Raw genomic sequence first — 51720 nt, 5'->3', positions numbered from 1 at the left:
GGCAGATCGGCATCCCCTCCGCCACCGCGCCAGCCAGCTTATGACAGGCCGACGCCGATGAACGAGACTTACAAGGGCAAGAAAAGACTCCAACCGAAGGCGGGATCGGGCGTTGCCACCCGCATGAGCACGCCCCCCGCCTTCATGTTCGCCACCGGCATCGAGAACAGCATCCCCCGCATCAAGGGCGGCACGGTGCGCGTGGATGAGATGGCGCGCTGCGGCCATTACGACCGGTGGCGGGAGGATTTCGGCCTGGTGCAGGAGATGGGGCTCAGCTTCCTGCGCTACGGCCCGCCGCTGCACACCACGCTGCGCGGCCCCGGCCGGCATGACTGGGATTTCGCCGACCAGACCTTCGGGGAGCTGCACCGGCGCGACATCGTGCCGATCGTCGATCTCTGCCATTTCGGAGTGCCGGACTGGATCGGGGACTTCCAGAACCCGGATTTCCCGAACCTCTTCGCGGATTACGCGGGCGCCTTCGCGCGGCGCTTTCCCTGGGTCCAGCTCTATACGCCGGTCAACGAGATGTACATCTGCGCGCTCTTCTCCGCGCGCTATGGCTGGTGGAACGAACAGCTCAACACGGATCGCAGCTTCGTCACTGCGCTGAAGCACATCGTGGCGGCGAATGTGCTCGCGATGCGCGCGATCCTGGCGGTGCGGCCCGACGCCATCTTCATCCAGTCCGAGAGCACGGAATACTTCCACGCCGAGAGCCCGGCGGCGATCGCGCCGGCGGAGATGCGCAACCAGGAACGCTTCCTCTCGCTCGACCTGAACTACGGCCGGCGCGTCGACAGCGGGATGTACGAATACCTGATGGACAACGGCATGACGCGGGAGGAGTACCACTTCTTCCTGCAGCACAGCCCGCTGAAGCGCCACTGCATCATGGGCAACGACTACTACTGGACCAATGAGCACCTCGTGATGCCGGATGGCGCGACGCGCGCCTCGGGCGAGGTCTTCGGCTACGCCGTGCTGACGCACCAGTACCATGACCGCTACGCGCTGCCGGTGATGCACACCGAGACCAACATCCGCGACGAGGGCGATGGCGAGGGCGAGCGCTGGCTGTGGAAGCAATGGGCCAATGTGCTGCGCGTGCGGAATGACGGCGTGCCGGTGGTGGGCTTCACCTGGTATTCGCTGACGGACCAGGTGGACTGGAACACCGCGCTCCGCGAGGAGAACGGGCATGTCGATCCCGTCGGCCTCTATGACCTGGACCGGAAGATCCGACCGGTCGGGCGTGCCTTCAAGCGGCTGGTGGAGCAGTGGCGGGACGTGCTGCCGGCGCAGTCGCTCTGCCTCCAGGTGCCGGTGGTGATGCCGAGCGCGCACCAGATCGACGGGCTGCCGGAGGCCTATTGGGTGGGACAGGCGCGGGCTCGCGCGCGCTGAGGGGCCTTCCGGCGCGCGATACCCGGCGCTAGACCGGCGGCGTGACGAATACCCGCATCTTCCTCGTCCGGCATGCGCTGGTCGAACCCTCCGCCCGCGCGCTGATCTATGGCAGCATGGATGTCGCGCTGTGTGACCTGGCGCTCCAGCAGGAAGCGCTGGCCTATCGCTGGCTGGCGGCGCGGCTGCCGGCCGGGGCGCGCTGGGTGGTGACGAACCTGTCCCGCACCCGCGCCACCGCGGCCGCCATCTTCGCCGCGGGCTATCCGGAAGCGCCGCTGCAGACGGAGCCGGACCTGGCGGAGCAGTTCCTGGGCGAATGGCAGGGGCTGTCGCATGAGGCCTTCGCGGAGAAGATCCGCCACCCGCCCCACCCCTTCTGGCCGCATGCGGCGGAGGAGAAGCCACCCGGCGGCGAGTCCTTCGAGGATATGCGGGCCAGGGTGGCGCCGGTGCTGGAACGGCTGGCGGCGGAGACGCCGGGCGGCGATATCGTGATCGTGGCCCATGGCGGGTCGATCCGCGCCTCCATCGCCCATGCCATGGGGCTGACGCCGCACCAGGCGCTGATCTTCTCCATCAAGAACCTGTCCCTGACCCGCCTGGAAAAGCAGGGGGATGCGTGGCGCGTGGCGGCGGTGAACGAGGAACCCTTCACCCCCGTGGCCGCGTAGCCCTGGCCGGGCGGGGCGCCTTCACAATGCCCCACGGACGCCACAGCTTGCCCTTGGACACCCGAGTCGCGGGCGAGTAGAAGCTGGACCCTCATAGGGTTGCAGGAGGTCGTTCATGCTCCGTGGCATCATCGTGGCACTCAGCCTGCTGGTCGCTCTGCCCGCGGCCGCGCAGCAGGAGGAGCAGGCCCTGGTCGATCGCGCGACGCTCGCCGTGCAGGAACTGATGTCGACCGGGGAGAACACGGCGGATGCGCTGAACTTCCTGCGCCGGTCCCGCGCCGTGATGGTCTGCCCCCGGCTGTTCCGCGCCGGCTTCATCCTGGGTGGCGAGGGCGGGTCCTGCGTGCTGGTCGGGCGGGATGGCGCAGGGTCCTGGTCCTCGCCGGCCTTCTACACCGTGGGGTCGGGCAGTGTGGGCCTTCAGATCGGCGTGCAGGACGCCATGGTCATCATGATGATCATGACGGATCGCGGCCTGGGCGCCGTGATGGACAGCCAGTTCAAGGTGGGCGCCGATGCCTCCGTCGCGCTGGCGACGATCGGCGGCGGCATCCAGGGCAGCACCACGGCGGCGGCGGGGGCGGACATCGTCGCCGTCGCGCGGTCCCGCGGGCTGTTCGCGGGCATCTCGCTCTCCGGCTCCGTGCTGTCCTACCGGCCGGAAGCCGCGCAGGCCTATTACGGCCGCCAGTATTCGGCGCGGCAGATCGTGATGGCGATGGAGGCGCACAACCCGGGCTCCGACCCGCTGCGCGCCATGCTGCTGCGCTTCGGCGCGCGGCAGTAGCTTCTGCCAGCGACCTTTTCGCTGACGCGACAAGGCCCCCAGGCGCCGGCGCTTCGCGGCATGTGCCGTGAAGCGGGTCCGGGCAAGTGACCGGTCCGCTGGCGTTTATGCAGCCAGCCGCGCCGCGGCCCCGGCCAGCAGCGGTGCCAGGCCGCGGGCGAGCGCCGCGGCGCGCGTCGCCATGGTGTGGCGGCCCAGCACGCGGTCCCGCCCGGCCTCGCCCAGCAGCAGGCGCTGGTCCTGCGGCAGGATCGCCAGCCAGCGCAGCGCCCGGGCCAGGGCCTGCGCATCGCCTGGCGGCACCAGATGCCCGCAATCCGCGGCCACCACCTCCCGCATCCCGGCCGTGGCCGGGCCGATGACGGGCAGCGTCAGGACCATGGCCCGCAGCGAATCCTCCACCGAACCCGCCGCGGCGATGAAGCCGAGGTAGCGCGGACCCTCCGTCGCCAGCCAACCGGGGCTCCGCGCGCCGAGAAAGCGCGCCTGGTCGGAGACGCCGCGCTCCAGCGCCTCCGCCCGCCAGGCGTCGAACAGCGGGCCGCTGCCGATCAGATCCACGACCGGCCGCTGGCCGGGCGGGAGGCTGGCGAGGGCGGCGAGCAGCGTCGGCACGCCCGCGCCCCCCGCCATCGGATCCAGGCAGAGCAGGCGGCCGTTGCAATCCGCGGGCGCGGCGCCGCTGGTGGCCCAGGGCGCCGGCCAGGCGATGGCGGGCGGCAGGATGCGGAGCGGCGTGGCCGGCGCGAGGGCGCGCAGTTCCTCCGCCATCGCGGCGCCGGTCGCGAAGACGATGTCCGCCGCGCGCAGTGCCGGCGCCGCAGCGAAACCGGGCTCGGCCACCACGGAGATGGGCGCCCCGGCCAGCTTCGCCCCGGTCAGCGCGGCGGTGGTGGTGGCGCCGTCCCCCGCGACATGGATGGCGCCGCAGCCCCAGGCCTGGAAGGCGGCGGCGATGCGCGCACCCCGGCGCAGCGCCTCCCGCGCCGGCAGGTCGCGGCTTGCGAAGGCGATGCGCGTGGCCCGGGCCAAAGCGAGGGGATTGCGCGGCAGGGCGGCGGGAGGGGCGTCGTGCTCCACCACGAAGGGGACGACCGTGAGGCCGAGGCGGCGGAGGGCGGCGATCTCGGCGGGCGCCTCGCATTTTGCGGGCAGGACCCAGAGCAGGGGTGCGGGGGCGGTGGCCGGGCCCTCGGGCATGGCGTCGAACGGCATGGTTCGGACTCCTCGGGCGCGGTGGGGGGCTGCGCCGGGCCAGGCGTTGCAGGAGGTGTGCCGCTGGGGAAGGCGCTGCCTTCCCCAGACCCCATCCGCCAGGCCCGAGACGGGCCTGGGCCGTCATCAGTTTGATTTTGCGCCAAAACCTGCCGGTCCAGGGTCCGCCCGGACCCTGGCGAGGGGGGTATCGGGGGGAGCAGCGCTCCCCCCGGGCCACTCGCATTCTGCAACGCGCCCTGCCGGCACGCGCCCTGCACTCACCCCCTCAGGCGGCCCCGTCCCGGTCCGCCGCGATGCAGTTCGAGAGGCGCCCGTGTCCGCAACCCCCAGGCTCAGCGTCGTCATCCCCGCCCGCAATGCGCTGCGCTGGCTGCCGGGCGCCATCGCCTCCCTCGGCGGGCGGGCGGATATCGAGGTGCTGGTGGTGGATGACGGCTCCACCGACGGGACGGGCGACTACCTCCGCAGCATCGCGCGGTCCGACAGCCGCATCCGGCCGCTGGCCTCGGGCGGGGAGGGGCCGGCCGCCGCCCGCAACCGGGGGATCGAGGCCGCTCAGGCGCCGCTGATCGCCTTCCTCGATGCCGATGACCGCTGGCGCCGGGGCAAGATCGCGGCGCAACTCGAACTTCACCGGCTGTATCCGGACCTCGCCTTCTCCTTCACCGACCATCGCCGCTTCGCGGAGGATGGCGCGGCGCTTGCCGGCGGCCTCGCGCGCTGCGCCGCCTTCGCCGCCCGCCACGCCATGCGCCGGGAAGGCTTCGTGCTGGACCGCGACGCGCAGGCGCAGATCTATGCGGAGCCGGTGGTGGCGACCTCCACCGTCATGGCCAGCACGGCGTTGCTGCGCGCGGTCGGCGGCTTCAACGAACAACTCCGCCGGGCGGAGGATTGGGACCTCTGGCTGCATCTCGCGGCCTGCGGGCCGGTGGGCTGCCTGCCGCAGCCGCTGTCGGATCGCCTAGTGCGGGTGATCGACCCCGATGGCCATGAGACGTGGCTGCGCCGGGTGGCGCGCCGCCAGGTGGCGGAAGCCTATGCCGCGCCGGCGCGGATGCTGGACCAGGACGCCCCGCGGGCCTGCCGCAGCAACCAGCTGGCGCTGGAGGCGGATGGCGCGGCCCTGGCCGGCCGGCGCATGCAGGCGGCGTTGCTGCGGCTGTCCGCTTTCGCCAGCCAGCCGCGGCGGGAGACCGCGCGCGCCGCGGCACTCGACCTGTTCCGCGGCCGCCAGCCGGCCCTCGCCCAGCGGGGGGCCTGACCATGCAGGCAACGATCGCCTTTCCGGCCATGCAGGTCGTTGACCGGCTTGTCGCGGAGTGCCACAGGTTCGAGGTGAGCGCGATCGACCCCGACATTGCCGGCCAACTGGCCTCCGAGCTGCCGCTCGAGGATTTCGTGCGCATCGTGCGGACCTTCGAGGATGACCTCGGCCGCCTCGCCCGGCAGCTGGAAGCCGCCGTCGCCAGCGGCGACCAGGATGGCTATCGCCGTGCCGCGCACAGCCTGGCGGGCGCCGCGGCGGCCGTGGGCGCGCGGCGGCTGGAGCATGTCGCGCGGCTCGGCATGGACCACCGCGCGCAGGTCGATCCGCGCACCATCGCGCTGCATGTGCAGCATGAGGCGCGGGCCGCGCTGGCCGAACTCGCCGCGCTGGCCGACAATCCTCCGGGCGCCTTCTAGGCTTCGATGCCCGGGGCCGCCGCGCGCGTCCTGATCGTCGAGGATACGCCCACCCAGGCCGAGGTTGCCCGCGCGCTGCTGCGCGACCTCGGGCATGAGATCCGGGTCGCGGAGACCGGCACGGCGGCGGTGGAACAGACGCTGGCCTGGCGGCCCGATGCCATCCTGATGGATATCGAGCTGCCCGACTTCTCGGGCTTCGAGGCGATGCGCCGGCTGCGCGCCGCGGGCATCGAGACCGCGATCATCGTCGTCACCGCGCATGGCAGCGTGAACCATGCGGTGGAGGCGATGCGCGAGGGCGCGGTCGACTTCATCGTCAAGCCCTACGCCAAGACGCGCCTGACGGTGACGTTGCAGAACGCGCTGGAGAAGCGCGCGCTGGCGACCGAGCTGCGGGAAGTGAAGGCGCAGCTGTCGCGCGACCGCTTCTTCGGCTTCATCGGCGCCTCCCCCGCCATGCAGGCGGTCTACCGCACCATCGAGAGCGTCGCGGCCAGCCGCGCCAATGTCTTCATCACGGGGGAGAGCGGCACCGGCAAGGAGCTGGCGGCGGAAGCCGTGCACCGCGCCAGCCCCCGCCGCGCCGGGCCCTTCATCGCGCTCAACTGCGGCGCCATCCCGCGCGACCTGCTGGAGAGCGAGATCTTCGGCCATGTGAAGGGCGCCTTCAGCGGGGCGACGGAGAACCGCCCCGGCGCGGCCCGCATGGCCGATGGCGGCACGCTGTTCCTGGACGAGATCGGCGAATTGCCGCTCGACATGCAGGTGAAGCTGCTGCGCTTCGTGCAGACCGGCAGCTTCCAGCCCGTCGGCGCCTCCCGCCCCGAGAAGGTGGATGTGCGCTTCGTCTCCGCCACCAACCGCGACCCCTGGGCGGAGGTGGAGGCCGGGCGGTTCCGGGAGGACCTCTACTACCGCCTTTACGTCGTGCCGGTGGAGATGCCGCCGCTGCGCGCCCGGGGGGCGGACGTGGCCCTGGTGGCGCGGCACTTCCTGGCCGCCTTCGCGAAGGAGGAAGGCAAGCGCTTCCGCGCCTTCACGCGGGAGGCCGAGGCGGCGCTGATGGCCTATCCCTGGCCGGGCAATGTCCGGCAGCTGCAGAACGTGATCCGCAACATCGTCGTGCTGCATGAGGGGGAGCGCGTGGAGGCGGCGATGCTGCCGCCCATGCTGCTGCGGACGGGGTCGGGCCGCGCGCCGGTGTCCATGCCCATGGCGGCACCGCCAGCGCCGCCGCCCCCGCCGGTTGCGGCGCCGCCCGCGGCCTGGGTATCGGCGCGGCTGGAGCCGACGGCCTGGCCGGAGCCGGTGGAGGAGGTACCGCCACCGGCGATGGCGCGGCGGCCGGAGCCTGAACCGGAAGCGCCACCGCCCGCCCCCTGGGCGCCCCCGGCGCGGATCGAGGATTTCTTGCCGCTGGCGGAGGTGGAGAAGCGCTACATCCTGGCGGCGTTGGACCAGGTGGCGCAGGACGTGCCCCGCGCCGCCTCCGTGCTCCGCATCAATCCTTCCACCATCTATCGCAAATTGCAGGCGTGGCGGGCGGAGGAGGGAACCGGTTAGGTCGTTAGCTCTTTGGCAGCCTCATGCGCCCAGACTTGCCGTGCCGCATCGCGGGATTTTTCTCCCTGGACGGCGGGTGGACCGGGCATGGCAAGATGGCCCGGTGGGGAGCATGAGGCATGGAACGACTGACCGCCCTGGCCGACTACGTCATCCGCCGCGCCCTGGGATTCGCAGGCCTGGCGGCCGCGACCCTGATGCTGGCGCTGTCCTTCGACCTCGCCTTGGCGCTGCGCGTGGGGGCCTGGGTGGCGGCGGCCACGCTGCTCGGCCTGCTGATCCAGGCGCATCGCGCGCCGCGTCGCAACATGCGGCATAGCGAGTTGTGGGCGCTGGCGATCGGGCATGGGAAGGCGGATGACCTGCCCGACCGGCGCCGCAGCGAGATGATGGCCGCCGTGATGCGCGAACGCCTGATCTGGCATGCGGAGCGCGTCGCGGCGGTGGCGCTGGTGCTCTGGGCACTCGATGGGCTGGTGCTGCTGGCCTCGACCCTGCGGTAGGGGTCAGGCTGGCGTGGTGCGGTCGCCCTCGCCCAGCGCCCGCTGCATGAAGACCACATCGACCCAGCGGCCGAATTTCAGCCCGGCCGCCTTCAGCACCCCCGCCTGGCGGAAGCCCAGCGAGACATGCAGGCCGATGGAGCCGACATTCTCCGAATCGCCGATCACGGCGAAGATCTGGCGGAAGCCGCAATCCGTGGCGCGGGCCAGCAGCGCTTCCACCAGCGCCTTGCCCACGCCCTGGCCGCGCACGTCGTCGCGGACATAGATCGAATCCTCGGCCGCGAAGCGATAGGCGGAGCGGTCGCGGAACTGGTTGAAATAGGCGTAGCCCATGACGGTGCCATCGAGCTCCGCCACCAGCCAGGCCCAGCCCGCGTCCTGCACCTTGGCCACGCGGGCGGCCATCTCGGCTTCCGTGGGGGGCTGTTCCTCGAAGGTGCCGGTGCCGACCGCGACGTGGTGGGCGTAGATGGCGGTGATGGCCGGCACGTCGGCCGGCTTGGCGTCACGGATCAGCATGGCGGCGGAACTTACCCCATCGCGGAAGGTCGAGGGGGGATTAGGCGCCTCCCCCGCCCTCGGCAAGTGACGCTTTAGACGGGGAGGTGGAGCACCGCCGCCACCTTCTCCGCCACCGCCAGCAGCGCGCGGTCCCGGCCCGGCGCGGCGGCGAGCGAGAGGCCGACCGGCGCGCCATCCACCTTGGCACCTGGGATCGTCACCTCGCAGAGGCCGGCCAGGCCCGCGATGGCGGTGACGCCCATGGTGCGTTCGCGGATCGCCTGCTGCGACTCGGCGCTGGCGTTGAGGTGCGGCGCGGGGATGGGGGAGGTCGGGTAGGCGAGGACCGCGCCGCCGGCCAGCAGCGCGCGGATGCGGGTGCGGAAGACGTCGCGGAAGGCGCGGGCGGCGGCGGCGCGGGCGGGGTCCGTCGCCTTGGCGGCGGCGAAGCGTTCGCCGACGCCGGGGCCGAAGCCGGGCTTCACCGCCTCGATCCACGACCCCAGGCTGGCCCAGGCTTCCTCCGCCTGGGCGGCGCGGAAATGCTCGAAAAGCTGGTCGAGGCTTTCGGGCGCGATGTGGACGGACAGCGCCGGGCCGAGCACCTTCTCCGCCCCCGCCAGCGCCGGGACCAGCGCCGTCGCGGTCTGCGGCACGGCGTTGACCCAGGCTTCCTGCACCTTGAGCAGCGGGCCGAGCGCGCCTTCGCCGCCGCCGGGCAGCAGCACCTCGCCGACCCGCCGCAGGATGGAGGCGCGGGCGGCGAACCAGCCGGCGGTGTCGAAGCTGGGACCGAGCGGGCAGGCGCCGGTCAGGTTCACCGCGCCCCAGGAGGGGCGGATGCCGAACAGGCCGCAATAGCTGGCGGGGATCCGGACCGAGCCGCCGGTATCGGAGCCCAGCGCGAAATCAACGAGGCCCGCCGCGGTGGCGGCGGCGGAGCCGCAGGAGGAACCGCCGGGGAAGCGGTCCGGCGCCGCGGGGTTGATGGGCGTGCCCTGCCAGACATTCTCGCCGGTCAGGCCATAGGCAAGCTCGACGGTCTTGGTCTTGCCGCGCAGGCTGGCGCCGGCCTGGAGCAGGGAGAGCACGACGGGCGCGGTGGCGGCGGCGGGCGCATGGGTGCGCGCCCAGTCGGGGTTGCCGTAGCCGGTGCCGGCACCGGCGACGTCGAAGAGATCCTTGACCGCGAAGTCGAGCCCGGCGAGGGGGCCCTCCGCCGCGCCGGCGATCTCAACCCGGGGTCCCGGCACGAAAGCGCCGACCTTGTCCTCGATATCCCGCGGCACAGCCCGCCTCCGCATCCATCCTGTAACGATGGGAAGCCTGCGGCAGGCGGGGCGGGATGGCAACCGCCCAGGCGAGAGAGCGGTACGGCGGCCTGCTCAGGTGAGCGGCATCATCACCGACTTGGCCGCCAGCGCCGCGAGCGCGGCCAGCGCCACCGCGCCGCCCATCGGCAGGTGGCGGATGCCGATCGCGAAGACGGCGGTGGCGACGATCAGGCCCCAGGCGGCGACGTCACCGAAATCGAGCACGGATGAGAGCTGCGGCATGGTCGTTCTCCCCTTGGCTGGCGCGTGAAGCCTATATGACATCGGCGTCAGTTTCGAGCGGGAAGAGGACCCTTCAGCCGCGCAGCCCCGCTGTGGCGGCGGAGAGCGATGTGCGCGGTCGCCCGGCATGATCCCAGTTGGCGTCATCGAGCCAGGCGGCGATGCGGGCGCGGCGGTCCGGCCACTCATCCTCCAGGATCGAGTAGAAGGCGGTGTCGCGCCGGCGGCCCTTCACCACGAGATGGGCGCGGAGCGTGCCTTCCTCCACGAAGCCGAGCCGCGCGGCGGCGGCGCGGGAGGGCGCGTTGAGCGCGTTGCACTTCCAGACCAGGCGCCGGTAGCCGAGATCATCCATGGCATGGCGCATCAGGAGGAACATCGCCTCCGTCGCCGCCCGCGTGCGCTGCAGGCGGGGCGAGAACCAGATGTGGCCGATCTCGATCGCCGCATTGGCGGGCTGGATTTCCATCAGCGTCAGCCAGCCGGAAACGGCGCCGCTGCTGTGCGGGCGGATGGCCCAGGCCATGGGGTCGTGCTGGGCGGCGAAGGCGGCGACGTGGCGGCGCATGGCATCCGCATCGGCGAAGGGGCCGTAGCCCATATAGGCCCAGCCATCGCCCGAAGGATCGGCCTGCGCGGCATCCCACAATTCGGCGGCGTGGCGGATGGCCAGCGGCTCCAGCGTGACCGACCGCCCGGCATGGGGAATGCGCGCGGGCAGGGGGCGCGGCGTGGCATCGACGAGGGGGCCGATCGGGGGCGTGGTCATGGGGCAGGGGCCTCAGCGTGTCGGCGGAGGATGGACCGGGCCTTGCGGGCACGCCAGCCATGCGGCGGTTCCGCGTTGCGGCTGGCCATCGGATATTGCATGAGGCTCGCATGACCCAGGACATCGCCCAGCCGGTGCTGGAAACCGCCCCGCCCGGCTTCACGCTCGAGACCGTGCTGACCGTCCATCACTGGACGGATCGCCTCTTCTCCTTCACCTGCACGCGCACCCCGCAATTCCGCTTCGGCGCCGGGCAGTTCGCGATGATCGGGCTGATGGTGGAGGGCAAGCCGCTGGTGCGGGCCTATTCCATGGTGAGCCCGCCCTGGGAGGAGCACCTGGAGTTCCTCTCCATCAAGGTGCAGCACGGGCCGCTGACCTCGCGCCTCCAGCACATCAAGCCCGGCGACCGCGTGCTGATCGGGCGGAAGGCGACGGGCACGCTGGTGCCGGAGAACCTGGCGCCGGGCGGCACGCTCTGGCTCTGCGGCACGGGCACGGGGCTGGCGCCCTTCATGAGCCTGGCGCGCGATCCCGAGACCTATGACCGCTTCGACCGCGTGGTGCTGGCGCATACCGTGCGGCAGGTGGCGGAGCTGGCCTATCGCGAGCTGATCGAGGGCCTCCGCGAGCACGAGCTGCTGGGGGAGCTGGTGCGGGAGAAGCTGACCTACTACCCCAGCGTGACGCGGGAGCCCTTCATCCACCAGGGCCGCATCACCACGCTGCTGGAGAGCGGGCAGATCTGCCGGGAGCTGGGGCTGCCGCCGCTCTCCCCCGCGACGGACCGCGTGATGCTCTGCGGGAGCGAGGCGATGAACGCCGACATGCGGACCCTGCTGGAAGGTCGGGGTTTCGAGGAAGGCGCCAACAACAAGCCCGGCACCTATGTCGTGGAGAAGGCCTTCGTCACCAAATAGGGGCCGGGTATACCGGCCATTGCAGTTTCCTCGCGGCTTCCGTAATGGGACATAAGGGAGCAACCGGGCGCGCCACTCGTTGAACGAGGGGCGCCCCGCTGGAGGAAACAATGACCGAGACGACCAAGTCCGATTCCGTGCCCGCCCGCCGCGGGCTGCTCAAGGCCGCCGCGGTCGGCGCGGTGGGCACCGCGGTGCTCGCCACCCCCAATGTCAGCCGCGCCCAGACGACGACCTGGCGCTTCCAGTCCACCTGGCCGCAGCGCGACATCTTCCATGAATTCGCGCAGGACTACGTCAACCGCGTGAACACGCTGTCCGGCGGGCGGCTGCGGCTGGAACTGCTGGCGGCCGGCGCCGTGGTCGGCGCCTTCCAGCTGCTGGATGCGGTCTCCGCCGGCACGCTCGATGGCGGGCATGGCGTGACGGCCTATTGGTGGGGCAAGAACCCGGCCTTCAGCCTGTTCGGCACCTCCGCCCCCTGGTTCGGCGATGCCAACCAGTTCCTCGGCTGGTTCTACCACGGCGGTGGCGAGGCGCTGTACAAGGAGCTGATGCACGGCATCGTCCGGGCGAATGCCATCGGCTACCTGACCGGCCCGATGCCCTGCCAGCCGCTCGGCTGGTTCCGCAACAACATCGAGAATGTCGAGCAGCTGCGCGGCCTGCGCTACCGCACCGTCGGCCTGAATGCCGACGTGGCGACGACGCTCGGCATGGCGGTGGTGTCGCTGCCGGGCGGTGAGATCGTGCCGGCGCTGGAGCGCGGCGTGATCGACGGCGCGGAGTTCAACAACCCGTCCTCCGACCGCCTGCTCGGCTTCCCCGACGTGGCCAAGAACTACATGCTGCAGAGCTTCGGCCAGCCCGTCGAATCCTTCGAGGTGCTGTTCAACCGCCAGAAGGCGGAAGCGCTGCCGCAGGAACTGCAGCAGGTCCTGAAGATCGCCGCCGAGGCCGCGTCGTCCGACATGCTGTGGAAGGCGATGGACCGCTACCCCCGCGACCTGCAGGCGATGGCGAGCCAGCAGGGCGTGCAGGTGCGCTCCACGCCGCGGCCCATCCTGGATGCGCAGCTGCGCGCCTGGGACGGCGTGCTGGCGAAGTACGAGGCCGATCCCTTCTTCAAGAAGGTCTGCGACAGCCAGCGCGACTGGTGCCGCCGCGTCGGCGCCTTCTTCCTGCGCGCCACGGCCTCGCCCGCCGTGTCCTACAACCACTTCTTCGCCCGCGGCTGAGCGGGGGCGCCCCGGTCGCGAGGCCGGGGCGCTTTTCATTCCGCCTTTCATTCCCGGAGACGCGCACGCCGTGCAGCAGATCCTCCTCGGCATCGACCGGCTCAGCACGCTGGTCGGGCAGCTCTTCTCCTGGTGCATCCTGCTGCTGACGGGGGTCATCGTCTATGACGTCTGCGCCCGGCGGTTCTTCGCGGCGCCGACGACGTGGGGATACGACGTCTCCTACATGCTCTACGGCACGCTGTTCATGATGGCGGGCGGCTACGCGCTGTCGCGCAACGGGCATGTGCGGGGCGACTTCCTGTACCGCAACTTCAGCCCCGCCCTGCAGGCCAAGTTCGACTTCACCCTCTACATCCTGTTCTTCTTCCCGGCGATCTTCGCCTTCATGATCTCCGGCTGGCACTTCTTCGCCGACAGCATGGCGCAGAACGAACGCAGCATGTTCAGCCCGAACGGGCCGATCATCTGGCCCTTCAAGTTCCTCATTCCCCTGGTCGGCTTCCTGCTGCTGCTGCAGGGGCTGGTGGAGACGGTGCGCTGCGTGCAGGCCATCCGCACCGGCGAATGGCCGCAGCGGCTTTCCGACGTGGAGGAGCTGGACAAGCAGATCCTCGCCGCGGCCGAGGCCAAGGGCGCGGAGGCACTGGCCGCCGAGATGGCCCGCGGCGGAGAGGCCGCGCTGGTCGGCGCCGTGCAATCCGCGCAAGGCCCGGCTTCCCGGGACCCCGCCCCGCGTCACCCCCATTCCTGATCCCCGGGATACCTGACCATGAGTGACGCCGCATGAGTGACGCTGCCCTGGGCCTCACGCAGCTTCTGCTGTTCCTGTTCTTCATCATGCTGGGCTTCCCCATCGCCTTCACGCTGATGGCGATGGGGTTGTTCTTCGGCTACCTCGGCATGCAGGATCGCGTCTTCGACCTGCTGGTGCAGCGCACCTACGCCGTGATGGCGAATGACGTGCTGATCTCCGTGCCGCTCTTCGTCTTCATGGGCTACATCATCGAGCGCGCGAACATCCTGGACCGGTTGTTCCGATCCTTGCAGCTGGCATCGGGCAGCGTGCCGGGGAGCCTGGCGGTTGCCACCCTCATCACCTGCGCGCTCTTCGCCACCGCCACGGGCATCGTCGGCGCGGTGGTGACGCTGATGGGGCTGCTCGCTTTCCCCGCCATGCTGCGCGCGGGCTACGACCCGAAGCTGGCCGCCGGCGTGACCTGCGCGGGCGGGTGCCTCGGCATCCTCATCCCGCCCTCGATCATGCTGATCCTCTATGGCGCGACGGCGGGCGTTTCCGTCGTGCAGCTCTACGCCGCGGCCTTCATCCCCGGCGTCTCGCTAGCGCTGCTCTACGTCGCCTACGCCATCGGCGTCGGCATCTTCAAGCCGGCGATGGCACCGCGCCTGCCGCCGGAGGAGCGCAACGTCCCGGTGCTGCAGATCTTCGTGGCGCTGGCGACGTCCTTCCTGCCGCTGGCGCTGCTGATCGCCTCCGTGCTCGGCTCCATCCTCACGGGGCTCGCCACGCCGTCGGAAGCGGCGGCGATGGGATCGCTCGGCTCCATCATCCTCGCCATCGTCTACCGCGCCTTCACCTGGCAGAAGCTGAAGGAAAGCGTATTCCTGACGGCCAGGACCAGCGCGATGGTCTGCTGGCTCTTCGTCGGCAGCTACATCTTCTCCTCCGTCTTCGGCTACCTCGGCGGGCAGTCGGTGGTGGAGGATTTCATCAAGTCGCTGCCCCTGAACACCTTCACCTTCATGCTGCTGGCGCAGGTCATCATCTTCATCCTGGGCTGGCCGCTGGAATGGACGGAGATCATCGTGATCTTCGTGCCGATCTTCCTGCCTCTGCTGGATGATTTCGGCGTCAGCCCGCTGTTCTTCGGCGTCCTCGTGGCGCTGAACCTGCAGACCAGCTTCCTGAGCCCGCCCGTCGCCATGGCCGCCTTCTACCTGAAGGGCGTGGCGCCGCCGCATGTGAGGCTGGAGGACATCTTCCGCGGCTGCATGCCGTTCATCTACATCGTCGTCTTCTGCATGGCCATGGTCTACATCTTCCCGGGCCTGGTCACCTGGTTGCCGGAAACGCTCTATTCCAGCACGCCGGCCGATGGCGCCGTGCCGACGATGCTGGATGCGCCGCCGGCGGGCGGCTTCCAGGAGGAAGAGGAAATCCGCCTTCCCTCGATGAACTGATGACGACCGACATCGAGGGGGCCGCCCGCTGGCTGGCGGAGGCGGTGGAGACCGGCAATCCGCTGGCCGCGCTGCCGGAGGGGCTGGCGCCGGCCAGCCTGGAGGAGGCGGAGGAGATCGCCGCCGCCGTTCTGGAATCGCTCCGCATCACGCCTTGCGGGCTGCGGGTGCTGCGCGGGTTGGATGTGGCGGGACCGATGGTGGAGGGACGGCTGGTGCCCTCCGGATCGCCGATCGCGGCGGGCATGCTGCGTCATGGCCTGGCGAGCGCCGCAGTAGTGGGCGTGCTGGCGGAGGCGCTGGGGGAGGGTCCGCCGGTGCTGGCGCGGGTGCATCCGGCCATCGACCTGTCCTCCACCCGCTTCACCGAGGCCCCCACGGACCGGCTGGTGGTGACCGCCGATCTGGCGCGGCTGGGCCTGGTGGTGGCGGGGCGGGGCAAACCCATGCCCGAGGCGCCGGTGCGCGTGGCGATCGGCCCGGCCGGCCATCGCCGCCGGGGCGAGGCCTTCGACCTGGCCGCGCTCTTCGCCGAGGCGGCCGAGGTGGCGCGGGCCTGGGGCGGCTTGCCCGCCGGCGCGCTGCTGGTGGTGGCTGGCCTGGGTGATGCGTTGCCCGCTTCTGGCGCGCTGCGCGTCACTGTCAGCGGCCTGGGCGCCGCTGAGGCGGTTGTAGCCTAGAACCTCGCGGTCCAGGGGCCCGAGGCCCCTGGCAGGGGGTGCAGGGGGACGGCGTCCCCCTGCTACGCCTTCCTGAACCGCGCGCTCGTCACCGCGTCCTCCCGCAGCGCCGCTTCCACCTCCGCCCGCGCGTCTTCCGTCTCCACCACCGCCACGACCCGGTCGAACCACGCGCAAGCCCCGCGCACCCGCGCCTGGAACAGCCGGTCCAGCGCCGCCGCGGCCGCGCTGCGCCCGGCGCAGCAGGTGCAGGAGGCGGCGTGGGACGGCCCGGCCGGGTCGAAGCTCACCTGCGCGACCGCGCCGGGCGGCAGGGGCTCGGGCGGGGCTTCCGCCAGCAGCGCCGCCGGCTTGCCGCCGGCCAGGGTCGCGGCCAGGTCCCCGCCCGGGGGCAGGAGGGTGAGGGGGATGCGCGCGTCGAGGGACCATGCCATAGGCTGGACATAAGGATATGTTTATGTCATTTGCAAGCCATGGACGACCTTCTGACGCAACTCCGCGCGGCTGCCGAGCCGACCAGGCTGCGCCTGCTGGCGCTTTGCGCCCGCAGCGCGCTCTGCGTCAGCGACCTCTGCGACGTGCTGGGCCAGAGCCAGCCGCGGCTGTCCCGCCACCTGAAGTTGCTGGTGGAGGCCGGGCTGCTGGAACGGGTGCCGGAGGGCGCCAATGCCTATTTCCAGCTGCCCGCCGATGCCGGCGTGGCGCGGATGATCCTGGCGCGGCTGCCGGAGGATGACCCCCGCCTGGCGGCCGATCGGCGCGCCGCCGCCCGCATCGCCGCCGAACGCGCCCGCGCCGCCTCCGCCGCCTTCCGGGAGGGCGGCATGGATTGGGACGAGATGCGCGAGCTCGGCCTGCCATCCGGGGAGATCGAGCAGGCGCTGATCAGCCTGCTGCCCGCGCGCGCGGATGCGCTGCTGGATATCGGCACGGGCACCGGGCGGCTGCTGGAACTGGTGGCGGACCGGGTGGAGCGGGCGCTCGGCGTCGATGCCAGCCGGGACATGCTGGCGCTGGCCCGCGCGCGGATCGCGGAGCGCGGCATCGCGCATCGCGCCGCGGTGCGCCAGGCCGACATGTATCGCCTGCCCTTCGCCGATGGCGCCTTCGATGCCGTCGCGCTGCAGATGGTGCTCCACTACGCCGAGGACCCGGCCGCGGCCGTGGCGGAAGCCGCGCGCGTGCTGCATCCCGAGGGCACGCTGATCATCGCCGACCTGGCGCCGCATGGGCGCACGGACCTGCTGCAGCGTCATGCCCATCGCTGGCCGGGCTTCGACGATGCCGCCATTGCCGGCTGGCTCGGTGCCGCCGGCTGCACGCTTTCCTCCCCCATCGAGGTTCCGGGGCCGCTGGCCGTCCGGCTCTGGCCTGCCCGGCGTGTCGCCGGCTTCGCCGAGCCCCGCCACGCCATCGCCCTCTGACCCGATCCTTCTGCCGAGAGAAAACCGCATGACCTCGCGCCCCCATCTTCTCGATGCGCTTCGTGACCAGGTGCTGCTCTGCGACGGCGGCTTCGGCGCGCGCATCCAGTCCATGACGCTGGATGTCGAGAAGGATTTCTGGGGCAAGGAGAACTGCACGGAGGTGCTGAACCTCTCGCGCCCCGACATCGTGCGCGACATCCATCGCAGCTACTACGAGGCCGGGTCGGACATGGTGCTGACCAACAGCTTCGGCGGCAGCCCCGTCACGCTCGGCGAGTTCGAGCTGGAGGAGAAGGCCTTCGAGATCAACAAGCTCAGCGTGGAGCTGGCGCGGGAGGCGGCGGAGAGCTTCGCCGATGGGCGCCCCCGCTGGGTGATCGGCGATATCGGCCCGGGCACGAAGCTGCCGAGCCTCGGCAACATCGACTATGATTCGCTGGAGGCCGCGCTGGTGGCGCAGTGCCGCGGGCTGATCGCGGGCGGCGCGGATGCGCTGCTGACGGAGACGAACCAGGACACGCTGTTCATCAAGGCGGCCGTCAACGCCTGCAAGATCGCGAAGGCGGAGGCGAAGTCCGACATCCCGATCTTCGTGCAGGTGACGGTGGAGACGACGGGCACGCTGCTGGTCGGCCCCGACATCGCCGCCGCCACGACGGTGGTCCATTCGCTCGACGTGCCGCTGATCGGCCTGAACTGCGCGACCGGGCCGCAGGAGATGGCGGAGCATATCCGCTGGTTGAGCCGCAACTGGCCGGGGATGCTGAGCGTGCAGCCCAATGCCGGCCTGCCGGAGCTGGTGGATGGCAAGACGCATTACCCGCTCGGCCCGTCGGAGCTGGCGACCTGGATGGAGCGCTTCATCCTGGAGGATGGGCTCAACCTGATCGGCGGCTGCTGCGGCACCTCCACGCCGCATATCCAGGCGCTGGACCAGCTGCTGCGCAAGCTCGGCGGGGCGAAGGCGCGGCCGGCGCCGGTGAAGCGGAACGCCGTCTGGGTGCCCTCCGTCGCCAGCCTCTACAGCGCGACGTCGCTGCGGCAGGAGAACAGCTACTTCTCGATCGGCGAGCGCTGCAACGCGAACGGCTCCAAGGCCTGGCGCGAACGCCAGGCGGCGCATGACTGGGATGGCTGCGTCGCCATCGGGCGGGAGCAGGTGGCGGAGGGGTCGAACAGCCTCGATGTCTGCACGGCCTTCGTCGGCCGTGACGAGATCGCGGAGATGAACGAGGTGATCCGGCGCTTCACGTCGAGCGTCAACTCGCCGCTCGTCATCGACAGCACGGAAACGCCGGTGATCGAGGCCGCGCTGAAGCTGCATGGCGGCAAGCCGATCATCAACTCCATCAACTTCGAGGATGGCGAGCATGCCGCGCATGAACGCCTGGTGCTGGCGAAGAAGTTCGGCGCGGCGGTCATCGCGCTGACGATCGACGAGGTCGGCATGGCCAAGACGGCGGAGGACAAGCTCCGCATCGCGCGTCGCCTGGTCGATTTCGCCTGCAACCAGCATGGGCTGGCGCAGTCCGACCTGATGATCGACCCGCTGACCTTCACCATCGCGACCGGCAACGAGGATGACCGCAAGCTCGGCGTCTGGACGCTGGACGGCATCCGCATGATCCGGGAGGAATTTCCGGACATCCAGATCATCCTGGGTCTCTCCAACATCAGCTTCGGCCTGAACCCGGCCGCGCGCCATGTGCTGAACAGCGTGTTCCTGGATCACGCCGTGAAGGCGGGGATGACGGGCGCGATCGTCCACGTCTCCAAGATCAAGCCGCTGCACGCCATCCCGCCGGAGGAAGTGGCGGTGATCGAGGATCTGATCTTCGACCGTCGTCGCGAAGGCTATGACCCGCTGCAGAAGGTGCTGGAGATGTTCTCCGGCCGGAAGGCCGCCGACACCACCGGCAAGAAGCGGGCGGAGACCGTGGAGGGTCGCCTGAAGGACCGCATCGTCGATGGCGACCGCAAGGGGCTGGACGACGAACTCGCGGATGCGCTGGCGAAGGGGCTGACGCCGCTTTCCATCATCAACGACGTGCTGCTGGACGGCATGAAGGTAGTGGGCGACCTCTTCGGCGCGGGCAAGATGCAGCTGCCCTTCGTGCTCCAGTCCGCGGAGACGATGAAGGCCGCCGTCGCCTATCTCGAGCCCCACATGGAGAAGATCGAGGGGCAGGAGAAGGGCACGATCGTGCTCGGCACCGTCAAGGGCGACGTGCACGACATCGGCAAGAACCTGGTCGACATCATCCTGACCAACAACGGCTACAAGGTCGTCAACCTCGGCATCAAGGTGCCGCTGAACGACATCGTCGCGGCGGCGAAGACGCACAAGGCGCATGCCATCGGCATGTCCGGCCTGCTGGTGAAGTCCACCGTGGTGATGCGCGAGAATCTGGAGGAGATGAGCCGCCAGGGGATCGACCTGCCCGTGCTGCTGGGCGGTGCCGCGCTGACGCGCAACTATGTCGAGGATGATTGCGTGAAGTCCTACGCCTGCGGCCGCGTGGCCTATGCGCGGGACGCCTTCGATGGCCTGCACCTCATGGACAAGGTGATGGGCAACGGCTTCGACGACTACCTGGCCGCGCTGCAGACCAAGCGCGCGGGCAAGGCGAAGAACGAGAAGCGCACGCTGGGCCAGGCCGATCCGCGCGGCTTCGCGCCCGTCGATGTCAACTACGCGCAGGAACGCCGCCGGCGCGTGGCGGCGGAAAGCGCCGTGCCGGTGCCGCCCTTCTGGGGGCCGCGGGTGATGGAAGCCGCGCCCAAGGCCATCGTGCCCTTCATCAACGAACGCAGCCTCTATCAATTCCAGTGGGGCTTCCGGAAGGCCGGACGGTCGCTGGAGGATTTCATCGGCTGGGCGAAGCAGGAACTGCGCCCGGTGCTGAAGCGCATGCTGGCGCTGGCGGAGGCCGACAACATCCTGAAGCCGCAGGCGATCTACGGCTACTGGAAGGCCGCCGGCCAGGGCAACGACATCGTGCTGTTCGAGGAGGATGGCATCACGGAAGCCTGGCGCTTCACCGTGCCTCGCCAGCCCAAGCCCGATGGCGAATGCATCGCCGACTTCCTGCGGGACATCGAGGACGGGCCCGACAAGCGCGACGTGATGGGCCTGCAGGTCGTGACCGTGGGCCAGAAGGCCTCCGACATCGCGCGCGACTGGTTCGAGGACAACCGCTACCAGGACTACCTCTACCTGCATGGCCTGTCGGTGGAGATGGCGGAGGCGATGGCGGAATACGTCCACAAGCGCATCCGCGCCGAACTCGGCTTTGCCGGCGAGGATGACCGCGACATCGAGAAGATGCTGAGCCAGGGCTATCGCGGCGGCCGCTATTCCTTCGGCTACCCCGCCTGCCCGCGGCTCGAGGACCAGGAAGGGCTGCTGCGGCTGCTGAAGGCGGATCGCGTCGGCGTGACGCTCTCCGACGAATGGCAGCTGCATCCGGAGCAGTCGACCAGCGCCATCGTGCTGCACCATCCGCGGGCCAAGTACTTCTCGGTGTGACGCGGCGCCGTCCGGGGTTGCGGAAACGCACCCCGGCGCGGCATCAATCGGCCGCCGCAGGAGTCCGCGCCTTGTCCGCCTCATCCGCCCGATGCCCGGGCTGACGCGCATCGAGACCATCGCCACGGCCAGCGTCTTCGTGGCGCTGGCCGTGCTCGGGCTGAAGGCGGGCGCCTGGTGGCTGACCGGCAGCGTCGCGCTTTTCGCCGATGCGGTGGAAAGCGTGGTGAACGTGGCCGCCGCGCTGGCGGCGCTCGCCGCCATCCGCGTCTCCGCCCGGCCGCCCGATGCGGACCACCCCTATGGCCATGCCAAGGCGGAGTATTTCTCCGCCGTGCTGGAAGGCGCGCTGATCATCGTGGCCGCCGTGCTCATTCTGCACGAGGCCTGGGGTGCCTGGCAGGCGCCGCGCATGCTGGACCAGGCGGCCTCCGGCCTGCTGGTCTCCGCCATCGCCACCGGCATCAATGCGGGCTGGTCGGCCTTCCTGTTCCGGCGGGGCAGGGCCTCGCGCTCCCCGGCGCTGCTGGCGGATGCGCGGCACCTGCTGGCGGATGTCGTGACCTCCGGCGGCGTCATCGTGGGCGTGGCGCTGGTGGCGCTGACGGGACAGGCCTGGATCGACCCGGCGCTGGCGGGGCTGACGGCGGTGAACATCCTGTTCTCCGGCTGGCGGCTGATGCGCGAATCCGTGGGCGGGCTGATGGATGAGGCGGTGGCGCCGGAAGCGCTGGGCCGCATCCGCGCGCTGGTCGCGAAGCACGCCGAGGGCGCGATCGAGGCGCATGACCTCCGCACCCGCCATTCCGGGCGCTTCACCTTCGTGGAGTTCCATCTGGTGGTGCCCGGCGACATGACGGTGACGCAGGCGCATGAGATCTGCGACCGGGTGGAGGCCGCGCTGAAGGCGGAACTCGATACCGCCATCATCACCATCCATGTGGAGCCCGAGGGCAAGGCCAAGCACCAGGGTGTGCTGGTGCTGTGACCGTCGCGCGGCCCTGGCCCCTGCTGCTGTCCGTGGTCGCGCATGCCGCGCTGGCCGCGGCGCTGCTGGTCGACCGCGGAGCGGACGAAGCACCCCGGCCGCTGGACCAGGGCGTCGCGCTGATCTGGAACCAGGAGGAACCCGGGACCAGCGATGCGGTGGATGCCGAGGCCGCTTCGCCCGCGCCGCCTGTCAGCGTTCCGGCCCCGCCCGGGCCGCTGCCCATGGCGGCCCTGCCGCCCGCCCCCAGCCTGCCCGAAGCACCGCCCGCGCCGCCCCCGCCCCCGCCACCGGTCCAGCCGGCATCGGTGACGCCTCCGGCCCCGCCACCGCCGCCGCCCGCGCTGGCGGAGGCGACCCTGCCGCCGCCACCGCCCGAGGCGCCGCGCCCGCGGCCGGAACCGCCGATCCAGGTCGCGGAGGCCCCGCCGCCGCCTGTCGCCGAGGCACGGCCCGAACCCGAGCCGACGCCGCCCGCCTTCGAATTGCCGCCGCCGCGGCCGCTGCAACTCGCGGTGCCGCAGCAGCGCCCCGCGCCCCCACGCCCGCGCCCCGCCAGCGAGGCACGCCCGGCCGCGGCAGCCGCGCCGGCGACGGGGCAGGCCGCCGAGGCCTCCGCGCCCCGATCCACCGGCGGCGCGCAGGCGCTGGGCGCGGTGACGGCGCCGCGGCCGCTGGCCGGCGCCGCCAACCCGCCGCCCGAATACCCCTATGCCAGCCGGCTGCGCGGCGAGCAGGGCCGCGTCAGGCTGCGTGTGCAGGTGGACCAGAACGGACGGGTGATGGAGGTGGCGGTGGACCAGTCCGCCGGCTTCCAGGCACTGGACCAGGCGGCGCTGCGCGCGGTGCGCAACTGGCGCTTCCAGCCCGCGGCACGCGATGGCCAGCCGGTCGTTGCGGTTGCCGCCGTCGATATCAGCTTCCGCCTCGAAGGAGATCGCCGATGGTGAAGCTGGACGTGATCACGACGCGGGGGGGCGACGGGGGGGAGACCTCGCTCGGCGACGGGTCCCGCGTGCGGAAGGACGCGCTGCGGGTCGCGGCCTATGGGACGGTGGATGAGGTGAACGCCACCATCGGCATCCTGCGCCTGCACCTGGCCGGCGACCGCCAGGCGGATGCCATGCTCGGGCGCATCCAGAACGACCTCTTCGACCTCGGCGCCGATCTCTGCGTGCCCGGCACCGGGGAGGACCGGCTGCGCGTGACGGATGGCCAGTGCCTGCGGCTGGAGGCGGAGATCGCCGCCATGAACGCCGATATCCCGCCGCTGCGCAGCTTCGTGCTGCCCGGCGGATCGCCCGGCGCCGCCTATGCCCATCTGGCGCGGACGGTGGTGCGGCGGGCGGAGCGGGAGGTGGTGGCGCTGGCAGCGGCGGATGCGGTGAATGCGGCGGTGATCCGCTACCTCAACCGGTTGTCGGACCACCTCTTCGTGCTGTCCCGGCGGCTGAACGGGAACGGGACGGGGGATGTCACCTGGACGCCGGGGGCGACGCGGTAGGGTGATGCAGGGGGAGCGCTGCTCCCCCTGAACCCCCTCGCCAGGGTCGAAGGCGACCCTGGACCGCCGGGTTACACCAGCGGGCCGGCGAGGTGCTTCTGGAAGCCGGGGTGCTGCATGAGCCGGTCGTACCAGGCGCGGAGCGCCGGCATGGGCGCGCGCTCGATCGGCATGGCGAACCAGCGATGCAGGTAGGGGCCGAGCGCGATGTCGGCCAGCGTCAGCGAATCCCCGCAGAGATAGGGGTGCTGCGCCACCTTGGCATCGACCATGGCCCAGAGCGCCTCGGCCTCCGCCCGCGCCTTGTGCGTCGCGGGCCAGTCGCGCTCGGCCTCCGGGATGCGGACATAGGTGAAGAAGACCGTCGTCATCGGCCGGTTGAGCGAGGCCAGCTGCCAGTCCATCCAGCGCTCCACATCCGCGGCCAGGCGCGGATCGGCGGGATACAGCGCATGGCCAGGCGCGTGCTGGCGCACGAGGTAGCGGCAGATGCTGTTGCTCTCCCACAGCGTGAAGCCGTCCGGCTCCTCGATGGTGGGAACGAGGGCGTTGGGGTTCTTGGCGAGGTAGTCGGGATCCTTCGTGCGGCCGAAGGCGCCGCCGGCATCGATGCGGGTGAAGGGGATGGACAACTCCTCGCAGAGCCAGAGCACCTTCATGACGTTGGACGAACTCGCCCGGCCCCAGATGGTCAGCATGTCGGCGTCTCCCGCGATCGATGCGGGGCAGGCTAGGTCCGGGCGCGGGTGTGGTCCAGTTGCCGGCACGCGGGGGTTGGAGGATGAAAGGCGCATGATGTCCTCCCTGATGGTGGCGGGCCTCGCGGCCGCGGCACCGCTGATCGCCCTCGGCACGGAACGCTGGCCGGGCCTGGCGCCCTGCGCCCTCTGCCTCTGGCAGCGCTGGCCCTATTGGGTGGCGGCGGCGCTGGCCGTGGCGGCAGCCTTCGTGCCGGAAAGGCTACGGCCGTGGCTGCTGCGGGCGGCGGGGGTGGCGGTGCTGGTCTCCGGCGCCATCGCGGTGCTGCATGTCGGCGTGGAGCAGGGGTGGTGGCCCTCGCCCCTGCCGGCCTGCCAGGCGCCGTCCATCGCGCCCGGCGCCAGCGTGGACGACCTGCTGCGCAGCCTGAATCCCGCGCCCAACAAGCCCTGCGACGAGGCGACCTACCTGATTCCGGGCCTCCCCCTTTCCATGGCGATGATGAACCTGATCTATGCGGCGGGCCTGGCGGCTTTCGCCTTCAGCCGGGCCGCACGGAGGGGTTGATGCCGAACCGAGAGACCGCCGAGCGACGCCTGCCCGGGGACCCGACGCCGCGGGAGTATGTCGCGCGCACCATCCGCGTGGACCATGCCGGCGAATATGGCGCGCGGCGGATCTATGAGGGCCAGCTGGCGGTGCTCGGGCGGACGAAATACGGCCCGATCCTGGAACACATGAAGGCGCAGGAGCAGGTGCACCTCGACACCTTCGCCGGCCTGATCGCCAAGCGCCGCGTGCGGCCGACGGCGCTGCTGCCGGTCTGGCATGTCGCGGGCTTCGCGCTCGGCGCCGCCACCGCGCTGCTGGGCCACCGCGCCGCCATGGCCTGCACCGTGGCGGTGGAGGAGGCGATCGACGAGCATTACCGCGCCCAGGCGGAGACGCTGGGCGATGACGAGGCGCCGCTGCGTGCGGATATCGAGCGCTTCCGGGCGGAGGAGCTGGAGCATCGCGACATCGGGCTCGAGCATGAGGCCGAGCAGGCGCCGGCCTACCGGCTGCTGAGCGCGGCGATCAAGGCGGGCTGCAAGGTGGCGATCAAGGTGAGCGAGCGGGTCTGACGCCGTCTTGCGGGATGGCGGAGTGGCGTGCGATCCCGGGACCGCCGAACCGGGAGAGAGACCTGCCATGAACCGCCGCAGCCTTCTTGCCACCGCGATCACGCTGCCGGCGCTGGCCGCGCCGGGCACGCTCCGCGCCCAGTCCTGGCCGGACCGGCCGATCCGCCTGGTCGTGCCCTTCGCGGCCGGCACCAGCACGGACATCATCGGGCGGATGATCGGGGGGCAGATCTCCCGCGGGCTGGGCGGGCATACGGTGGTGGTGGACAACCGCTCCGGCGCCGGCGGCACCATCGGCTCCGCCGCCGTGGCGCAGGCGCCGGCGGATGGGCACACCATCCTGCTCGGCACCATCGGCACCCATGCGGTGAACCCGAACCTGATGCCGAACCTGGCCTACAACCCGGTGCGGGACTTCACGCCGCTCTTCCTGCATTCCAAGACCGCGCTGCTGCTGGTGGTGCGGCCGCAGCTCGGCCCGCGGACCATGGCGGAGTTCGTGGCCATGGCGAAGGCGCGGCCGCTCTCCGTCGGCACCTCCGGCACCGGCACGGCCGGGCACCTGAACCATGCGGTGATGAGCGAGGCGACGGGCACCAGCACCACCCATGTGCCCTATCGCGATGGCGCGCAGGCGATGACGGATGCGCTGAGCGGCACGCTGAACGCCATGTTCTACCACACCCAGTTCGTGCGTTCGCAGATCGAGGCCGGGCAGCTCATCGGCCTTGGCATCACCGGCGCGCAGCGCAGCCCGCTGCTGCCCAACGTGCCGACCTTCGCGGAGCAGGGTCTGCCCGCCATCAATGCGGAGGGCTGGTGGGCCATGTTCGGGCCGGCCAACCTGCCCGCGCCCGTCACGCAGCGCCTGTCCGGCATCCTCGCGGCCTCCCTCAACGAGGCCGAGACACGCGCGACGCTGGAGCGCAACGGGGTGGAGGCGATCGGCGGCGGGCCGGAGGCGCTGGCGCGCTACCAGCGGGAGGAGCTGGAGCGCTGGGGCGCCGTGATCCGCCGCGCCAACATCACGGCGGATTCGTGAGGGGCGGGGCGGAAGCCCCCGCTCAATTCTCCAGCTCGGAATCCCAGTAGAGGTAGTCCCGCCAGCTCTCATGCAGGTAGTTCGGCGGGAAGGACCTTCCGTTCTCCTGCAGCTCCCAGCTGGTGGGCTGCCGGGGGGGCAGGCGGGGGACCATCTGGCATTCCCGCGGCAGCTTGTTGGCCTTGCGCAGATTGCAGGGCCCGCAGGCCGTGACGACGTTCTCCCAGGTCGTGCGCCCGCCGCGGCTGCGGGGGATGACGTGGTCGAAGGTCAGGTCCTGGGTCGGCTTCGGGTTGCCGCAATACTGGCAGGCGAAGCTGTCGCGCAGGAAGACGTTGAAGCGGGTGAAGGCCGGGCGCCGCGCGGCGGGGATGTATTCCTTCAACGCGATGACGCTCGGCAGGCGCATGGTCATGCGCGGCGAATGGACCTCCGCCTCGTATTCCGACAGCACCGAGACGCGGTCGAGAAAGACGGCCTTCACGGCGTCCTGCCAGGCCCAGACGGAGAGCGGGAAATAGGACAGTGGCCGGAAATCCGCGTTCAGCACGAGCGCGGGGAAGGACTGTCCTGCAACGAAGTGTCCGCCATCAGGCAAGTGCCACTCCTCGGAATGGCAGCGCACCCAGTCCTGGGGCCGTCAACGTCAGTAAGGCCCCAGATGCTGTGGCTTAGCTGCGATGTCGCGGTCTTTGTGCCAGTGCGAAGGGGGCGGCGCAACCGGCGATCTCCGATGTTTCATCACCCCGTCATGCGGCCGGCCCCAGCGCCTTCTGCAGCGCCAGCGCGCCGAGGCTGATGCCGGCCTCGTCGATGCCGTGGCCGAGGCCCGGGCGGAAGGCGGCCTCCACCGCCAGGCCCGCGGCCTCGATGGCGGCGAGGGCGTTGCGGCTGGCGCCGGCGGGGACGACCTCATCCTCCTCCCCATGCACGATCAGCACGGCGGGGCCGGGGCCGGGGGGCACGAGGCAGGGCAGGGCGCCGGAATAGGCGAGCAGGGCGGCGGCCTGGCGCGCCTGGTGCAGGCCGACCCGCAGCGTCATCATCGCGCCCTGGCTGAAGCCCATGATGGCGACGCGGTCCCAGCCCAGGCCGAGCGCCGCGCGCTGCCCGTCGATCCAGGCGAAGAGGGCGCCGGCGGCCGCATCGGCGCCGGCGGCGATGGCGATGGGGCGGCGGTCCTGCAGGCTGAACCATTGGCGGCCATAGGGGGCGAGGTCGCAGGCCTCCGGCGCATGGGGGGCGATGAACAGCGCGCCGGGCACGGCCTTGCCCCAGCCGGGGGCCAGGTCGATCAGATCGAAGCCATCGGCGCCGACGCCGTGCAGCAGCACGACCAGCGCATTGGGCGCGCCGCCCGCGGCCGGGCCCCAGCGCGGGCCCTCCTCCTCATCACGCATGGTCCCGTCCCCGTGTTGCGACGCAGCAGAAGATGGGCAGGATGACGGGGATGACCATGATCGTCACGCGCTTCGCCCCCAGCCCGACCGGGTTCCTGCATCTCGGCCACGTCCATTCGGCCCTGGCGGGCTGGAATCGGGCGCGCCAGGCGGGTGGGCGTTTCCTGCTGCGGATCGAGGATATCGACGCCACGCGCTGCCGGCCGGAGTTCGCGGCGGCGATCGAGGAGGACCTCCGCTGGCTGGGCATCGACTGGGATGGGCCGGTGCGCGTGCAGTCGCGGTATTTCGCGGATTACCGGGTGTCGCTGGACCGGCTGGCGGGGATGGGGCTGCTCTATCCCTGCTTCTGCACCCGCGCCGAGATCGCCCGCGAGATCGCGGCGAGCGGGGGGGCACCGCAGGGGCCGGACGGGCCGCTCTATCCCGGTACCTGCCGGCGGCTGTCGGCGGCGGAGCGGGAGGCGCGGATGGCGCGGGGCGACCCCTTCGCGCTGCGACTCGACATGGCGGCGGCGGTGGCGCGGGTGGGGGCGCTGGACTTCGAGGAGGAGGGACGAGGGCGGCTGCGTTGCGACCCCGCGCGCTTCGGCGATGTGGTGCTGGCGCGGAAGGAGGTGCCGGCGAGCTACCACCTCTGTGTCACTCATGACGATGCGCGGGATGGCGTGACGGTGGTGACGCGCGGCGAGGATCTGCTGCCCGCGACCGATTTGCACCGGCTGATCCAGTCGCTGATGGGCTGGCCGGAGCCCGCCTATCGGCACCATGCGCTGCTGGTCGATGCGGAGGGCCGGCGCCTGGCGAAGCGCGACGGCGCGTTGGCGGTGCGCGCGCTGCGCGAGGCCGGCCGCAGCCCGGCCGAGGTGTGCTCGATGGCCGGCCACTGACGACGGTCCAGGGCCGTCTCGGCCCTGGCATGGGGGTGCGGGGGAACAGCGTTCCCCCGCGTCATCGTCAGTGCCCCCCGCCCAGATACGCGTCCCTGATCTCCGGCCGCGCCAGCAGTTCCGCCCCCGACCCGCTCATGGTGATCCGCCCCGTGACCAGGACGTAGCCGCGATGGGCCAGGCGCAGCGCCTGGTTGGCGTTCTGCTCCACCAGCAGCACGGTCAGGCCCTCGCTCTCGTTCAGCGCCTTGATGGCGGCGAAGATCTGGCGGGAGATCAGCGGCGCGAGGCCGAGCGAGGGTTCGTCCAGCAGCAGCAGGCGCGGCTTCGACATCAGCGCGCGGCCGATGGCCAGCATCTGCTGTTCGCCGCCGGAGAGCGTGCCGCCGCGCTGGCCCTGGCGTTCGTTGAGGCGGGGGAAGAGGGCGAAGACGCGTTCCAGCCCTGGTGCCGGATCATGGCCCATGGCCTGGGCGCCCATGATCAGGTTCTCCAGCACCGTCATGCGCGGGAAGATGCGCCGGCCTTCGGGTGACTGCGCGACGCCGCGGCGGATGATCTGGTGGGTGGGCATCGCGGTGATGTCCTCGCCCTCCAGCAGGATGCGGCCCGATCGCGCGCGGGGATCGCCGCAGAGGCTCATCAGCAGGGTGGATTTGCCCGCGCCGTTGGCGCCGATCAGCGTCACGATCTCCCCGGGATCGACGTGCAGGGAGACGCCCTTCAGCGCCTCCACCGCGCCGTAGAAGGTGCGGAGGTCCTGGACCTCCAGCATGGGCGCGCTCGCGCTCATTCCTGCTCCGCCTCCCCGAGATAGGCGGCGATGACGTGGGGGTCCTGGCGGATGGCGGCGGGCGGGCCCTCGGCGATCTTCTTGCCGTGGTCGAGCACGACGACATGGTCCGAGATGCGCATGACGATGCCCATGTCGTGCTCGATCAGCAGGATGGAGGTGGGCGCGGCGCTGGTCGCGGTGCCGTCGCGGATCGAGAGCAGCAGCCGGGCCAGGTCATCCGATTCGCGCGGGTTGAGGCCGGCGGCGGGTTCGTCCAGGCAGAGCAGCGAGGGGCCCGTGCACATGGCGCGCGCGATCTCGAGCCGCCGCTGGTCGCCATAGGGCAGCGACCCCGCGGGATCATCGGCGCGGGCGATGAGGCCGATGGCGCGCAGCCATTCGGCGGCACGCTCGATGGCCGCGGCCTCGGCGGCCTTGTAGCCGGAGATGCCGAGCAGCGCGCCGATGCCGAAGCCCGTCGCGCGGTGCAGCGGGCCGTGCTGCGCGATCAGCAGGTTCTCCAGCGCCGTCATGCCGGCGAAGAGGCGGATGTTCTGGAAGGTGCGCGCCACGCCGGCGCGGGCGATGTTGTGGTCCTTCAGCGTGTTGAGGATGACCTCCCGGCCTTCATGCGTGGTCAGGCGCACCGCGCCGCCGGTCGGGCGGTAGAAGCCGGTGATGCAGTTGAAGACCGTGGTCTTGCCGGCCCCGTTCGGGCCGATCAGCGCGGTGATGGTGCCGCGCGGAACCTCGAAGCTGACGCGATCGACGGCGAGCAGCCCGCCGAAGCGCATGGTCAGTTCCTCGACGCTGAGGATGTCGGGGACGAGGGTCGTGCTCATCCCCGGCCCTCGCTCACATAGTCGGACCCGATGGAGCGTTTCTGGCCGAGGGCGACGGTGGGGGTGCGCGATCCCACCAGGCCGCGGGGCCGCAGCACCATGATGATCACCATCGCCGCGCCGAAGACGAGCATCCGCCATTCATCGAGGTCGCGGAACAGCTCGAACCCCCCGATCATGACGATGGCGGCGACGGCGACGCCGACCTGGCTGCCGAGCCCGCCCAGCACCACGATCGCCAGGATGATGGCGCTTTCGATGAAGGTGAAGCTTTCCGGGCTGATGAAGGCCTGGCGCGTCGCGAAGAAGGCGCCGGCGAAGCCGCCGAACATGGCGCCGAGCGCGAAGGCGGTGAGCTTGGTGTTGGTGACGTTGATGCCGAGTGCGCGGCAGGCGACCTCATCCTCCCGCAGCGCTTCCCAGGCACGGCCGATCGGCTGGCGGCGGATGCGGATGGTGACCCAGTTGGTCAGCAGCGCGAGGCAGAGGATCAGGTAATACAGGAACACCACGCGATGCGTCGGGCTGGGTTCCAGCCCGAAGAAGCCGGCGAAGGTGCCGGGGTCCCCCGACATGTTGAAGGGCAGGCCGAAGAAGGTGGGGCGCGGGATGCCGCTGATGCCGTTCGGCCCGCCCGTCAGGTCCACCCAGTTCAGCAGCACGATGCGGATGATCTCGCCGAAGGCGAGCGTCACGATGGCGAGGTAGTCGCCCCGCAGCCGCAGCACGGGGAAGCCCAGCAGGATGCCCCAGAAAGCGGCCAGGATGCCCGCCAGCGGCAGGCAGACCCAGAAGGAGAGGCCGAAATACTGCGCCAGCAGCGCGTAGGAATAGGCGCCGACGGCGTAGAAGGCGACGTAGCCGAGGTCGAGCAGCCCCGCGAGGCCGACCACGATGTTGAGCCCCCAGCCCAGCATGACATAGGTCAGCACGAGGATGGCGAGGTCGAGCTCGTAGCGCCCGATGCCCGGGATGGCGGGCAGCACCACCGCCACCACCAGCAGCCCCATGCCGAAGAAGGCGCCGGCCTTGGCGAGCGGCGCGGCGAGGGAGCCGCCTGCATTCGTCAGGAAGCGCGGCGTGACCCAGAGGCCGATGGCGAGCCGCCCGGCGAAGACCAGGGCACAGACCATCGCCAACTCCGTCCAGCGCGTGCGCAGGAACAGCGCGCCGGTCGGGCTGACATCGGTGCGAAGCCCGACCATGACGACGAAGAGGCCGAAGGCGATGGCGGTGGCCTTGGCGGCGTCCCGCAGCGCGGCGCTGAATGCCATCAGACCTTTTCCACTTCCTGCCGGCCGAGCAGCCCGGTCGGCATGAAGATCAGCACGATGGCGAGGATGGAGAAGGCCGCGACGTCCTTGTACTGGACGGAGAAATAGGCGGACCAGAAGGTCTCGATCAGGCCGATCAGCAGCCCGCCGAGCACCGCCCCGGGCAACGACCCGATGCCCCCCAGCACCGCGGCGGTGAAGGCTTTCACCCCCGCCAGGAAGCCGATGTAGAAGTCGATCACGCCATAGCGCAGCAGGTAGAGCGTGCCCGCCACCGCGGCCAGCGAGGCGCCGATGACGAAGGTCAGGCTGATGGTGCGGTCCGTGTCGATGCCGAGAAGCGACGCCATCTTCCGGTCCTGCTCGCAGGCGCGCATGGCGCGCCCCAGGGGTGTCTTCGTCACCAGCCAGGTGAAGATCGCCAGCACCGCGAGCGTCGAGGCGATGATCAGCATCTGCATGTAGGAGAGCTGGACGACGAAGGTCCCCTCCCGCATCAGCTCGATGCCGCCGGGCAGCTGCGGCTCCAGCGGCTTCACGCGGGCGCCCTGGCTGACCTGCACGAAGTTCTGCAGCACGATCGACATGCCGATGGCGGAGATCAGCGGCGCCAGGCGGAAGCTGCCGCGCAGCGGGCGATAGGCGATTCGCTCCACCGTCCAGCCATAGAGCGCGGTGAAGGCCATGGAGATCGCCAGCACCAGCAGGATGGCGGCCGGGCCCTCCATCAGCCCGCCCGAGACCAGCATCACCATGGCGGTCAGCGCCACGAAGGCGCCGATCATGAAGATGTCGCCATGGGCGAAGTTGATCATGCCGATGATGCCATAGACCATGGTGTAGCCCACCGCGATCAGGCCGTAGATCATGCCGAGGCTGACGCCGTTGATCAGCTGCTGCAGCGCATAGGCCAAGGCGTGTTGTCCTTCTCCCGGGTCACCGAACGGTCAACGAAGCGCGGCACCCGCGCAAGGGAATTCCCTGCCGGATTGTGGGACGCGATGCGAGGGAGGAGGATGGTGCCCAGGGCCGGAATCGAACCAGCGACACTGCGATTTTCAGTCGCATGCTCTACCAACTGAGCTACCTGGGCCCAAGCCAAGGCCGGTGAACCGGCCCGCCGTAGAGGAGGCGGGAGATAGCGAATGCGATCTGGGCTGTCCACCCCCCCATCCGCAGCGTCTCACGCCTCCTCGTCGGCATCCGGTTCCGGCTTCACCGGCACGGCGTAGTCGCCCGACAGCCAGCGGCCGAGGTCGATCTGCTGGCAGCGGTCGGAACAGAAGGGGCTGCCGGGCCGGGCGGGGGCGCGGTTGCAGATGGGGCAGCGACGGGTGGTGGGGCGGCGGGGCGGGTCCTGGCTCATCCGCGGTCTTCCTCGATTCTCTCCTGTCCCGGGCGCAGCGCCGGGTCCGGTCGCAACGCCAGGGGACGGCCGGTGGCGGCGCGGTATTCCGCCAGCGCCAGGGGAAGCCGCGTGGCGGCCTCCGCCACCTCCGGCGCCGCGCGCAGCGCCAGCGCGACCTGGGGGCGGGCGGCGGCATCCCGCGCCATGGCCCGCAGTGCCGCCAGCAGGCGGGTGGCAGGGGAGGGCGGGGTGCCCAGCACCTCATGCCAGGGGGGATGCACGCGGCGGCGCATGATCTCGACCAGGCCCATCCGCGTGACGCCCATCAGCGCCGGCTCCAGCGGGTCCCCCGCCAGCGCCTTCTCCAGCGGGGGCAGCACGGTCGGGCGCTTGCGGATGGGCAGGCCCGCGAAATCCACCACAATGGCGCCCGACAGGTTGCGCAGCCGGATCTGGCGGGCGACTTCCACGGCCGCGGCCTCGTTCACGCGGGCGGGGGCGGCGGCATCGCCCAGGCCGGCAGCGCGCCCGCCATCGACATCGATGGCGACCAGCGCCGGGGTGGGGTGGATGTGCAGGCGGAGCCCGCCGGGCAGCTCCACCACCGGCTCGGCCAACTCGGCGAAGGCCGATTCGGTCGCCTCGTCGAAGGCGCGGCCCTGCACCAGGCGCGCGCGGTCTCGGCCGAGGGCGGCCACCACGGCGGCGCTGTCGGTCTCCACCGGCAGGGTCGGGAAGAGCCGGGCCAGGCGCTCCGCGGCGCCGGGGCCGCGGGCCAGGAGTTGCGGCTTGCGGTTGGCGGGGAGCGGCGGCGGCGCCTCCACCCGCATGGTCACGCGCGGGCCCTTGCCGCCCTGCGCGGCGCGCGTCACGCGCACCACCACCCAATCGCCCTCGCCGACCGCCTTGCCGATGGGGCGGCGCGGGGGCGGGGTCTCGCTTTCCGGCAGGAAGCCCGTCTCGCCGCCGGCGATCTCGACGAAGGCGCCGCTCATGGCGGCGGAGACGGCGGTGACGCGGCCGAGATGCAGGTCGCCGACGCCATCCGGCAGGTCCGGCCGGTCGATCGCCGCCAGGTGCAACCCGCCATCCCGCAGCACCGCCACAAGGCGCTCGCCCGGGGAGGCGCTGACCAGGATCCGGTCGGCCCCGCTCACGGGGTCAGCCAGCCGGCGCCCCGGAGAAGCTGCGCCGTCTCGAACAGCGGCAGGCCGACCACGTTGGAATGGCTGCCCGAGAGGAAGCGCACGAAGGCCTCGGCGCGCTTCTGGATCTGGTAGCCGCCGGCGGCGCCCTGCCATTCGCCGGAAGCGACGTAATCCTCCATCTGCGCCGCGGTCAGCCGCTGGAAGCCGAGGATGGTCACGACCTCCCGCCTCGACCGCTTGCCATCGGGGCGGATCAGGCAGAGCCCGGTGGTGACGCGGTGGCGGCGGCCGGAGAGCAGCGCCAGGAACTTCGCGGCTTCGGCCGCATCCGCCGGCTTGTTCAGCACGCGGCGGCCCACGCCGACGACGGTATCGGCGGCCAGCACCAGGCAATCCGGGCATTGCGCCGCGACCGCTTCGGCCTTGGCCACGGCCAGGCGGCCGGCGAGCGCGCGCGGAAGCTCCGCCTTGCGCGGCGTCTCGTCGATGTCGGCGGGCAGCACGCGGTCCGGCACCACGCCGATGCGCGCCAGCAACTCCAGCCGGCGGGGGCTGGCGGAGGCAAGGACCAGGGGCGGGCGGGGGGTGGGCATCGGGACGCCCGCCTTGCCGCTACTTGAAGCGGAAGGTGATGCGGCCCTTGGTCAGGTCATACGGCGTCATCTCGACGTTCACGCGGTCACCGGCCAGGACGCGGATGCGGTTCTTGCGCATCTTCCCGCTGGTATGGGCGAGCACCATGTGGTCGTTGTCGAGCTTCACGCGGAACATCGCGTTGGGCAGCAGCTCCACCACGGTGCCGCTGAACTCGATCATGTCCTCTTTCGACATGCAGATCCTTCATCGGAGTCGGCGGGGCCCATCCGGGCCCCGGGAGGTCGTGAGGGCCTGTCCGGACCCCAGGGGGTCAGGCACAGGGCCGGGGATGGCGCGGGGGGCGCAAGGCGGCGCGGAACATGAGCGCCACGGCGCCCGCGGTCAAGGACGGTTGTCCTGTTTCGTCAGCCGCGCCGCCACGCTGAGGCCATGGGCGGTGAGGCCCTCGGCCTTCGCCAGCACCACCGCGGCGGGCCCGATGGCGGCGATGCCGGCCGCGGACGCCTCCACCCAGGTGGTGCGCTTCAGGAAGTCGAAGACGGACAGGCCGGAGGCGAAGCGGGCGGTGCGGCCGGTGGGCAGCACGTGGTTCGGTCCCGCCACATAGTCGCCCAGCGCTTCCGGGCAATGGCGGCCCAGGAAGGCGGCGCCGGCATGGCGGATGCGGGCGAAAAGGGCGCGCGGATCCTCCACCATGATCTGCAGGTGCTCCGGCGCCAGGCGGTTGGTCAGCGCCACGGCCTGGTCCCAGCTCTCCACCACGATCACCGCGCCATGGGCGCGCCAGGAGGCGGAAGCGATCGCGGCGCGGGGCAGCGTCTCCAGCGCGCGCTCCACCGCCGCCACCACGGCATCAGCGAAGGCGGGCTCGTCCGTGATCAGGATGGATTGCGCGGCCTCGTCATGCTCGGCCTGGGCCAGCAGGTCGAGCGCCACGTGATCGGCGTCGTTCAGCCCATCGGCCAGGATGACCACCTCGGAGGGGCCGGCGATGCTGTCGATGCCGACCCGGCCGAAGGCCTGGCGCTTGGCCTCGGCCACATAGGCATTGCCTGGGCCGACGATGCGATCGACCGGCGCGATGGAGGCCGTGCCCCAGGCCAACGCCGCCACCGCCTGCGCGCCGCCGACGCGCCAGATCTCGCTGACGCCGGCAAGGCGGGCCGCCGCCAGCACCAGCGGGTTCAGCACGCCATCGGGGGTGGGCACGCACATGGCGATGCGCTGCACGCCGGCGACGCGGGCCGGCAGCGCGTTCATCAGGACGGAGGAGGGATAGGCCGCCTTGCCGCCCGGGACATAGAGCCCGACCGCATCGATGGCGCCCCAGCGCATGCCGGTCGCGATCCCCGCCCCGTCATCGAGGGCGATGTCGCGCGGCAGCTGCGCCGCGTGGAAGGCCTCGATCCGCTGCGCCGCCAGCGCCAGCGCGTCGCGCTGGTCGGCCGGGATTCCGGCGGTCGCCTGCTCGATCTCGGCCTCCGTCACGCGCAGGGCCGCGGCATCGGCGGGGGACCAGCGGTCGAAGCGGCGGGTCAGGTCCAGCAGGGCGGCATCGCCCTCCGCCTGGATGGACTGGATGATGCCGGCGACGGCGGCATCGACCTTGGCGGTGGTGTCCCGCGCCTCGTCCAGCAGGGCCTGGAAGGCGGCCTCGAAGCCCGGATCGGTGGTGGCGAGGCGCTTCACGCCGCTTCTCCTGCGGCGAGGGCCGCACGGAAGCGGGCGATCCAGGCGCCGATCGCCTCCGGCTGGGTCTTCAGCGCGGTGCGATTGACGATGAGGCGGGATGTCACGGTGGCGATCACTTCCGATTCGACCAGGCCATTCGCCTTCAAGGTGGACCCCGTCTGCACCAGGTCAACGATGACGCGGGCGAGCCCGAGGGAAGGGGCCAGTTCCATGGCGCCGTTCAGGTGCACCACCTCCGCCTGGATGCCGCGCGCGGCGAAGTGGCGGTGGGCGATGGTCGGGTATTTCGTCGCGACCGTGACGCGGGACCAGGCGCCCATGTCCTGGTGTCCCGCCGTCGCCACCGGCTCCGCCACGGAAACCCGGCAGCGCCCGATGCCGAGGTCGAGCGGCGCATAGATCTGGTCGTAGTCGAATTCCATCAGCACATCGGCGCCGCAGACGCCGATCTGCGCCGCGCCATGGGCCACGAAGGTCGCGACATCGAAGGACCGCACCCGCACCACGTCGAGGCCCGGGTTGTTCGTCTCGAAGCGCAGGCGGCGGCTGTCCTCGTCCCGGAAATCGGCGGCGGGCTCGATCCCCGCGCGGCTCAGCAGCGGCCGCAATTCCTTCAGGATGCGGCCTTTCGGCAGGGCCAGCACGAGGGGGGCGGCGGTTACGGCGGTCATGGGCGCGCTTGGCTCGATGCTTCCAGGGTCGGGGCCAGCGGGCCGGCGACGCCGGGGCGGATCGCAGATGAGGGGGCTGGCGTCAACCGCGTCCCCCTTCCGGGGTCACACCGTGAACTGCTCCGCGATGATGCGCTCCGACAGGCCGTGGTCGGGGTCGAAGAGCATGGTCAGGGTCACGGCGCGGTTCTCCCGTACCTCGACCCGCCGCACATCGCGCACCTCCGTATAGTCGGCGACGGCCGCGACCGGGCGCTTCTGGGGCTCCAGCACGTCGAAGACCACGGAGGCCTCCGCCGGCAGCAGCGCCCCGCGCCAGCGCCGGGGGCGGAAGGCGGAAATGGGCGTCAGCGGCAGCAAATTGGCGCCCAGCGGGATGATCGGGCCATGCGCGGAGAGGTTGTAGGCCGTGCTGCCGGCCGGGGTGGAGACCAGCACGCCGTCGCAGATCAGCTCGGAAAGCCTCTCCTTGCCATCGACCAGGATGCGGATCTTGGCGGCCTGGCGGGTCTCCCGCAGCAGGGAGACCTCGTTGATGGCCAGCGCCTCCACCGAGGGGCCTTCGCCCACGAAGGCACGCATGTGCAGGGGATGGAGCTGCGCGGCCTGGGCGGCGGCGAGGCGTTCCATCAGCCCCTCCAGCCGGAACTCGTTCATCAGGAAGCCGACGCTGCCGCAATTCATGCCATAGACCGGCAGGTTGCGGCCCAGCATCCGGTGCTGGGTTTCGAGCATCAGCCCATCGCCGCCCAGCGCGACCACGATGCGCGCCTCATCCAGCGGCGCGTTGCCATAGGCGGCCTCCAGCCGCGCCAGCGCCTCCCCGGCCTGGTCGGTGGCGGCGGCGACGAAGGCGATGCGGCCGGCGAGCGGGGCGGGATCGGGCGCCACCGGGGGTGGCGCCGCGCTTCCCGTGGCAAGGCTCATGCGGCCGGACTCCTGGAGAATTCAGGCCATGAAGCCCTGCCGCGATGGCCGGGGCAAGAAGGGGAAGGGTTCAGCGGGGTGTCCGCGGCCAGTCGAGCCGGGGTTCGGACCGGCTCGGCCCGCCGCTGCGGTCCGGCCAGGCAGGGGGCGGGGGCACCGGCGGCGCGACGCGGGGGGCCGCCTCCGCGGCCGGGCGCAGCGCGGGGCTTGGGTCCACCCAATCCTCCTCCAGCGCCGGGCGACGGCGGCCGGGCTCCGGCGTGCGGAGCGACAGGCTGCGGAGTTCGGTCTGGATCTCGTCCAGCTGCGCCTCGATGGCGTCGAGCCGCCCCTTCACCCCGAAGACGCTGAAGGGCATCAGCAGATAGGCCAGCCCCACCAGCAGCAGGCAGACAAGGAAGACCAGGCCGACCCAGTCGGGCAGGCCGGGGATGGTCAGCGCGGCCTGGATCTCCTGCAGCATCAGCCGCCCGTCACGCTCATGTGCCGCGCGACGGCGGGGGCGCGGGTCTGCCGGTCGATGACGAAGTCATGGCCCCTGGGCTTGCGGGAGATGGCTTCCAGGATCGCCTCCTTCAGCCCCTCGTCGTCCAGCGTGCTGTCGCGCAAAGGCTTGCGGAGGTCGGCCGCATCGTCCTGGCCCAGGCACATGTAGAGCGTGCCGGTGCAGGTGACGCGCACGCGGTTGCAGGATTCGCAGAAATTATGCGTCAGCGGCGTGATGAAGCCGATCCGCGCGCCGGTTTCCTTCACCCGGTAGTAGCGGGCGGGGCCGCCGGTCGAATAATCCGTCTCCTCCAGCGTCCAGTTCTGCCGGAGGCGGGTCCGCACGGTCGAGAGCGGCAGATACTGGTCGTTCCGGCTGCCATCGATCTCGCCGAGCGGCATCGTCTCGATCAGGCAGAGGTCGAAGCCATGCTCCCCGCACCAGGCCAGCATGCGGTCGAACTCGCCCTCATTCACCCCCTTCATCGCCACGGCGTTGATCTTGACGTGGAGGCCCGCGGCCTTGGAGGCGAAGATGCCGTCCAGCGTCGGCTCGATCTTCCCCCAGCGGGTGACGGCGGCGAAGGTGGCGGGATCGAGCGTATCCAGGCTGACATTGATGCGCCGGACGCCGGCCGCATGGAGGTCCCCGGCCATCCTGGTCAGCTGCGTGCCGTTGGTGGTGACCGTCAGCTCCTTCAGCCCGCCGGGCCCGATCCGCGCGCCGAGGTTGCGGAACAGGGAGATGACGTTCTTCCGCACCAGCGGCTCGCCGCCCGTCAGGCGGATCTTGTCCACGCCGAGCCCGATGAAGGCCCCGCAGAGCCGGTCCAGCTCCTCCAGGCTCAGCACCTCTGCCTTGGGGAGGAAGGTCATGTCCTCCGCCATGCAGTAGACGCAGCGCAGGTCGCAGCGGTCGGTCACGGAGACGCGCAGGTAGCTGACCCGCCGGCCAAACGGATCGATCATGAGGCCCGAACTCCCAGGAAGAAGCACCGCGAAGGCGCCGGACGCGCAGCGCGGCCCTGCATTTGGTCCGGCCACCCCTGCCGGTGCAAGCCCCCTCCCGGGCTCACACCAGCAGGGTGACGCTGCCGGTGATGACCAGGAAGACCAGGGCGGCGCGCCGGTACCAGCGGTCCGGCACCACATGAAACAGCCGCGCCCCGATCGGCACGCAGCACAGCAGGACCGGCAGCAGGAACAGCGCCTTCAGGAAGACCAGCGTTCCCATCAGCCCGCCGATCGCGGGCGGGATCACGGAGATGACGGAGATGGTGGCGAAGAACAGGATCAGGTTCGCCCGGTGCTGCTTCGCCGCCTCCGGCCCCGCCAGCAGGTAGAGGATGACGGGCGGGCCGCTCATGCCCGTCGCGCCCTTCAGCAGCCCGGCGATGGTGCCGATGGTGAGGTTGAGCGGCAGGGGGCGGGAGCCCGTGTAGCGCCAGCCCGACAGCAGCAGCAGGCCGAAGACCAGCACGAAGGCGCCGATGCAGCGGCGCAGCAGGTCCTGGTCCGCCGTCAGCAGGATGAAGGCGCCGAGCGGGGTCGCCAGGCAGGCCGCGGCGCCGATCGGCAGGATCACCCGCCGGTTGGCGTCCCCGAAGGCCTTGGGCAGCAGCTGGAGGGAGACGGCCAGTTCCATCAGCAGCATGACGGGGATGCCGACCCGCGGCCCCCAGAGCACCGAATAGGCGGGGGCCAGCAGCACGGCGGTCCCAAAGCCCGAATAGCCGCGCATCAGCCCGGCGAGCGCGGTGACGAGGGCAGCGGCGTAGAATCGCCAATCGCCCAGCAGCGCGGCCATTTCGGCCCCAAGGCCGGTCATTCGGCGTCGCGATCGACGGGCTCTAGCGTTACAGGGCCGATATGGACCATCATCTTTCCCGCATGCTCGAAGTTCACTGTCACGCGGTTGCCGACCACTGACTGCACCTGGCCAGTCCCCCAATCCGGACGGGCAGGGTTGATCACCCGGTCGCCGGGAAAAAGTTCACCGTTCATGCGCCAGCGTTACCAAGAATTACGTCTTCCAGACTAGCCTGCCCGCCGCGAACTCGTCTTCCCTGTCGGGAAGGGTCTTCGGCGCGGCAGCGCGGGCCGGGCCCGGTTCCCCGCCGGCGCCTGACGGGCGGGCCCACCCCTGGGTCATCCCTCTGGGGGCCTCTCTCGGCGCATGCGGCATGGTTTCGCGTCGTCTTTCGGAGGAAATGGATGCTGCCTGACAAGATCGCCCTCGCCCAAGCGGTATGCACCCGCCTCTGCCATGATTTGGGCGGCGCGGTGGGGGCGCTGTCCAACGCGCTGGACCTGATGGACGGGGCGGGCGGCGACGCGATGGATGTCGCGCGCGATGCTTCCGCCATCATGGACCGGCGCATCCGCTTCTACCGCGCGGCCGTGGGCGCGGGGTGCGGGGATTGCCGGGTGGACGAACTTGCGCAGGCGGCGGAGGGGCTGACGCTCGGCCGGCGCGCCATCATCGACTTCAACGATCTCGACAGCACCATCGTGCTGCCGGCGCATCTGGCGCAGGCGGTGCTGCTGGCGCTGTGGACGGCGATCGATGGGCTTCCACGCGGCGGCGCGGTGCGTGTCGGCGGCGACCTGGAGGGTGGCCTCTCGATCTGGCCGGACGGCCCTTCCGCCGCCTGGCCGCCGATCCTCTCCGCCGGCATGGCCGGGGAGCCGATGGCCTTCACGCCGCGCAACGTCTCCGTGCCGCTGCTGGTCTCGGTCGCCGCCAGTTCCGGCATCCGGCTGGAGATGCTGCACGGGCGCACCGGCATCGCCGCGCCGCTGCTGATGACGACCTTCACCCGCAACTGATCGGGCATGCGATTGCGGCCTGGCATTTACCGAATCTTCGGGTGAATGCCGCAAGCTCCGGGCAAGACGAGGCGCCGGAGCGACCATGGACGACCTGCTGGCAGATTTCCTGACCGAGACTCACGAGGGCCTCGTGGCGCTCGATTCCGCGCTGCTGCGGCTTGAGAAGCAGCCGCAGGACAAGCCGACCCTGTCGGAAATCTTCCGGCTCGTGCACACCATCAAGGGCACTTGCGGCTTCCTCGGCCTGTCGCGGCTGGAGAAGGTGGCGCATGCGGCCGAGAACGTGCTCGGCCTGTACCGCGACGGCGTGCTGGCCGTGACGCCGGATGGCGTGACGCTCATCCTCAACGCGCTCGACCGGATCAAGGAAATCGTGGGCGGGCTGGAATCCGGCGGCGCGGAGCCCGCGGGCGACGATGCGGAGCTGATCAGCCGCCTCGATGCCGCCGCGACCGGGGAGATCGGGCCCGAGCCCGCGCCCGCGCCCAAGCCCGTGGAGGTTGCCGAGCCGGTGGTGGCCGAGCCGGTGGTGGCGGAGGTCGCGGCGCCCGAGCCGCGCGCCGTCACCGCCCCCGCGCCGCGCGCGCCGGCCGAGCCGCCGCCGGAGGAGAGCGCCACGGGCCGCGCGCCGCCGCAGAGCATCCGCGTCTCCGTCGATGTGCTCGAGGACCTGATGATGCTGGTCAGTGAGCTGGTGCTGACGCGCAACCAGCTGATGCAGCTGGCGCGTGCGCGGGGCGATGGCGCCTACACCGTGCCGCTGCAGCGCCTGTCGCACATCACGTCGGACCTGCAGGACGGCGTGATGAAGACGCGCATGCAGCCGATCGGCAATGCCTGGGCGAAGATGCCGCGCCTGGTGCGCGACCTCTCGATCGAACTCGGCAAGAAGATCAACCTCGAGATGCGCGGCGCGGATACCGAGCTGGATCGCCAGGTGCTCGAGCTCATCAAGGATCCGCTGACGCACATGGTGCGCAACAGCGGCGACCATGGGCTGGAGATGCCGGAGGAGCGCCGAAAGGCGAACAAGTCCGAGACCGGGCGCATCATGCTCAACGCCTATCACGAAGGCGGCCACATCCTCATCGAGATCGCGGATGACGGGAAGGGGCTGAGCACCGACCGCATCCGCGCCAAGGCGCTGTCCCAGGGCCTGGCGACGGAAGCCGAGATCGCGGCGATGAGCGACCGCGAGGTGCATCGCTTCATCTTCCGCGCCGGCTTCTCCACCGCCGCCGCCGTCACCGCCGTCTCCGGCCGCGGCGTCGGCATGGATGTGGTGAAGACGAATGTGGAGCGCATCGGCGGCACCATCGACGTCTCCTCCACCGAGGGGAAGGGGACCAGCTTCACCATCAAGATCCCGCTGACGCTGGCGATCGTCTCCGCGCTGATCGTGGAGGTGGCGGGGGAGCGCTTCGCCATCCCGCAGATCGGCGTGCTGGAGCTGGTGCGCGTCGGCGGCGGCGCGGATACGCGCGTGGAGCGCATCAAGGACGCGCCGGTGCTGCGGCTGCGCGACCGGCTGCTGCCCCTCGTCTCGCTGGGCGCCGTGCTGGGGCTGGAGGAGCCGAAGGAGGTTCCCATCGGCGAAAGCGGCGACATGGGCTTCGTCGTCGTCACGCAGGTCGGCGCGCATGTCTTCGGCATCATCGTCGATCGCCTCTTCGACACGGAGGAGATCGTGGTGAAGCCGGTGGCGCCGATCCTGCGCCACATCGGCATGTTCTCCGGCAACACCATCCTCGGCGATGGCAGCGTCATCATGATCCTGGATCCCAACGGCATCGCCCGCGTCACCGGCGTGGCCGGCGATGGGGCGGAGCAGCGTTCGATGGCGGGCCAGGCGACGAGCGGCGTGCGGTCCAACGACAAGACGGCGCTGCTGCTGTTCCGCGCCGGCGATGCGACGCCGAAGGCGGTGCCGCTCGGCCTCATCGCGCGGCTCGACGACCTGCCGGTGGAGAACATCGAGTATTCCGGCGGCACGCCGGTGGTGCAGTATCGCGGCCAGCTGATGCCGCTGATCTCCATGACGGGCGATTACGGGCCGCCGCAGGACGAGCGTGGCCGCCAGACCGTGCTGGTGTTCAGCGAGGGCGATCGCAGCCTGGGCCTGATGGTCGATGCGATCCTCGACGTGGTCGATGAATCGCTGAACGTGCAGGCCGGCCAGGGGCGCCCGGGCTTCCTCGGTTCCGCCGTCATCGCCGGCAAGGTCACCGATGTGATCGATACCGCCTGGTGGCTGCGCCAGGCCGGTGGCGACTGGTTCCGCGCCTCCCCGGCGCAGACCGTCACGCGCCGCCTGCTGGTGGTGGAGGATAGCGGCTTCTTCCGCGAACTCGTCGTGCCGGCGCTGGCGGCGGAGGGCTACGAGGTCGTCGCGGTGGAAAGCGCCGTGCATGCGCTGAAGCTGCGCGAGCGCGGCGAGATGTTCGACGGCATCGTCTCCGACATCGAGATGCCGGAGGTGGATGGCTACGGCTTCGCGCAGGAGGTCCGCGCCGGCGGCGCCTGGGCGGAGCTGCCGATGATCGCCCTGACCGGGCGGGTGGAGCCGGCCGCGGTGGCGCGCGGACGCGCCGTGGGCTTCACGGACTACGTCGCGAAATTCGACCGGGAAGCGCTGATCGGCAGCCTGGCGGAATGCTTCAACGTGCCGGTCGCGGCCTGAGGCGGGGGAGGAAACGGTGCAAACCCAGTCGACCCAGTCGAGCATCGTCGATGCCGACCTGTTCCTGACATTGACGGTGGCGGGACAGACCTGTGGCGTCCCGGTGCTGGTGGTGCGGGACGTGCTCGGCCCGCAGACCATCACCCGCATCCCGCTGGCGCCGCCGGAGGTGGCGGGCAGCCTCAACCTCCGCGGCCGCATCGTCACCGCCATCGACCTGCGCCGGCGGCTGAACCTGACCCCGCGCCCGGCGGACCAGCAGCCCATGAGCATCGTGGTCGAGATGGCCGGGGAGCTCTACAGCATGCTGGCCGATGGGGTGGGGGAGGTGGTGCCGCTGCGGTCCGAGGACAGCGCGCCCAATCCCCCGACATTGGACCCGCTTTGGCGAGAAGTGTCGAAAGGTGTCCATCGGCGCGATGGGCAGCTTCTGATCGTGCTAGATGTGGAACGCATCCTCACGATTGGTGGTGGCCGATGACTAGCAACAATGCCGTGCCGGTGGCCCGCAGCTGCCTGGTGGTCGATGACAGCCGGGTGGTGCGCAAGGCGCAGCGCCGGATCCTGGAAAGCCTCGGCTTCCAGGTGCGGGAGGCGGAGGACGGCGCCAAGGCGCTGGAGGCCTGCCGCGAGGCGATGCCCGAACTGGTGATGCTGGACTGGAACATGCCGGTCATGGACGGAATCACCTTCCTGCGTGCCGCGCGCGCCGAATTCGGCCCGGGCGAGCCCATCATCGTGCTCTGCACCACCGAATGCGGCTTCGACCGCATCATGGAGGCGCTGGAGGCGGGCGCGCAGGAATACGTCATGAAGCCCTTCGATGCGGAGATCATCGGGGGCAAGCTGGAACAGCTCGGCCTCATCCAGGCGGCGGCCGCGTGACGCTGAACAGCCCCGTCCGCGTGATGCTTTGCGATGACAGCGCCGCGGCGCGCGCTGTCATGAGCCGCATGCTGTCGAGCGACCCTGGGATCGAGGTGATCGCCAAGGCGACCGATGGCACGGAGGCGGTGGCGCAGCTCACCGCCATGAAGGCGCCGGATCGCCCCCAGGTGATCCTGCTGGACCTCGAGATGCCGCGGATGGACGGGATGACCGCCCTGCCGCATCTGCTGCGGGTGGCGCCGGAAACCTCCATCATCGTGGCCAGCGCGCTCAGCCAGCGCGGGGCCAAGGCGACGATGGAGGCGCTGCGCGCCGGCGCGGTGGACTATGTCCCGAAGCCCACGGCCGCGGCCGGCGGCATGAATGGCGGGCAGTTCCAGGCGGAGCTGGTCGCGAAGGTGAAGGGCTGGGCGCGCATGCGCCGGCGCGGGCCGGCGATTCCCACCGCCATGCCGCGGATGGCGGTGCCCCTGGCGCCGGCACTCGGCGTCGCGGCGGCGGCGGGCACGCTGAAGCCGCGCATCATCGCCATCGGCTCCTCCACCGGCGGGCCGCAGGCGCTGGCGGCGCTGGTGGCCCGGCTGAACCGGCCGCTCGGCGTGCCGGTGGTGGCGGTGCAGCACATGCCGGCGGGGTTCACGACGCTGCTGGCCGACCACCTCAACCGCATCGGCGCGCTGCCCTGCAGCGAGGCGAAGGACGGGGAGGCGCTGCTGCCCGGCCGCTTCTACCTGGCGCCCGGGGACCGGCATCTGCTGGTCAAGGATGCCGGGCAGGGCTTCGTGGCGCAGCTGTCGGACGGCCCGCCGGAGAATTTCTGCCGCCCGGCGGTGGACCCGCTGTTGCGCAGCGTGGTCGCGGCATGCCAGGGCAAGGTCCTGGCGGCGATCCTGACCGGCATGGGCAGCGACGGCCTGGCCGGCAGCCGCGCCCTGGTGGCGGCGGGCGGCCAGGTGCTGGCGCAGGATGAGGCAAGTTCCGTGGTCTGGGGCATGCCCGGGGCGGTCGCCAAGGCGGGAATCGCCGCGGCGGTGACGAGTATCGAGGATATCGCGGAGCGCATCGTCGCTGCTGGCGGGAATGGGAGGCGCACATGAGCAGTGACGGATTCGCTGATGTCGCGGGTGTGGTGCGTCGCCGGTCGGGCATCGTTCTGACGGAGGACAAGGCCTATCTGCTGGAAACGCGCCTCGGCCCCGTGCTGCAGAAATTCGGCCTGGCCTCCATCGGCGCGCTGGGTGCGAAGCTGAAGGCGCGGCCGGACGAGCAGCTGGAACGCGCGGTGGTGGAAGCACTGACCACGCATGAGAGCAGCTTCTTCCGGGACGGGAAGCCCTTCGACCACCTGGCGAAGCTGCTGCCGCGCCTGCTGGCGCCGGGCCGTTCCGCGCCGCTGCGCATCTGGTCGGCCGCCTGTTCGACGGGGCAGGAGCCCTATTCGATCGCCATGCTGGTGGCGGATGCGCTGGCCGGACGGCCGGGGCCGAAGGTGGAGATCCTGGCCACCGACATCTCCGGCGATGTGCTGACGCGCGCGAAGCAGGGCGTCTACACGCAGTTCGAGGTGCAGCGCGGCCTGCCGATCCGGTCGCTGGTGAAGTACTTCAAGCAGGATGGCGCGAAGTGGCGCATCAACCCGGACCTGGCCGCCATGGTGCGGTTCGAGGAACGGAACCTGCTGGCGGACCTCTCGGCACTCGGCAAGTTCGACGCGATCTTCTGCCGCAACGTGCTGATCTACTTCGACGCGCCGACCAAGACCCGCGTGCTGGACGCGCTGGCCAAGCGGCTGAACCCGGACGGGATCCTGTATCTCGGCGGCGCGGAGACGGTGCTGGGACTGACGGACCGGCTGGTGCCGGTGCCCGGCGAACGCGGCGCCTACGGCACCGCGGAACAGCGCGCGGCGGCCTGAGGCCGCCGCCATCCCGCGCCGCGTGACGCGGCGCGGGACGATGCCGCGCCCTCAGTGACGCCCGGTCAGTGGCGGGCAGCATCCGCGGCATCGAAATGCCGCTTCACCAGGAACAGCGCGAACAGCACGCCGAAGCCGAACAGGCCATAGCCGAAGATGGCCAGGCCGATCTCCTGCGCCGCGGCGGCGGCGGCCAGGCCGATGACGGACATCAGGGCGGAGAAGACGAGGAAGTAGATCATCGGCGGGACTCCTTCGGGGGTTGGTCGTCGAACAGGATGCGGGACGCGGCGCCATCGAGATCCTCGTATTGGCGGTTGCGCAGCGTCCAGAGGAAGAGGCCGAGCGCAAGCAGGCCCAGGAACAGGGCCGCCGGCACCAGGAAGACCAGGGCGTTCACAGGCGCGCCTCCTTGCCCGCTCTCAGGGCATTCAGGATCACGATGATGGAGCTGCTCGCCATCACCAGGGCGGCGATCAGCGGCGTCACGAAGCCCAGCACGGCGGCGGGCACGGCCACCACATTATAGGCCAGGCTGAAGGCGATGTTCTGCTTCGCCAGCAGCTGAGCCTTGCGCGCGGCGCGGATGGCGGCGGGCAGGGCCGAGAGGCCGTCGCCGCGCAGCACCAGGTCCGATGTCGCCTGCGCGATGTCGGTGCCCGTGGCGGGGCTGGCGGAGACATGCGCCAAGGCGAGGGCGGCGGCATCGTTGATGCCATCGCCCACCATCAGCGGGCGCTTGCCCTGCTGGCACAGCGCCTCGATCCGCGCGGCCTTGTCGGCGGGCGTCGCGCGGGCCTGCCAGGGGCCGATGCCGGTGGCGGCGGCCGCGTCCTCCACCGCGCCGGCGCCGTCGCCGGACAGCAGCTCCGTCGTCAGGCCCAGCTCCTGCAGTTCCCGCACCACGCGCGCCGCATCGGGCCGCAGTTCGTCGGCGAAGCGGAAGGCGATGGGGGCGGCGCCCTCCTCCGCCAGGTAGAGCGTCATGCCGCTATCGGCGTGGCACTCGATCCCGCAGAAGGACGCGCTGCCGAGGCGCGTCGCGCCGTGGCGGAGTCCGCTGCCCGGCACTTCCTCCACCCCGTCCAGCAGCGGCGCATCCGGGCAGGCGCGCAACAGCGCCTGCGCCAGCGGATGGCGGCTGCCATGGGCGAGGGAGGCGGCGCGGCGCAGCGCCGCGCGGTCCAGCCCCGGCTCCTCCACCAGCGCCGGGTGGCCCATGGTCAGCGTGCCGGTCTTGTCCAGCACGACATGGTCGGCGGAGGCCAGGCGCTCCAGCGCGGTGGCGGAGGCCACCAGCACGCCGCGGCGGAACAGCGCGCCGACGGTCGCGACCTGCACCGCCGGCACCGCGATGGCGAGGCCACAGGGGCAGGTGACGATCAGCGAGGCCACGGCCGGCACCAGCGCTGCCTGCCAGGTGACGCCGACGCCGAGCCACCAGCCGAGGAAGGTCATGGCAGCGACGGCGTGGATGATCGGCACGTACCAGCGCGCCGCCTTGTCGGCGATGGAGACGAAGCGGCCGCGGCCCTGCTCCGCCTTTTCCACCAGCAGGGCCAAGGATGCCAGCGAGCCATCCTTCGCCGCGGCGGTGACGCGCAGGGTGAAGGCGCTGCCCATGTTGACCGCGCCGGCCATCAGGGGCTCGCCGGGCTCGATCCGGCGGGGCAGGGATTCACCGGTGGTGGCGCTGGTGTCGAGCAGCACCTCCTGCGCCGCCACGCCATCCAGCCGCAACCGGTCGCCGGTCGCGACCAGCAGCCTGTCGCCGGCCAGCACGCTGCCGACCGGCACGGCGCGGGTCGATCCATCCGGCAGGCGAAGCTCCACGCTGCCATCCTGCAGCGCCAGCAATTCGGCGACGGCCTGGCGGGCGCGGCGGCGCATGCCGCGGTCCAGCACGCGGCCGGCCAGCAGCAGCGCCAGCAGCGCGGTCGCGCCATCGAACCAGGTATAGGGGCCGTTGCGGATGGCCTCGCTGAGGCTCATCGCGGTCGTGGCCAGCACGCCGAGCGAGACGGCGAGGTCCATGTTGCCGCGGCCGCTGCGGATGGCGTGCCAGGCGGAGCGGTAGAAGGGCATGCCCGCCACCAGCACGGTCGGCAGGCCGAACAGCGCCGCCAGCCAATGCATCAGCGCGCGGGTGTGTTCCCCCATGTCGCCGCCGACCCAGACGGCGACGGAGACGAGCATGACATTCATCGACCCGAAGGCGGCGATGCCGAGCGCGCGGATGAGCTGCCGCCCCTCCTCATCCTCCGTCGCCCGGAGGCAGGCGGGGGACCAGGGCGCGATGCGGAAGCCGAGCCTGGCCACCAGTCCCGCGAGTGCGCGGGCACGATCGGCATCGCCGCGCCAGCGCAGCGACAGGCGCCGGGCCGTGAGGTTCACGCGGGCGCGGACCACATCGGGCTCCGCCGCCAGCGCCTGTTCGATCAGCCAGACGCAGGCGCCGCAGGAGAGCCCGCTGACCATGAGATCGAGCGATTGCGTGCCATCGGATTCCGCCCGGGCGAGGGCTGCGAAATCGACGGCGGGCGGGACCTCGGCGGGGCGCAGCGCGCCGGCTGCACCTTCCAGTCGCGCATAGAAGGCCGTCAGGCCGAGGCCGCGCACCAGCGCATGGGCGGCAGCACAGCCATGGCAGCAGAACTCGCCCTGGCCGGGCGCGAGGTCCGCGCCGCAATGCGCGCAGCGGGCCCGCGATACGCCGGGGGAGGCAGCCTCGACCGGGCGGAGAAGGGCGTTCATGGCAGCACCATGCGCTGGCGGATATCGAGCACCTCTCCACCCGGGCCGAAGAAGCGCAGCACCGCATCCCACTGGCCGGGCACCCGCGTGCCCGTCTCGGCGCGGAAGCTGCCGGTGGCGGTGGCGGCGAAGTCGAGCGGCTGGGTCGTGCCCTCCAGCGGGCGGAGCAGGCGGCCCTCCAGCCTTCCGGGCAGGGCGGCGCCGCCGCGATCCGCCATGGTGACGACCAGGCTGTTGCCGCGCAGCTGAACATCGGCGCGCCAGCCCAGCGCCTCCTGCCGCGCCGCGGCCTCGATCACGTGGTTGTAGGCGCGGCCGCGATCATAGGCCTTGCCGGTGGTGACGCCGGTGAAGGTGGTGAGGGCGAAGAAGACCAGCACCGCATTCACCGCGACGACCAGCAGCATGCCGCCCACGAAGACCCAGGGGATCCAGCGGTCGCGTGGAAGGGCGGGCTTGATGACCATGTCGCTCATCGGCTTTCGGGCCCCAGGAAGATGCTGCTTTCGCTGACCACCGTCCGGCCCCGGCCATCGACCAGGCGGAAGGTGACGGGGATGGAGGTGCGGGTCGGCGTGCCGGGCGGCTGCGTCAGCAGCACGCGCCACTGCGTGATGCCGTCGGGCCGCGTCGTCACCATCGGGCGGTCACCCGGCGCGGTGGTGGGCGCTTCCTGCACCTGCATCTGCAGCGCGGTGCGGGAGTCGAGCACCAGCGCGTAGCTCGCGATGTCGCGGTCCTTGTTGGCGATCTTCAGCGTATAGGCGTTGCGGATGCCGCCATCGGACAGCGTGACGAAAAGCGGCGCGCGATCCCGCAGCACCGACAGCGTCACGGTCTGCCGCAGCAGCCAGGCGCCGAGCATCACCGCCATGACGGCGCCCAGCATGCCCGCATAGAGCAGGGTGCGCGGCCGGATGAAGCGCGGCACGCGGCGCACCTCCATCCCCGTGGCGCAGCGGGCGCGGGAGGGCGGCAGCGCCTTGGTCGCGGCGGTGGAGGCGGCAAGGTTCGACAGCGTCTCGAAGGCGATCAGCCCGGTCGGGCGATCGAGCCGCTTCATGATGTCGTCGCAGGCATCGATGCAGAGGCCGCAGCCGATGCATTCCAGCTGCTGGCCATCGCGGATGTCGATGCCGGTCGGGCAGACATTCACGCAGGCCTGGCAATCCACGCAATCGCCGATGCCATCGGCCTTGGCCTTGCCGCGCGGTTCGCCCCGCCAGTCGCGATAAGTGACGACGAGGGAGTTCTCATCGAGCATCGCGGCCTGGAAGCGCGGCCAGGGGCACATGTAGGTGCAGACCTGTTCCCGCGCCCAGCCGGCCAGCACATAGGTCGTGGTGGTGAAGAGGCCGAAGTAGAAATAGACGTCGAGCGAGGCGCCGCCGGTCAGCAGATCCACCGTCACGGTCGGCGCATCGTTGAAGTACATGATCCAGGCGCCGCCGGTGGCCGCCGCGATCAGCAGCCAGGCCGCATGGGTCAGGCCCTTCTTGCGCAGCTTCTCCAGCGTCCAGGGCTGCTTGTCGAGCCGCATGCGTTCGTTGCGGTCGCCCTGGATGACGCGCTCCACCCACATGAACAGATCCGTCCAGACCGTCTGCGGGCAGGTGAAGCCGCACCAGACGCGGCCGAAGAGGCTGGTCGCCACGAAGAGCCCGATGGCGCCCAGCACCAGCAGGCCCGTCAGGAAGTAGACTTCCTGCGGCCAGATCTCGACGAAGAAGAAGAACAGGCGGCCATTGCCGATATCGACCAGCACCGCCTGGTCCGGCGCGCCGGGACCACGATCCCAGCGCAGCCAGGGCACGAGGTAGTAGAGCGCCAGGCACAGGATGAGCACAGCCCATTTCGCCCGGCGCACCGGGCCCTTCACGGCCTTCGGATAGACCTTCTGCCGATCCGCGTAGAGCGAGGTCGGTGCCGCCGCCTGTTGCGTCCCTTCGGTCTTCGCCGCGGGCTTCAGGCGATCGGGCGGCTGGATCGTGCTCATTGTCCCTGTCCTGGCCTTGCTTCAGTTCTCGCCGCCGCCCAGCGCGTGGACGTAGACCGCCAGCATGTTGACGATGGCGGGGTCGAGCCGCTGGCCCCAGGCCGGCATCACGCCTGCGCGGGCATAGGCGATGCTGCGCGCGATGGAGGCCTTGTCGCCGCCATAGAGCCAGATCTGGTCCGACAGGCGCGGCGCGCCGACATCCCGGTTGCCCTCGCCACGTTCGCCATGGCAGGCGGCGCAGTTCTCGGCGTAGAGCGCCTCGCCACGCCCCGCGGCCGCCGCATCGGTGGAGCGGCGGGAGAGGGAGAGGACGTATTCCGCCGTGTCGTTGACCTGCGGCAGGGTCAGCACGCCATCGGCCAGGAAGCGCGGCATCTGGCTGGTGCGTTCCTCGTCGCTTTCGCCGGCGCGGACGCCGTTCGCGATGGTGTGGCGGATCGCGTCATGCGTGCCGCCCCAGATCCAGTCGTCATCGGCGAGCGAGGGGAACCCGCCCTGCGCACCCTGGCCGCCGGCGCCGTGGCAGCCCGCGCAGTTGTTGGCGAAGGCGGTGCGTCCGCCGGCCACCGCGAA

Annotated in this window: 57 protein-coding genes and 1 tRNA gene (1 of these 58 cut by a window edge); 27 read left to right on the top strand and 31 right to left on the bottom strand. The window is 71.0% G+C overall.

The window, feature by feature from the left end:
• Positions 1-123: 123 nt before the first annotated feature.
• The 3 genes from G3576_RS20220 (at position 124) to G3576_RS20210 (ending at position 2874) form a co-directional block, all read left to right on the top strand.
• On the top strand, positions 124-1410 hold the full coding sequence (locus tag G3576_RS20220) for a family 1 glycosylhydrolase (RefSeq protein ID WP_207622919.1): 1287 nt from the start codon (positions 124-126) through the stop codon (positions 1408-1410).
• 41 nt (positions 1411-1451) lie between these two features.
• Entirely contained in the window at positions 1452-2084 is a 633-nt protein-coding gene (locus G3576_RS20215) for a histidine phosphatase family protein (RefSeq protein WP_164696241.1), read from the top strand.
• Between the two features lie 115 nt (positions 2085-2199).
• Positions 2200-2874, top strand: a complete 675-nt coding sequence (locus G3576_RS20210) for a lipid-binding SYLF domain-containing protein (protein WP_164696240.1) — start codon at positions 2200-2202, stop codon at positions 2872-2874.
• A gap of 105 nt (positions 2875-2979) precedes the next feature.
• Here G3576_RS20210 and G3576_RS20205 read toward each other — a convergent pair whose 3' ends face one another.
• Positions 2980-4089 carry a glycosyltransferase gene (locus tag G3576_RS20205; protein ID WP_164696239.1) on the bottom strand — a complete coding sequence of 370 codons (1110 nt, stop codon included), beginning with the start codon at positions 4087-4089 and terminating at the stop codon, positions 2980-2982.
• A gap of 316 nt (positions 4090-4405) precedes the next feature.
• Here G3576_RS20205 and G3576_RS20200 point away from each other — a divergent pair, with 316 nt between their 5' ends.
• From G3576_RS20200 to G3576_RS20185, 4 genes are all read left to right on the top strand, one after another.
• Complete coding sequence (locus tag G3576_RS20200) at positions 4406-5356, top strand: glycosyltransferase family 2 protein (protein ID WP_164696238.1); 951 nt, start codon at positions 4406-4408, stop codon at positions 5354-5356.
• A 2-nt stretch (positions 5357-5358) separates the two neighbouring features.
• Positions 5359-5778 carry an Hpt domain-containing protein gene (locus tag G3576_RS20195; protein ID WP_164696237.1) on the top strand — a complete coding sequence of 140 codons (420 nt, stop codon included), beginning with the start codon at positions 5359-5361 and terminating at the stop codon, positions 5776-5778.
• A 6-nt stretch (positions 5779-5784) separates the two neighbouring features.
• On the top strand, positions 5785-7344 hold the full coding sequence (locus G3576_RS20190) for a sigma-54-dependent transcriptional regulator (protein WP_164696236.1): 1560 nt from the start codon (positions 5785-5787) through the stop codon (positions 7342-7344).
• Positions 7345-7463: 119 nt separating this feature from the next.
• A complete protein-coding gene (locus G3576_RS20185; protein ID WP_164696235.1) occupies positions 7464-7847 on the top strand; it encodes a hypothetical protein in 384 nt (127 codons plus the stop codon).
• Between the two features lie 3 nt (positions 7848-7850).
• Here G3576_RS20185 and G3576_RS20180 read toward each other — a convergent pair whose 3' ends face one another.
• The 4 genes from G3576_RS20180 to G3576_RS20165 all read right to left on the bottom strand — a co-directional run bounded on the left by G3576_RS20180 (position 7851) and on the right by G3576_RS20165 (position 10676).
• Positions 7851-8369: a GNAT family N-acetyltransferase gene (locus G3576_RS20180; protein WP_164696234.1), complete on the bottom strand. Its 519-nt coding sequence runs from the start codon at positions 8367-8369 to the stop codon at positions 7851-7853.
• A gap of 74 nt (positions 8370-8443) precedes the next feature.
• Positions 8444-9640 (bottom strand): amidase, encoded by a 1197-nt coding sequence (locus G3576_RS20175; protein ID WP_328729405.1) that lies wholly within the window; start codon positions 9638-9640, stop codon positions 8444-8446.
• Between the two features lie 96 nt (positions 9641-9736).
• Positions 9737-9907, bottom strand: coding sequence for a hypothetical protein (locus G3576_RS20170; protein WP_164696232.1), 171 nt, complete (start codon positions 9905-9907; stop codon positions 9737-9739).
• A 73-nt stretch (positions 9908-9980) separates the two neighbouring features.
• On the bottom strand, positions 9981-10676 hold the full coding sequence (locus tag G3576_RS20165) for a GNAT family N-acetyltransferase (RefSeq protein ID WP_164696231.1): 696 nt from the start codon (positions 10674-10676) through the stop codon (positions 9981-9983).
• Positions 10677-10786: 110 nt separating this feature from the next.
• Between G3576_RS20165 and G3576_RS20160 the strand changes: the two genes are divergently transcribed.
• From G3576_RS20160 to G3576_RS20140, 5 genes are all read left to right on the top strand, one after another.
• Positions 10787-11596, top strand: coding sequence for a ferredoxin--NADP reductase (locus G3576_RS20160; RefSeq protein WP_164696230.1), 810 nt, complete (start codon positions 10787-10789; stop codon positions 11594-11596).
• Between the two features lie 110 nt (positions 11597-11706).
• Positions 11707-12834, top strand: coding sequence for a TRAP transporter substrate-binding protein (locus tag G3576_RS20155; RefSeq protein ID WP_164696229.1), 1128 nt, complete (start codon positions 11707-11709; stop codon positions 12832-12834).
• A 70-nt stretch (positions 12835-12904) separates the two neighbouring features.
• Positions 12905-13588 carry a TRAP transporter small permease subunit gene (locus G3576_RS20150; RefSeq protein ID WP_164696228.1) on the top strand — a complete coding sequence of 228 codons (684 nt, stop codon included), beginning with the start codon at positions 12905-12907 and terminating at the stop codon, positions 13586-13588.
• Positions 13589-13620: 32 nt separating this feature from the next.
• Complete coding sequence (locus G3576_RS20145; protein ID WP_164696227.1) at positions 13621-15036, top strand: TRAP transporter large permease; 1416 nt, start codon at positions 13621-13623, stop codon at positions 15034-15036.
• A complete protein-coding gene (locus G3576_RS20140; RefSeq protein WP_164696226.1) occupies positions 15036-15716 on the top strand; it encodes a hypothetical protein in 681 nt (226 codons plus the stop codon). Before G3576_RS20145 ends, G3576_RS20140 begins: the two co-directional genes overlap by 1 nt.
• A 62-nt stretch (positions 15717-15778) precedes the next feature.
• On the opposite strand, the gene G3576_RS20135 is transcribed toward G3576_RS20140, so the two are convergent.
• A complete protein-coding gene (locus tag G3576_RS20135) occupies positions 15779-16150 on the bottom strand; it encodes a hypothetical protein (protein WP_164696225.1) in 372 nt (123 codons plus the stop codon).
• A 39-nt stretch (positions 16151-16189) separates the two neighbouring features.
• Here G3576_RS20135 and G3576_RS20130 point away from each other — a divergent pair, with 39 nt between their 5' ends.
• The 5 genes from G3576_RS20130 (at position 16190) to G3576_RS20110 (ending at position 23164) form a co-directional block, all read left to right on the top strand.
• A complete protein-coding gene (locus G3576_RS20130) occupies positions 16190-17140 on the top strand; it encodes an ArsR/SmtB family transcription factor (protein ID WP_164696224.1) in 951 nt (316 codons plus the stop codon).
• Positions 17141-17168: 28 nt separating this feature from the next.
• Positions 17169-20672, top strand: a complete 3504-nt coding sequence (metH, locus tag G3576_RS20125; RefSeq protein ID WP_164696223.1) for a methionine synthase — start codon at positions 17169-17171, stop codon at positions 20670-20672.
• 91 nt (positions 20673-20763) lie between these two features.
• A complete protein-coding gene (locus G3576_RS20120) occupies positions 20764-21660 on the top strand; it encodes a cation diffusion facilitator family transporter (protein ID WP_164696222.1) in 897 nt (298 codons plus the stop codon).
• Positions 21657-22610 (top strand): energy transducer TonB, encoded by a 954-nt coding sequence (locus tag G3576_RS20115; RefSeq protein ID WP_164696221.1) that lies wholly within the window; start codon positions 21657-21659, stop codon positions 22608-22610. Before G3576_RS20120 ends, G3576_RS20115 begins: the two co-directional genes overlap by 4 nt.
• Positions 22604-23164, top strand: a complete 561-nt coding sequence (locus G3576_RS20110; protein WP_164696220.1) for a cob(I)yrinic acid a,c-diamide adenosyltransferase — start codon at positions 22604-22606, stop codon at positions 23162-23164. Before G3576_RS20115 ends, G3576_RS20110 begins: the two co-directional genes overlap by 7 nt.
• Positions 23165-23235: 71 nt before the next feature.
• Here the strand turns inward: G3576_RS20110 and G3576_RS20105 are convergent, their stop codons facing one another.
• On the bottom strand, positions 23236-23862 hold the full coding sequence (locus G3576_RS20105) for a glutathione S-transferase family protein (RefSeq protein WP_164696219.1): 627 nt from the start codon (positions 23860-23862) through the stop codon (positions 23236-23238).
• Between the two features lie 94 nt (positions 23863-23956).
• Here G3576_RS20105 and G3576_RS20100 point away from each other — a divergent pair, with 94 nt between their 5' ends.
• The 3 genes from G3576_RS20100 (at position 23957) to G3576_RS20090 (ending at position 26029) form a co-directional block, all read left to right on the top strand.
• A complete protein-coding gene (locus tag G3576_RS20100; protein WP_164696218.1) occupies positions 23957-24430 on the top strand; it encodes a disulfide bond formation protein B in 474 nt (157 codons plus the stop codon).
• On the top strand, positions 24430-24987 hold the full coding sequence (locus tag G3576_RS20095) for a demethoxyubiquinone hydroxylase family protein (RefSeq protein ID WP_164696217.1): 558 nt from the start codon (positions 24430-24432) through the stop codon (positions 24985-24987). Before G3576_RS20100 ends, G3576_RS20095 begins: the two co-directional genes overlap by 1 nt.
• Positions 24988-25054: 67 nt before the next feature.
• Entirely contained in the window at positions 25055-26029 is a 975-nt protein-coding gene (locus tag G3576_RS20090; protein ID WP_164696216.1) for a Bug family tripartite tricarboxylate transporter substrate binding protein, read from the top strand.
• Positions 26030-26051: 22 nt separating this feature from the next.
• Here the strand turns inward: G3576_RS20090 and G3576_RS20085 are convergent, their stop codons facing one another.
• Positions 26052-26627: an HNH endonuclease gene (locus tag G3576_RS20085; protein WP_164696215.1), complete on the bottom strand. Its 576-nt coding sequence runs from the start codon at positions 26625-26627 to the stop codon at positions 26052-26054.
• Positions 26628-26778: 151 nt separating this feature from the next.
• Positions 26779-27429: an alpha/beta hydrolase gene (locus tag G3576_RS20080; RefSeq protein ID WP_164696214.1), complete on the bottom strand. Its 651-nt coding sequence runs from the start codon at positions 27427-27429 to the stop codon at positions 26779-26781.
• A gap of 50 nt (positions 27430-27479) precedes the next feature.
• On the opposite strand from G3576_RS20080, the gene gluQRS reads away from it, so the two are divergent.
• The gene (gluQRS, locus tag G3576_RS20075; RefSeq protein ID WP_456237350.1) at positions 27480-28319 is read left to right on the top strand and encodes a tRNA glutamyl-Q(34) synthetase GluQRS; all 840 of its coding nucleotides are present in this window, start codon (positions 27480-27482) and stop codon (positions 28317-28319) included.
• 67 nt (positions 28320-28386) lie between these two features.
• On the opposite strand, the gene G3576_RS20070 is transcribed toward gluQRS, so the two are convergent.
• From G3576_RS20070 to G3576_RS19995, 16 genes are all read right to left on the bottom strand, one after another.
• Positions 28387-29112, bottom strand: a complete 726-nt coding sequence (locus G3576_RS20070; protein ID WP_164696213.1) for an ABC transporter ATP-binding protein — start codon at positions 29110-29112, stop codon at positions 28387-28389.
• Positions 29109-29936, bottom strand: a complete 828-nt coding sequence (locus tag G3576_RS20065; RefSeq protein ID WP_164696212.1) for an ABC transporter ATP-binding protein — start codon at positions 29934-29936, stop codon at positions 29109-29111. The genes G3576_RS20070 and G3576_RS20065 overlap by 4 nt, the downstream gene beginning before the upstream one ends.
• On the bottom strand, positions 29933-31210 hold the full coding sequence (gene livM, locus G3576_RS20060; protein ID WP_164696211.1) for a high-affinity branched-chain amino acid ABC transporter permease LivM: 1278 nt from the start codon (positions 31208-31210) through the stop codon (positions 29933-29935). The genes G3576_RS20065 and livM overlap by 4 nt, the downstream gene beginning before the upstream one ends.
• The gene (locus G3576_RS20055) at positions 31210-32124 is read right to left on the bottom strand and encodes a branched-chain amino acid ABC transporter permease (protein ID WP_164696210.1); all 915 of its coding nucleotides are present in this window, start codon (positions 32122-32124) and stop codon (positions 31210-31212) included. The genes livM and G3576_RS20055 overlap by 1 nt, the downstream gene beginning before the upstream one ends.
• A 103-nt stretch (positions 32125-32227) precedes the next feature.
• Positions 32228-32303, bottom strand: a tRNA-Phe gene (locus G3576_RS20050).
• 90 nt (positions 32304-32393) lie between these two features.
• Positions 32394-32576: a DNA gyrase inhibitor YacG gene (locus tag G3576_RS20045; protein ID WP_164696209.1), complete on the bottom strand. Its 183-nt coding sequence runs from the start codon at positions 32574-32576 to the stop codon at positions 32394-32396.
• Positions 32573-33715: a ribonuclease E/G gene (locus G3576_RS20040; RefSeq protein WP_164696208.1), complete on the bottom strand. Its 1143-nt coding sequence runs from the start codon at positions 33713-33715 to the stop codon at positions 32573-32575. Before G3576_RS20040 ends, G3576_RS20045 begins: the two co-directional genes overlap by 4 nt.
• Entirely contained in the window at positions 33712-34299 is a 588-nt protein-coding gene (locus G3576_RS20035; RefSeq protein WP_164696207.1) for a Maf family protein, read from the bottom strand. Before G3576_RS20035 ends, G3576_RS20040 begins: the two co-directional genes overlap by 4 nt.
• 19 nt (positions 34300-34318) lie before the next feature.
• A complete protein-coding gene (gene infA / locus G3576_RS20030; RefSeq protein WP_092956859.1) occupies positions 34319-34537 on the bottom strand; it encodes a translation initiation factor IF-1 in 219 nt (72 codons plus the stop codon).
• A 147-nt stretch (positions 34538-34684) separates the two neighbouring features.
• Positions 34685-35992: a histidinol dehydrogenase gene (hisD, locus tag G3576_RS20025; protein WP_164696206.1), complete on the bottom strand. Its 1308-nt coding sequence runs from the start codon at positions 35990-35992 to the stop codon at positions 34685-34687.
• Positions 35989-36666, bottom strand: coding sequence for an ATP phosphoribosyltransferase (gene hisG, locus G3576_RS20020; RefSeq protein ID WP_164696205.1), 678 nt, complete (start codon positions 36664-36666; stop codon positions 35989-35991). Before hisG ends, hisD begins: the two co-directional genes overlap by 4 nt.
• A gap of 105 nt (positions 36667-36771) precedes the next feature.
• Positions 36772-37593, bottom strand: a complete 822-nt coding sequence (locus tag G3576_RS20015) for an NAD kinase (protein ID WP_164696204.1) — start codon at positions 37591-37593, stop codon at positions 36772-36774.
• Positions 37594-37663: 70 nt separating this feature from the next.
• Complete coding sequence (locus tag G3576_RS20010; protein ID WP_164696203.1) at positions 37664-38056, bottom strand: hypothetical protein; 393 nt, start codon at positions 38054-38056, stop codon at positions 37664-37666.
• Positions 38056-39048 (bottom strand): GTP 3',8-cyclase MoaA, encoded by a 993-nt coding sequence (moaA, locus tag G3576_RS20005; protein ID WP_164696202.1) that lies wholly within the window; start codon positions 39046-39048, stop codon positions 38056-38058. The genes G3576_RS20010 and moaA overlap by 1 nt, the downstream gene beginning before the upstream one ends.
• 103 nt (positions 39049-39151) lie before the next feature.
• Entirely contained in the window at positions 39152-39907 is a 756-nt protein-coding gene (locus G3576_RS20000; protein ID WP_164696201.1) for a sulfite exporter TauE/SafE family protein, read from the bottom strand.
• Complete coding sequence (locus tag G3576_RS19995) at positions 39904-40083, bottom strand: DUF3553 domain-containing protein (protein WP_164696200.1); 180 nt, start codon at positions 40081-40083, stop codon at positions 39904-39906. The genes G3576_RS20000 and G3576_RS19995 overlap by 4 nt, the downstream gene beginning before the upstream one ends.
• 210 nt (positions 40084-40293) lie before the next feature.
• Here G3576_RS19995 and G3576_RS19990 point away from each other — a divergent pair, with 210 nt between their 5' ends.
• From G3576_RS19990 to G3576_RS19965, 6 genes are all read left to right on the top strand, one after another.
• Positions 40294-40908, top strand: coding sequence for a histidine phosphotransferase family protein (locus tag G3576_RS19990; protein ID WP_164696199.1), 615 nt, complete (start codon positions 40294-40296; stop codon positions 40906-40908).
• An 85-nt stretch (positions 40909-40993) separates the two neighbouring features.
• A complete protein-coding gene (locus tag G3576_RS19985) occupies positions 40994-43591 on the top strand; it encodes a hybrid sensor histidine kinase/response regulator (protein WP_164696198.1) in 2598 nt (865 codons plus the stop codon).
• A 16-nt stretch (positions 43592-43607) separates the two neighbouring features.
• Positions 43608-44072, top strand: coding sequence for a chemotaxis protein CheW (locus G3576_RS19980; RefSeq protein ID WP_164696197.1), 465 nt, complete (start codon positions 43608-43610; stop codon positions 44070-44072).
• Positions 44069-44476 (top strand): response regulator, encoded by a 408-nt coding sequence (locus tag G3576_RS19975; protein ID WP_164696196.1) that lies wholly within the window; start codon positions 44069-44071, stop codon positions 44474-44476. Before G3576_RS19980 ends, G3576_RS19975 begins: the two co-directional genes overlap by 4 nt.
• Positions 44473-45576 (top strand): protein-glutamate methylesterase/protein-glutamine glutaminase, encoded by a 1104-nt coding sequence (locus G3576_RS19970; RefSeq protein WP_328729397.1) that lies wholly within the window; start codon positions 44473-44475, stop codon positions 45574-45576. The genes G3576_RS19975 and G3576_RS19970 overlap by 4 nt, the downstream gene beginning before the upstream one ends.
• Entirely contained in the window at positions 45573-46394 is an 822-nt protein-coding gene (locus G3576_RS19965) for a CheR family methyltransferase (protein ID WP_164696195.1), read from the top strand. The genes G3576_RS19970 and G3576_RS19965 overlap by 4 nt, the downstream gene beginning before the upstream one ends.
• Positions 46395-46459: 65 nt before the next feature.
• Here G3576_RS19965 and G3576_RS19960 read toward each other — a convergent pair whose 3' ends face one another.
• The 6 genes in view from G3576_RS19960 to ccoP are tightly spaced (at most 21 nt apart) and all read right to left on the bottom strand, a layout consistent with a single transcriptional unit that may run on beyond the window.
• Entirely contained in the window at positions 46460-46636 is a 177-nt protein-coding gene (locus G3576_RS19960; protein ID WP_164696194.1) for a hypothetical protein, read from the bottom strand.
• Entirely contained in the window at positions 46633-46794 is a 162-nt protein-coding gene (gene ccoS / locus G3576_RS19955; RefSeq protein ID WP_164696193.1) for a cbb3-type cytochrome oxidase assembly protein CcoS, read from the bottom strand. The genes G3576_RS19960 and ccoS overlap by 4 nt, the downstream gene beginning before the upstream one ends.
• Complete coding sequence (locus G3576_RS19950; RefSeq protein ID WP_164696192.1) at positions 46791-49148, bottom strand: heavy metal translocating P-type ATPase; 2358 nt, start codon at positions 49146-49148, stop codon at positions 46791-46793. The genes ccoS and G3576_RS19950 overlap by 4 nt, the downstream gene beginning before the upstream one ends.
• Positions 49145-49624 carry a FixH family protein gene (locus G3576_RS19945; protein WP_164696191.1) on the bottom strand — a complete coding sequence of 160 codons (480 nt, stop codon included), beginning with the start codon at positions 49622-49624 and terminating at the stop codon, positions 49145-49147. The genes G3576_RS19950 and G3576_RS19945 overlap by 4 nt, the downstream gene beginning before the upstream one ends.
• Positions 49621-51144, bottom strand: coding sequence for a cytochrome c oxidase accessory protein CcoG (gene ccoG / locus G3576_RS19940; RefSeq protein ID WP_164696190.1), 1524 nt, complete (start codon positions 51142-51144; stop codon positions 49621-49623). Before ccoG ends, G3576_RS19945 begins: the two co-directional genes overlap by 4 nt.
• 21 nt (positions 51145-51165) lie before the next feature.
• Positions 51166-51720, bottom strand: the 3' portion of a protein-coding gene (ccoP, locus tag G3576_RS19935) for a cytochrome-c oxidase, cbb3-type subunit III (protein WP_164696189.1). 318 nt of this gene lie beyond the right edge of the window; only the last 555 of its 873 coding nucleotides appear in the window; the start codon falls outside the window, past its right edge; the stop codon is at positions 51166-51168.

This window comes from Falsiroseomonas algicola, from assembly GCF_011040385.1.
Lineage (GTDB): Bacteria > Pseudomonadota > Alphaproteobacteria > Acetobacterales > Acetobacteraceae > Falsiroseomonas > Falsiroseomonas algicola.
The sequence above is the reverse complement of the archived record's forward strand: the minus strand, read 5'-3'. Positions and strand labels throughout refer to the sequence as shown.

What these genes read in the sequence shown, in the direction of transcription:
- G3576_RS20220 (WP_207622919.1), top strand. Translation starts at nt 124, where the DNA reads ATGAGCACGCCCCCCGCCTTCATGTTCGCCACCGGCATCGAGAACAGC.
- G3576_RS20210 (WP_164696240.1), top strand. Translation starts at nt 2,200, where the DNA reads ATGCTCCGTGGCATCATCGTGGCACTCAGCCTGCTGGTCGCTCTGCCC.
- G3576_RS20205 (WP_164696239.1), bottom strand. Translation starts at nt 4,089, where the DNA reads ATGCCGTTCGACGCCATGCCCGAGGGCCCGGCCACCGCCCCCGCACCC.
- G3576_RS20195 (WP_164696237.1), top strand. Translation starts at nt 5,359, where the DNA reads ATGCAGGCAACGATCGCCTTTCCGGCCATGCAGGTCGTTGACCGGCTT.
- G3576_RS20190 (WP_164696236.1), top strand. Translation starts at nt 5,785, where the DNA reads ATGCCCGGGGCCGCCGCGCGCGTCCTGATCGTCGAGGATACGCCCACC.
- G3576_RS20185 (WP_164696235.1), top strand. Translation starts at nt 7,464, where the DNA reads ATGGAACGACTGACCGCCCTGGCCGACTACGTCATCCGCCGCGCCCTG.
- G3576_RS20180 (WP_164696234.1), bottom strand. Translation starts at nt 8,369, where the DNA reads ATGCTGATCCGTGACGCCAAGCCGGCCGACGTGCCGGCCATCACCGCC.
- G3576_RS20170 (WP_164696232.1), bottom strand. Translation starts at nt 9,907, where the DNA reads ATGCCGCAGCTCTCATCCGTGCTCGATTTCGGTGACGTCGCCGCCTGG.
- G3576_RS20165 (WP_164696231.1), bottom strand. Translation starts at nt 10,676, where the DNA reads ATGACCACGCCCCCGATCGGCCCCCTCGTCGATGCCACGCCGCGCCCC.
- G3576_RS20160 (WP_164696230.1), top strand. Translation starts at nt 10,787, where the DNA reads ATGACCCAGGACATCGCCCAGCCGGTGCTGGAAACCGCCCCGCCCGGC.
- G3576_RS20155 (WP_164696229.1), top strand. Translation starts at nt 11,707, where the DNA reads ATGACCGAGACGACCAAGTCCGATTCCGTGCCCGCCCGCCGCGGGCTG.
- G3576_RS20145 (WP_164696227.1), top strand. Translation starts at nt 13,621, where the DNA reads ATGAGTGACGCTGCCCTGGGCCTCACGCAGCTTCTGCTGTTCCTGTTC.
- G3576_RS20140 (WP_164696226.1), top strand. Translation starts at nt 15,036, where the DNA reads ATGACGACCGACATCGAGGGGGCCGCCCGCTGGCTGGCGGAGGCGGTG.
- G3576_RS20135 (WP_164696225.1), bottom strand. Translation starts at nt 16,150, where the DNA reads ATGGCATGGTCCCTCGACGCGCGCATCCCCCTCACCCTCCTGCCCCCG.
- G3576_RS20130 (WP_164696224.1), top strand. Translation starts at nt 16,190, where the DNA reads ATGGACGACCTTCTGACGCAACTCCGCGCGGCTGCCGAGCCGACCAGG.
- metH (WP_164696223.1), top strand. Translation starts at nt 17,169, where the DNA reads ATGACCTCGCGCCCCCATCTTCTCGATGCGCTTCGTGACCAGGTGCTG.
- G3576_RS20120 (WP_164696222.1), top strand. Translation starts at nt 20,764, where the DNA reads ATGCCCGGGCTGACGCGCATCGAGACCATCGCCACGGCCAGCGTCTTC.
- G3576_RS20110 (WP_164696220.1), top strand. Translation starts at nt 22,604, where the DNA reads ATGGTGAAGCTGGACGTGATCACGACGCGGGGGGGCGACGGGGGGGAG.
- G3576_RS20105 (WP_164696219.1), bottom strand. Translation starts at nt 23,862, where the DNA reads ATGCTGACCATCTGGGGCCGGGCGAGTTCGTCCAACGTCATGAAGGTG.
- G3576_RS20100 (WP_164696218.1), top strand. Translation starts at nt 23,957, where the DNA reads ATGATGTCCTCCCTGATGGTGGCGGGCCTCGCGGCCGCGGCACCGCTG.
- G3576_RS20095 (WP_164696217.1), top strand. Translation starts at nt 24,430, where the DNA reads ATGCCGAACCGAGAGACCGCCGAGCGACGCCTGCCCGGGGACCCGACG.
- G3576_RS20090 (WP_164696216.1), top strand. Translation starts at nt 25,055, where the DNA reads ATGAACCGCCGCAGCCTTCTTGCCACCGCGATCACGCTGCCGGCGCTG.
- G3576_RS20080 (WP_164696214.1), bottom strand. Translation starts at nt 27,429, where the DNA reads ATGCGTGATGAGGAGGAGGGCCCGCGCTGGGGCCCGGCCGCGGGCGGC.
- gluQRS (WP_456237350.1), top strand. Translation starts at nt 27,480, where the DNA reads ATGACCATGATCGTCACGCGCTTCGCCCCCAGCCCGACCGGGTTCCTG.
- G3576_RS20070 (WP_164696213.1), bottom strand. Translation starts at nt 29,112, where the DNA reads ATGAGCGCGAGCGCGCCCATGCTGGAGGTCCAGGACCTCCGCACCTTC.
- G3576_RS20065 (WP_164696212.1), bottom strand. Translation starts at nt 29,936, where the DNA reads ATGAGCACGACCCTCGTCCCCGACATCCTCAGCGTCGAGGAACTGACC.
- livM (WP_164696211.1), bottom strand. Translation starts at nt 31,210, where the DNA reads ATGGCATTCAGCGCCGCGCTGCGGGACGCCGCCAAGGCCACCGCCATC.
- G3576_RS20045 (WP_164696209.1), bottom strand. Translation starts at nt 32,576, where the DNA reads ATGAGCCAGGACCCGCCCCGCCGCCCCACCACCCGTCGCTGCCCCATC.
- G3576_RS20035 (WP_164696207.1), bottom strand. Translation starts at nt 34,299, where the DNA reads ATGCCCACCCCCCGCCCGCCCCTGGTCCTTGCCTCCGCCAGCCCCCGC.
- infA (WP_092956859.1), bottom strand. Translation starts at nt 34,537, where the DNA reads ATGTCGAAAGAGGACATGATCGAGTTCAGCGGCACCGTGGTGGAGCTG.
- hisG (WP_164696205.1), bottom strand. Translation starts at nt 36,666, where the DNA reads ATGACCGCCGTAACCGCCGCCCCCCTCGTGCTGGCCCTGCCGAAAGGC.
- G3576_RS20015 (WP_164696204.1), bottom strand. Translation starts at nt 37,593, where the DNA reads ATGAGCCTTGCCACGGGAAGCGCGGCGCCACCCCCGGTGGCGCCCGAT.
- G3576_RS20010 (WP_164696203.1), bottom strand. Translation starts at nt 38,056, where the DNA reads ATGCTGCAGGAGATCCAGGCCGCGCTGACCATCCCCGGCCTGCCCGAC.
- moaA (WP_164696202.1), bottom strand. Translation starts at nt 39,048, where the DNA reads ATGATCGATCCGTTTGGCCGGCGGGTCAGCTACCTGCGCGTCTCCGTG.
- G3576_RS20000 (WP_164696201.1), bottom strand. Translation starts at nt 39,907, where the DNA reads ATGACCGGCCTTGGGGCCGAAATGGCCGCGCTGCTGGGCGATTGGCGA.
- G3576_RS19995 (WP_164696200.1), bottom strand. Translation starts at nt 40,083, where the DNA reads ATGAACGGTGAACTTTTTCCCGGCGACCGGGTGATCAACCCTGCCCGT.
- G3576_RS19990 (WP_164696199.1), top strand. Translation starts at nt 40,294, where the DNA reads ATGCTGCCTGACAAGATCGCCCTCGCCCAAGCGGTATGCACCCGCCTC.
- G3576_RS19985 (WP_164696198.1), top strand. Translation starts at nt 40,994, where the DNA reads ATGGACGACCTGCTGGCAGATTTCCTGACCGAGACTCACGAGGGCCTC.
- G3576_RS19975 (WP_164696196.1), top strand. Translation starts at nt 44,069, where the DNA reads ATGACTAGCAACAATGCCGTGCCGGTGGCCCGCAGCTGCCTGGTGGTC.
- G3576_RS19965 (WP_164696195.1), top strand. Translation starts at nt 45,573, where the DNA reads ATGAGCAGTGACGGATTCGCTGATGTCGCGGGTGTGGTGCGTCGCCGG.
- G3576_RS19960 (WP_164696194.1), bottom strand. Translation starts at nt 46,636, where the DNA reads ATGATCTACTTCCTCGTCTTCTCCGCCCTGATGTCCGTCATCGGCCTG.
- G3576_RS19950 (WP_164696192.1), bottom strand. Translation starts at nt 49,148, where the DNA reads ATGAACGCCCTTCTCCGCCCGGTCGAGGCTGCCTCCCCCGGCGTATCG.
- G3576_RS19945 (WP_164696191.1), bottom strand. Translation starts at nt 49,624, where the DNA reads ATGAGCGACATGGTCATCAAGCCCGCCCTTCCACGCGACCGCTGGATC.
- ccoG (WP_164696190.1), bottom strand. Translation starts at nt 51,144, where the DNA reads ATGAGCACGATCCAGCCGCCCGATCGCCTGAAGCCCGCGGCGAAGACC.